This window comes from Blautia sp. An46 (assembly GCF_002161645.1).
GTDB lineage: Bacteria > Bacillota > Clostridia > Lachnospirales > Lachnospiraceae > Blautia > Blautia ornithocaccae.
Genome location: NZ_NFIF01000021.1, coordinates 1 through 56,295, shown reverse-complemented (window position 1 = coordinate 56,295; position 56,295 = coordinate 1). Strand labels below are relative to the sequence as shown.

General features: G+C 43.7%; 62 protein-coding genes and 4 tRNA genes. 59 read left to right on the top strand and 7 right to left on the bottom strand.

Annotation, left to right across the window (positions count from 1 at the left end; genetic code table 11):
• Positions 1-220: 220 nt before the first annotated feature.
• Entirely contained in the window at positions 221-622 is a 402-nt protein-coding gene (locus tag B5G00_RS15335) for a MerR family transcriptional regulator (RefSeq protein WP_087274296.1), read from the top strand.
• A gap of 26 nt (positions 623-648) precedes the next feature.
• Positions 649-1,464, top strand: a complete 816-nt coding sequence (locus B5G00_RS15330; protein WP_087274294.1) for an acyltransferase domain-containing protein — start codon at positions 649-651, stop codon at positions 1,462-1,464.
• A gap of 22 nt (positions 1,465-1,486) precedes the next feature.
• Here B5G00_RS15330 and B5G00_RS15325 read toward each other — a convergent pair whose 3' ends face one another.
• Entirely contained in the window at positions 1,487-2,212 is a 726-nt protein-coding gene (locus tag B5G00_RS15325; protein WP_087274292.1) for a nitroreductase family protein, read from the bottom strand.
• Between the two features lie 150 nt (positions 2,213-2,362).
• Between B5G00_RS15325 and B5G00_RS15320 the strand changes: the two genes are divergently transcribed.
• Complete coding sequence (locus tag B5G00_RS15320; RefSeq protein ID WP_087274290.1) at positions 2,363-2,782, top strand: HIT family protein; 420 nt, start codon at positions 2,363-2,365, stop codon at positions 2,780-2,782.
• Between the two features lie 150 nt (positions 2,783-2,932).
• Here B5G00_RS15320 and B5G00_RS15315 read toward each other — a convergent pair whose 3' ends face one another.
• Positions 2,933-3,529 carry a cytidylate kinase-like family protein gene (locus B5G00_RS15315; protein ID WP_087274288.1) on the bottom strand — a complete coding sequence of 199 codons (597 nt, stop codon included), beginning with the start codon at positions 3,527-3,529 and terminating at the stop codon, positions 2,933-2,935.
• Positions 3,530-3,774: 245 nt separating this feature from the next.
• On the opposite strand from B5G00_RS15315, the gene B5G00_RS15310 reads away from it, so the two are divergent.
• Entirely contained in the window at positions 3,775-5,298 is a 1,524-nt protein-coding gene (locus B5G00_RS15310; RefSeq protein WP_087274286.1) for an LCP family protein, read from the top strand.
• Positions 5,299-5,406: 108 nt separating this feature from the next.
• Here B5G00_RS15310 and sigG read toward each other — a convergent pair whose 3' ends face one another.
• Positions 5,407-6,186 carry an RNA polymerase sporulation sigma factor SigG gene (gene sigG, locus B5G00_RS15305; RefSeq protein ID WP_087274284.1) on the bottom strand — a complete coding sequence of 260 codons (780 nt, stop codon included), beginning with the start codon at positions 6,184-6,186 and terminating at the stop codon, positions 5,407-5,409.
• A 262-nt stretch (positions 6,187-6,448) separates the two neighbouring features.
• Here sigG and B5G00_RS15300 point away from each other — a divergent pair.
• The 4 genes from B5G00_RS15300 to B5G00_RS15285 all read left to right on the top strand — a co-directional run bounded on the left by B5G00_RS15300 (position 6,449) and on the right by B5G00_RS15285 (position 6,830).
• Positions 6,449-6,521, top strand: a tRNA-Val gene (locus B5G00_RS15300).
• A 30-nt stretch (positions 6,522-6,551) separates the two neighbouring features.
• Positions 6,552-6,625, top strand: a tRNA-Met gene (locus B5G00_RS15295).
• Between the two features lie 27 nt (positions 6,626-6,652).
• Positions 6,653-6,725, top strand: a tRNA-Val gene (locus B5G00_RS15290).
• A 31-nt stretch (positions 6,726-6,756) separates the two neighbouring features.
• Positions 6,757-6,830 (top strand) — tRNA-Met (locus B5G00_RS15285).
• A 95-nt stretch (positions 6,831-6,925) separates the two neighbouring features.
• Here the strand turns inward: B5G00_RS15285 and proC are convergent.
• Positions 6,926-7,720 carry a pyrroline-5-carboxylate reductase gene (gene proC / locus B5G00_RS15280; protein ID WP_087274282.1) on the bottom strand — a complete coding sequence of 265 codons (795 nt, stop codon included), beginning with the start codon at positions 7,718-7,720 and terminating at the stop codon, positions 6,926-6,928.
• A gap of 168 nt (positions 7,721-7,888) precedes the next feature.
• On the opposite strand from proC, the gene B5G00_RS15275 reads away from it, so the two are divergent.
• Positions 7,889-8,155: a toxin PIN gene (locus B5G00_RS15275; protein WP_242971383.1), complete on the top strand. Its 267-nt coding sequence runs from the start codon at positions 7,889-7,891 to the stop codon at positions 8,153-8,155.
• Positions 8,156-8,286: 131 nt separating this feature from the next.
• Positions 8,287-9,321 (top strand): ABC transporter substrate-binding protein, encoded by a 1,035-nt coding sequence (locus B5G00_RS15270; RefSeq protein ID WP_087274280.1) that lies wholly within the window; start codon positions 8,287-8,289, stop codon positions 9,319-9,321.
• Between the two features lie 82 nt (positions 9,322-9,403).
• Here the strand turns inward: B5G00_RS15270 and B5G00_RS15265 are convergent, their stop codons facing one another.
• Positions 9,404-9,880 (bottom strand): CYTH domain-containing protein, encoded by a 477-nt coding sequence (locus tag B5G00_RS15265; RefSeq protein WP_087274278.1) that lies wholly within the window; start codon positions 9,878-9,880, stop codon positions 9,404-9,406.
• Positions 9,881-10,070: 190 nt separating this feature from the next.
• On the opposite strand from B5G00_RS15265, the gene B5G00_RS15260 reads away from it, so the two are divergent.
• From B5G00_RS15260 to truA, 11 genes are all read left to right on the top strand, one after another.
• Positions 10,071-10,625: a DJ-1 family glyoxalase III gene (locus B5G00_RS15260; RefSeq protein ID WP_087274338.1), complete on the top strand. Its 555-nt coding sequence runs from the start codon at positions 10,071-10,073 to the stop codon at positions 10,623-10,625.
• Between the two features lie 148 nt (positions 10,626-10,773).
• A complete protein-coding gene (gene tig / locus B5G00_RS15255) occupies positions 10,774-12,087 on the top strand; it encodes a trigger factor (RefSeq protein ID WP_087274276.1) in 1,314 nt (437 codons plus the stop codon).
• Between the two features lie 36 nt (positions 12,088-12,123).
• Positions 12,124-12,705 carry an ATP-dependent Clp endopeptidase proteolytic subunit ClpP gene (gene clpP / locus B5G00_RS15250; RefSeq protein ID WP_087274274.1) on the top strand — a complete coding sequence of 194 codons (582 nt, stop codon included), beginning with the start codon at positions 12,124-12,126 and terminating at the stop codon, positions 12,703-12,705.
• A gap of 88 nt (positions 12,706-12,793) precedes the next feature.
• Entirely contained in the window at positions 12,794-14,098 is a 1,305-nt protein-coding gene (gene clpX / locus B5G00_RS15245) for an ATP-dependent Clp protease ATP-binding subunit ClpX (RefSeq protein ID WP_087274272.1), read from the top strand.
• A gap of 33 nt (positions 14,099-14,131) precedes the next feature.
• Entirely contained in the window at positions 14,132-16,462 is a 2,331-nt protein-coding gene (gene lon, locus B5G00_RS15240) for an endopeptidase La (protein WP_087274271.1), read from the top strand.
• A 15-nt stretch (positions 16,463-16,477) separates the two neighbouring features.
• Positions 16,478-17,083 carry a ribosome biogenesis GTP-binding protein YihA/YsxC gene (gene yihA / locus B5G00_RS15235; RefSeq protein WP_087274269.1) on the top strand — a complete coding sequence of 202 codons (606 nt, stop codon included), beginning with the start codon at positions 16,478-16,480 and terminating at the stop codon, positions 17,081-17,083.
• Positions 17,084-17,126: 43 nt separating this feature from the next.
• Positions 17,127-18,311, top strand: a complete 1,185-nt coding sequence (locus B5G00_RS15230; RefSeq protein WP_087274267.1) for a GNAT family N-acetyltransferase — start codon at positions 17,127-17,129, stop codon at positions 18,309-18,311.
• A 54-nt stretch (positions 18,312-18,365) separates the two neighbouring features.
• On the top strand, positions 18,366-19,211 hold the full coding sequence (locus B5G00_RS15225) for an energy-coupling factor transporter ATPase (protein ID WP_087274336.1): 846 nt from the start codon (positions 18,366-18,368) through the stop codon (positions 19,209-19,211).
• A complete protein-coding gene (locus tag B5G00_RS15220; RefSeq protein WP_087274266.1) occupies positions 19,202-20,059 on the top strand; it encodes an energy-coupling factor transporter ATPase in 858 nt (285 codons plus the stop codon). Before B5G00_RS15225 ends, B5G00_RS15220 begins: the two co-directional genes overlap by 10 nt.
• Positions 20,056-20,856 (top strand): energy-coupling factor transporter transmembrane component T family protein, encoded by an 801-nt coding sequence (locus B5G00_RS15215; protein WP_087274264.1) that lies wholly within the window; start codon positions 20,056-20,058, stop codon positions 20,854-20,856. The genes B5G00_RS15220 and B5G00_RS15215 overlap by 4 nt, the downstream gene beginning before the upstream one ends.
• A gap of 42 nt (positions 20,857-20,898) precedes the next feature.
• Positions 20,899-21,681, top strand: a complete 783-nt coding sequence (truA, locus tag B5G00_RS15210; RefSeq protein ID WP_087274262.1) for a tRNA pseudouridine(38-40) synthase TruA — start codon at positions 20,899-20,901, stop codon at positions 21,679-21,681.
• Here the strand turns inward: truA and B5G00_RS15205 are convergent.
• On the bottom strand, positions 21,668-22,543 hold the full coding sequence (locus B5G00_RS15205) for a YitT family protein (protein ID WP_242971382.1): 876 nt from the start codon (positions 22,541-22,543) through the stop codon (positions 21,668-21,670). The two genes, truA and B5G00_RS15205, sit on opposite strands and share 14 nt — an antisense overlap.
• A 194-nt stretch (positions 22,544-22,737) precedes the next feature.
• Between B5G00_RS15205 and B5G00_RS15200 the strand changes: the two genes are divergently transcribed.
• Together B5G00_RS15200 and B5G00_RS15195 are read left to right on the top strand one after the other, a co-directional pair.
• On the top strand, positions 22,738-23,244 hold the full coding sequence (locus B5G00_RS15200) for a flavin reductase (protein ID WP_087274260.1): 507 nt from the start codon (positions 22,738-22,740) through the stop codon (positions 23,242-23,244).
• Positions 23,245-23,262: 18 nt separating this feature from the next.
• Positions 23,263-23,526 carry a hypothetical protein gene (locus B5G00_RS15195; RefSeq protein ID WP_087274259.1) on the top strand — a complete coding sequence of 88 codons (264 nt, stop codon included), beginning with the start codon at positions 23,263-23,265 and terminating at the stop codon, positions 23,524-23,526.
• 89 nt (positions 23,527-23,615) lie between these two features.
• On the opposite strand, the gene B5G00_RS15190 is transcribed toward B5G00_RS15195, so the two are convergent.
• Positions 23,616-23,816: a cold-shock protein gene (locus B5G00_RS15190; protein ID WP_087274257.1), complete on the bottom strand. Its 201-nt coding sequence runs from the start codon at positions 23,814-23,816 to the stop codon at positions 23,616-23,618.
• 280 nt (positions 23,817-24,096) lie between these two features.
• On the opposite strand from B5G00_RS15190, the gene B5G00_RS15185 reads away from it, so the two are divergent.
• From B5G00_RS15185 to B5G00_RS15015, 36 genes are all read left to right on the top strand, one after another.
• Positions 24,097-25,380, top strand: coding sequence for a dihydroorotase (locus tag B5G00_RS15185; protein ID WP_087274255.1), 1,284 nt, complete (start codon positions 24,097-24,099; stop codon positions 25,378-25,380).
• A gap of 120 nt (positions 25,381-25,500) precedes the next feature.
• Positions 25,501-26,430 carry an orotidine-5'-phosphate decarboxylase gene (gene pyrF, locus B5G00_RS15180; RefSeq protein WP_087274253.1) on the top strand — a complete coding sequence of 310 codons (930 nt, stop codon included), beginning with the start codon at positions 25,501-25,503 and terminating at the stop codon, positions 26,428-26,430.
• A gap of 10 nt (positions 26,431-26,440) precedes the next feature.
• Positions 26,441-27,217: a dihydroorotate dehydrogenase electron transfer subunit gene (locus tag B5G00_RS15175; protein WP_087274251.1), complete on the top strand. Its 777-nt coding sequence runs from the start codon at positions 26,441-26,443 to the stop codon at positions 27,215-27,217.
• Positions 27,217-28,119, top strand: a complete 903-nt coding sequence (locus B5G00_RS15170; protein ID WP_087274249.1) for a dihydroorotate dehydrogenase — start codon at positions 27,217-27,219, stop codon at positions 28,117-28,119. Before B5G00_RS15175 ends, B5G00_RS15170 begins: the two co-directional genes overlap by 1 nt.
• A gap of 217 nt (positions 28,120-28,336) precedes the next feature.
• On the top strand, positions 28,337-28,606 hold the full coding sequence (locus tag B5G00_RS15165; RefSeq protein WP_087274247.1) for a hypothetical protein: 270 nt from the start codon (positions 28,337-28,339) through the stop codon (positions 28,604-28,606).
• A 76-nt stretch (positions 28,607-28,682) separates the two neighbouring features.
• The gene (locus B5G00_RS15160; RefSeq protein WP_087274245.1) at positions 28,683-28,925 is read left to right on the top strand and encodes a DUF952 domain-containing protein; all 243 of its coding nucleotides are present in this window, start codon (positions 28,683-28,685) and stop codon (positions 28,923-28,925) included.
• Positions 28,926-29,068: 143 nt separating this feature from the next.
• Positions 29,069-29,899, top strand: a complete 831-nt coding sequence (locus B5G00_RS15155; RefSeq protein ID WP_087274243.1) for a protein-ADP-ribose hydrolase — start codon at positions 29,069-29,071, stop codon at positions 29,897-29,899.
• Positions 29,900-30,097: 198 nt separating this feature from the next.
• A complete protein-coding gene (locus tag B5G00_RS15150; protein WP_087274331.1) occupies positions 30,098-31,609 on the top strand; it encodes a CoA-transferase in 1,512 nt (503 codons plus the stop codon).
• A 159-nt stretch (positions 31,610-31,768) separates the two neighbouring features.
• Positions 31,769-32,155, top strand: coding sequence for an AraC family transcriptional regulator (locus tag B5G00_RS15145; RefSeq protein WP_087274241.1), 387 nt, complete (start codon positions 31,769-31,771; stop codon positions 32,153-32,155).
• Between the two features lie 7 nt (positions 32,156-32,162).
• On the top strand, positions 32,163-33,056 hold the full coding sequence (locus B5G00_RS15140) for a DMT family transporter (RefSeq protein WP_087274239.1): 894 nt from the start codon (positions 32,163-32,165) through the stop codon (positions 33,054-33,056).
• Positions 33,057-33,416: 360 nt separating this feature from the next.
• Positions 33,417-33,653 (top strand): hypothetical protein, encoded by a 237-nt coding sequence (locus B5G00_RS15135; protein WP_087274236.1) that lies wholly within the window; start codon positions 33,417-33,419, stop codon positions 33,651-33,653.
• Between the two features lie 130 nt (positions 33,654-33,783).
• Positions 33,784-34,176 (top strand): HEPN domain-containing protein, encoded by a 393-nt coding sequence (locus B5G00_RS15130; protein ID WP_087274234.1) that lies wholly within the window; start codon positions 33,784-33,786, stop codon positions 34,174-34,176.
• A complete protein-coding gene (locus B5G00_RS15125; protein ID WP_330396383.1) occupies positions 34,122-34,703 on the top strand; it encodes a methyltransferase family protein in 582 nt (193 codons plus the stop codon). Before B5G00_RS15130 ends, B5G00_RS15125 begins: the two co-directional genes overlap by 55 nt.
• Positions 34,704-34,739: 36 nt before the next feature.
• Entirely contained in the window at positions 34,740-35,186 is a 447-nt protein-coding gene (locus B5G00_RS15120) for a hypothetical protein (protein ID WP_087274232.1), read from the top strand.
• A 21-nt stretch (positions 35,187-35,207) separates the two neighbouring features.
• Entirely contained in the window at positions 35,208-35,999 is a 792-nt protein-coding gene (locus B5G00_RS15115; protein ID WP_087274230.1) for a class I SAM-dependent methyltransferase, read from the top strand.
• A 43-nt stretch (positions 36,000-36,042) separates the two neighbouring features.
• Positions 36,043-36,507, top strand: coding sequence for a GNAT family N-acetyltransferase (locus B5G00_RS15110; RefSeq protein ID WP_087274327.1), 465 nt, complete (start codon positions 36,043-36,045; stop codon positions 36,505-36,507).
• 465 nt (positions 36,508-36,972) lie between these two features.
• Positions 36,973-37,602 carry a hypothetical protein gene (locus B5G00_RS15105; protein WP_162613515.1) on the top strand — a complete coding sequence of 210 codons (630 nt, stop codon included), beginning with the start codon at positions 36,973-36,975 and terminating at the stop codon, positions 37,600-37,602.
• Between the two features lie 126 nt (positions 37,603-37,728).
• On the top strand, positions 37,729-38,097 hold the full coding sequence (locus B5G00_RS15100) for a hypothetical protein (protein ID WP_087274226.1): 369 nt from the start codon (positions 37,729-37,731) through the stop codon (positions 38,095-38,097).
• 856 nt (positions 38,098-38,953) lie between these two features.
• Positions 38,954-39,346, top strand: coding sequence for an SRPBCC family protein (locus tag B5G00_RS15095; RefSeq protein WP_087274224.1), 393 nt, complete (start codon positions 38,954-38,956; stop codon positions 39,344-39,346).
• 67 nt (positions 39,347-39,413) lie between these two features.
• On the top strand, positions 39,414-39,998 hold the full coding sequence (locus B5G00_RS15090; RefSeq protein WP_140403173.1) for a helix-turn-helix domain-containing protein: 585 nt from the start codon (positions 39,414-39,416) through the stop codon (positions 39,996-39,998).
• Between the two features lie 399 nt (positions 39,999-40,397).
• Positions 40,398-41,234, top strand: coding sequence for a Uma2 family endonuclease (locus B5G00_RS15085; protein WP_087274220.1), 837 nt, complete (start codon positions 40,398-40,400; stop codon positions 41,232-41,234).
• A 92-nt stretch (positions 41,235-41,326) separates the two neighbouring features.
• A complete protein-coding gene (gene pyrE, locus B5G00_RS15080; protein WP_087274218.1) occupies positions 41,327-42,010 on the top strand; it encodes an orotate phosphoribosyltransferase in 684 nt (227 codons plus the stop codon).
• Between the two features lie 28 nt (positions 42,011-42,038).
• Positions 42,039-42,191, top strand: a complete 153-nt coding sequence (locus B5G00_RS19045; protein ID WP_164496701.1) for a hypothetical protein — start codon at positions 42,039-42,041, stop codon at positions 42,189-42,191.
• A gap of 126 nt (positions 42,192-42,317) precedes the next feature.
• A complete protein-coding gene (locus tag B5G00_RS15075; RefSeq protein ID WP_087274216.1) occupies positions 42,318-42,788 on the top strand; it encodes a VanZ family protein in 471 nt (156 codons plus the stop codon).
• Complete coding sequence (locus B5G00_RS15070; protein WP_087274214.1) at positions 42,788-43,108, top strand: DUF6142 family protein; 321 nt, start codon at positions 42,788-42,790, stop codon at positions 43,106-43,108. The genes B5G00_RS15075 and B5G00_RS15070 overlap by 1 nt, the downstream gene beginning before the upstream one ends.
• Positions 43,109-43,120: 12 nt before the next feature.
• Positions 43,121-43,720, top strand: coding sequence for an HD domain-containing protein (locus B5G00_RS15065; RefSeq protein ID WP_242971381.1), 600 nt, complete (start codon positions 43,121-43,123; stop codon positions 43,718-43,720).
• On the top strand, positions 43,713-45,761 hold the full coding sequence (locus tag B5G00_RS15060; RefSeq protein WP_087274212.1) for an aminopeptidase: 2,049 nt from the start codon (positions 43,713-43,715) through the stop codon (positions 45,759-45,761). The genes B5G00_RS15065 and B5G00_RS15060 overlap by 8 nt, the downstream gene beginning before the upstream one ends.
• A 72-nt stretch (positions 45,762-45,833) precedes the next feature.
• Positions 45,834-46,337 carry a 5-(carboxyamino)imidazole ribonucleotide mutase gene (purE, locus tag B5G00_RS15055; RefSeq protein ID WP_087274210.1) on the top strand — a complete coding sequence of 168 codons (504 nt, stop codon included), beginning with the start codon at positions 45,834-45,836 and terminating at the stop codon, positions 46,335-46,337.
• Positions 46,338-46,437: 100 nt separating this feature from the next.
• The gene (gene purM / locus B5G00_RS15050; protein WP_087274208.1) at positions 46,438-47,463 is read left to right on the top strand and encodes a phosphoribosylformylglycinamidine cyclo-ligase; all 1,026 of its coding nucleotides are present in this window, start codon (positions 46,438-46,440) and stop codon (positions 47,461-47,463) included.
• An 81-nt stretch (positions 47,464-47,544) separates the two neighbouring features.
• Positions 47,545-48,171 (top strand): phosphoribosylglycinamide formyltransferase, encoded by a 627-nt coding sequence (purN, locus tag B5G00_RS15045; protein WP_087274206.1) that lies wholly within the window; start codon positions 47,545-47,547, stop codon positions 48,169-48,171.
• Positions 48,172-48,190: 19 nt separating this feature from the next.
• Positions 48,191-49,465 carry a phosphoribosylamine--glycine ligase gene (purD, locus tag B5G00_RS15040; RefSeq protein WP_087274204.1) on the top strand — a complete coding sequence of 425 codons (1,275 nt, stop codon included), beginning with the start codon at positions 48,191-48,193 and terminating at the stop codon, positions 49,463-49,465.
• 174 nt (positions 49,466-49,639) lie between these two features.
• Positions 49,640-50,008: a GntR family transcriptional regulator gene (locus tag B5G00_RS15035; protein ID WP_087274202.1), complete on the top strand. Its 369-nt coding sequence runs from the start codon at positions 49,640-49,642 to the stop codon at positions 50,006-50,008.
• Between the two features lie 14 nt (positions 50,009-50,022).
• Positions 50,023-52,479, top strand: coding sequence for an ATP-dependent Clp protease ATP-binding subunit (locus B5G00_RS15030; RefSeq protein WP_087274199.1), 2,457 nt, complete (start codon positions 50,023-50,025; stop codon positions 52,477-52,479).
• Between the two features lie 107 nt (positions 52,480-52,586).
• Complete coding sequence (locus B5G00_RS15025; RefSeq protein ID WP_087274196.1) at positions 52,587-53,000, top strand: endosialidase; 414 nt, start codon at positions 52,587-52,589, stop codon at positions 52,998-53,000.
• Between the two features lie 203 nt (positions 53,001-53,203).
• Complete coding sequence (radA, locus tag B5G00_RS15020; RefSeq protein ID WP_087274194.1) at positions 53,204-54,574, top strand: DNA repair protein RadA; 1,371 nt, start codon at positions 53,204-53,206, stop codon at positions 54,572-54,574.
• A gap of 50 nt (positions 54,575-54,624) precedes the next feature.
• Positions 54,625-55,923 (top strand): MFS transporter, encoded by a 1,299-nt coding sequence (locus tag B5G00_RS15015; RefSeq protein WP_242971380.1) that lies wholly within the window; start codon positions 54,625-54,627, stop codon positions 55,921-55,923.
• The last annotated feature ends 372 nt before the right edge of the window (positions 55,924-56,295 follow it).

Here is a 56,295-nt window from a genome sequence, read left to right as displayed (position 1 = left end):
GTTATTTATACGATTGATAATGGCCGCTATATAATTTGTGTTGCAGATATTGGCAATAGAGGGGATGTTTACAAAAGATATTGATGAAGTGATTACTAATAGGCAGGGCACAGTACAATCTGACTGTGTCTTGCTTCTTTTATAAGAAAATCCTTGACTTAGAGCAGGGTACAGGTTGTATGCTTATAGCAATAATATTCTAAAGAAAGGATGAAGGACTATGACCATAGCAGAAGTCAGTAAGAAATTTGATATCTCCCAGGACACCCTTCGTTATTATGAGCGGATCGGACTGATCCCACCGGTTCCCAGGACAAAAAGCGGAATCCGCAATTATGACGAGGCTTCCTGCGGCTGGGTGGAAATGATGAAATGCATGAGAAAAGCAGGTGTACAGATTGAGGCCCTTATAGAGTATGTGGACCTTTTTCAGAAGGGAGACGATACCATTGAGGCCAGAAAAAATATCCTGGTGGACCAGAGAGAGCAGCTGATATCCCGGATGGAAGAAATGCAGGAATCTCTGGAACGGCTGAATCAGAAAATCGAGAACTATGACCGGGATATGAGAAATGCAGAGAAACGTTTAAGAGACCTGGAAGAAAAAAGACAGGGAGCATGAAATTCAATATTATGAAGGAGAACCCCATGGAAAATCTGGAAGGAATCTGCAGCCGTATTGGTCTGCAGGAAGAGGTAAGAGAGAAGATTTCAGAGATAGAACAGAAGAGCGAACTATCCTGGGCAGAAAAGGAAATCCCTGCTCTTACCGAGGAAAAAAACTGGAAGAAAGCAAGAGAGGAACTGAAGAAAAATCTGGGAGAAGACCCCAATGGAATGAAAATGCTGTTCTGTATGCTGAAAGCTGCGGTGATTTCCTGGGAAAAATATCAGAAGAAAGGCATAGAACCGGAAACTTTTGATGAGACAATGAAATGCTTTTCCAGATTTGTGGGAGAACACAGAATCAGCTATGGCTCCTATGGCTTTGACCGGGATTTCTGGACTGGAAGACAGCTTTCCCTCCAGCTTTTCAGGATTGGAGAACTGGAATATGAAAAAGTGGAGGATGAAAAAGAGGGAAGATATATTTCTATTCATATACCTTCAGATGCAGATATGAAAGAAGAAAATCTCAGAAAGTCTCTTCAGGAGGCTGGGGAATTTTTCCAGAAATATTACCCTGGGTGGAGTCGGCTCCCATATAAATGCTGTTCCTGGCTCCTCAGCCCTGCTTTAAAGGGCCTTCTGGGAGAGGGTTCCAGAATACTGGCCTTCCAGGATATGTTCCAGATAGAAGAAGTCTATCAAGACTCTGATGCATTTCTGGAATGGGTGTTTAAAAGAAAAGATATTCCTCTGGAAAAACTGCCCGAAAACACTTCTCTTCAGAGGAATATAAAAGCCCATCTCCTCTCCGGAGGCTGGGTAGGAGAAGGGATGGGCAGACTGATAGAATTCTAGCCCAGAGCTGGCCGGGACAGAGTCAGCCCTGGAACTCTTTTAGAGCGGCAGCTACAGACCGGGACATTTCCAGAGAAAAGTCAGACTGGTATTTCCGCTGACAAAATCGCTGCATCCACTGGTCAAAGTCGGAGCCTTTTAAATCGGCAATGTTTTGACAGATTTCTTCCGGAGAAAAATCAGGATAGGCATTTTCATGGACAATAAAGTCCAGGGCAGCCCTTTTGGGTTTTTCTCTTTCCTGCTGCTGAGGAGTAGGATATCCGAAGACCAGCATCAGTGCCGGAAAGACAAACTCAGGAAGATGGAGCAGTTCCCGATGGAGCTCATAGTTTTCCATTATATCTCCGATATAGCAGGAACCGATTCCCAGGCTTTCTGCTGCAGTAACGGCGTTTTGGGCAGCAATAGCAGCGTCTTCTACGGCAAGGAGAAAATCTCCGGGGCCGGGCCTTCTTGGGGAACAGCCTGCGAGAGTGAAAGCCTGATACCACTTGTGAAAATCTGCACAAAAGATCAGGACCATTTTCCCAGTGGCAATAAAAGGCTGGTTGTCACAGGTCACAGACAGTTTGTCTTTCAATTCCTGGCTGGTAATATCCAGGATGGTGTACATTTGCTGATTTCCAGCAGTAGGGGCTTCTGTGGCGGCTCTAAGAATCTGTTCTTTGCAGTCAGAGGAAATTTCCCGGTCTGTATAAGAGCGGACGGACTTTCTGGCAGCCAGTGCTTTTATGATTTCATTCAATGTTTAGTATCCTCCTTTTTTATGCGAATTGTTCTGCTTCAGATCATTATAGGAAAAAAGTGGATTTTTGTCTACCGGCAGGGTATTTTTTCTTGAACAGCTCCATGAAAATGATTATAATAAATACAAGTGCAGAAGGAGGATTTTTCTATGAAGGATAGTAACTGCGCATATTGTATGGGAGGAGAACTGCTGGATAAATTTGGGATTAAGATCTGTGATCTGGATGTGAGCCAGCTGATCCTGTTTAAAGAGCAGAGTAAACCGGGAAGGTGCATTGTAGCCTATAAAGATCATGTAAGCGAGATCGTAGATATCAGTGACGAGGAGAGAAATCGGTTTATGGCAGATGTGACTCGGGCAGCGAGAGCTCTCCACAAAGCATTTCATCCCGACAAAGTAAACTATGGAGCATATGGAGATACAGGCTGCCATCTTCACATGCATCTGGTGCCTAAATACCAGGGCCAGGATGAATGGGGCGGAGTCTTCCAGATGAATCCGGATAAGAAATACCTCAGTCAGGAAGAATATGAAGAAATGATCGAAAAGATCAAAGAGTGTCTTTAAAAAATTTTGAAAAAGAAAAGAGTGGGACCGCCCCATCTGGCAAAAACGGAATGTCTCCGGCATATGCCAAATGGGGCGGTCTCCATTACTTAGGACAGGAGACGGCTGGGAAAATGAGCCGTCTCCTGTCTTTTGACAGCTCTCCTGAATTTACAGGGCATTGTAAACATCTGCAAGGATTTTCAGGAGAAATTCCTGATCAAAGCGGCTGGTATCTATGCACATCTGATAATTGCTTAAATCCTGCCACTTTTCGTCCGTAAAGAATTCATAATAGGATTTCCTGGTCTTATCCATCTTTTTTACCAGGGTTCTGGCGCTTTTTTCTTCTCTTCCCAGGCGTTCCATGATAGACTGAACACGGTACTCAAAAGGCGCATAGACAAAGAGGCTGAAACACTTATCGCCTAAAATGTAGTTTGCGCATCGGCCCACAATGATACAGTCCTCTTTTTGAGACAGTTCCTGGATCACCTGACTTTGGGTTTCAAATAGAACATCATTCATAGGGTGAAAATGATACTGGGGCTGCATCTGCATCTGTTCTTTTACAGGAAGCCGCCATTGACTGGCTTTCTTTTCATCTACTTTTTCCAGTTCTTTATAAGGAATCTGATTTTTTTCACTGGCCAGCTGGATCAGCTCTTTATCATAAAATCCAATCCCCAGTTTTTCGGCAAGAGCCTTTCCCAGAAGCCTTCCCCCGCTTCCATACATTCGATTGATCGTAATAATACGATGTGCCATAGAAATACCTCCCTTCTGCAGACACGATATTTTATGGTTAAATTATAGCACAGATTCGTAAAATCCTCCATGAAAAAGAAACCATAAAGAAGAATAAAATTGATGAAAATCGGGAATAAAAGGGGAAAATAACAGATACTGTTGCTTTTTCTGAAAATTTATATTATATTAAAGAATGAAATGCCAAAAACAAGGGCAAAAATAGAACAAATTCTATATGTGACATGGGAAAAAGGAGCAGTAAAATGGAAAACAGAAATCGTGACAATACCACGAAATCGGCAAAAAAGAAAAAGAAGCGGATAAACCGCACTTTCCGTACTGTGGGAAAATTTCTGGTACTTATACAGATGCTTTTGACCCTGATTTTTATCGCATTTACCTGGAGACTGGGTATGATTCCTGTAAAATATGTAGCAGGTCTGGGGGCAATCCTCCTAGTATTTGCAGCAGTTTTATTTACATTCCAGTCTATCTCCAGGGGGAAGGCGATTATCAGCAAATTGGTCAGCCTGCTGATGTCAGCTGTGCTGATATTCGGATCTGTATATTTGTACCGGACGCATAATGCAATATGGGATATCAGTGGGGATACCCTGGGAACTCAGATAAACAGTATGCTAGTAGCAGTGAGAAGCGATGATCCGGCAGAAAAGGTGTCTGATACTTCTGACTATATATATGGCGTTCAACATGCAGAAGACGGAAGTGATGTGGACAAAGCTATGGAAATGGTCAATGAAGAAGCCGGAACAGAAGTTATGACAGCAGAGTACGAAACTTTGAATGAACAAGCGGGAGCCCTTTTAGATGGAAGCGTTCAGGCTATTGTTTATAACGAGGGTTACGGCAGTATCCTGGATGAGGTTTATGAAAACTTCCAGGGGCAGATAAAGATCATTGCTCAGTACAGCATTGAAACAGAGACCGATACGGCAATCCAGGGCGAGGCAGCTGAGGTAAATGTAAAGAACGAAACATTTAGTGTTTATATCAGCGGAATTGATGTATATGGACCGGTAAGTACCAAGAGCAGAAGCGACGTAAATATCATTGCTACTGTAAATCCGAGTACAAAACAGATCCTGCTTACCAATACGCCAAGAGATTATTATGTGACCATCCCTGGAGTAAGTGGAGACAGTAAAGATAAGCTGACTCATGCAGGTATTTATGGTGTGGACAAGTCTATGGACACTCTGGAGAACCTTTATGGTATTGAAATTCCTTTCTATGCAAGGGTGAACTTTACTTCTCTGATCACTCTGGTAGACGCCATGGGGGGCATTGATGTAAATTCTGAGTATGCCTTTACTACTAATGGTGACGGCGGCGTTGTGCTCAATGTTCAGGAAGGTATCAACCATTTTGACGGTCAACAGGCTCTGGCTTTCTCAAGAGAACGTTATAGTCTTGAAGGAGGAGATAACCAGAGAGGAAAGAACCAGATGGCGGTTATCCAGGCTATGATCCAGAAGATGCTGACACCGGAGATGCTGCTGAAGGCTCCGGATCTGATCTCTCAGGTCAGTGACAGTGTAGAGACCAATATGGCTATGGATCAGATTCAGGAACTGATTCAGAGTCAGTTAAACAGCGGCGGCAGCTGGAACATCAAGTCAGTAGCAGCAGAGGGAACTGGAGACAGCCAGTACTGTTATTCTATGCCAGGGACTGCTCTGTATGTTATGCAGCCAGATCAGGCAAGTGTGGACAGCATAAAGAGCGAGATGCAGGCTGTGACAAATGGAGAAATCCTTACACAGTAATTTGCATATAGCAGAATATAATGAAGCAAAGAGGGTATTCCTCAGTCATTTAGGACTTTGGAATCCCCTCTTTTTTTAATCCTGCAAAGCAGGATTCCTAAAAAACACTCAAGTACGGAGATATGAGCGCATATTTTTCAGCGCATGTTTTTCCAGGCGGCTGACCTGAGCCTGGGAAATGCCGATTTCCTGGGCTACTTCCATCTGGGTTTTTCCCTGGTAAAAACGCATCTCTATAATATTTCTTTCCCTTTCATCCAGACGTTTCAGGGCTTCTTTCAGAGAAATATCTTCTACCCAGTTTTCCTCTTTATTTTTTTTGTCACTGATCTGATCCATGACATACAGTGTGTCTCCGCCTTCTGTATATACTGGTTCATATAGGCTTACCGGGCTTTGGATAGCATCCAGAGCATAGACAATCTCTTCTTTCTCAATTCCAATCTCACTGGCGATTTCATTGATGGTAGGCTCTTTCAGATTTTGTTTTATATAGTTTTCTTTTGCATAAATAGCTTTGTAGGCTGTATCTCTTAAAGAACGGCTGACCCGGATAGAATTGTTGTCCCGGAGATAACGGCGGATTTCTCCAATGATCATGGGGACGGCATAAGTAGAAAATTTTACATTCAGAGTGGTATCAAAGTTGTCGATGGCTTTTATCAGGCCGATGCAGCCGATCTGGAATAAATCATCGGGATTTTCACTGCTGCTGGAAAAACGTTTGATAACGCTTAAGACCAGACGGAGATTTCCTTTGATATACTGTTCTCTCGCTTCCATGTCACCTTGTTTTATCCGTTCAAACAACACCTCTTTTTCATCATTTGTGAGAATGGGAAGTCGTGAAGTGTTCACTCCGCAGATTTCAACCTTATTAAGTGCCATAGCAAGAATCCTCCTGTCGCATAATAGAAATGCTGCTAATGCAGATGTTCTCTTAAAATGATTCTCACCAGGCAGAAACAATATACGGCTAAGGAGAAAATTTAATAAAGTTTTGACCCTTGACAGTAACAAAACCTTTACTTTTGCGGACAGATAAATACTTATATTAGAAAAAATGAGAAATTTTGAAAAAAACTGTTGACATTTCTGCGAAACATATTATATAATAGCAAAGCAGTCGGCGATAAGGCCGAATGAGAACGGGATCTTAGCTCAGCTGGGAGAGCATCTGCCTTACAAGCAGAGGGTCATAGGTTCGAGCCCTATAGGTCCCATTCTTTTGCAAAAAAGCAGAAGAGAAATGTGGCGAGATAGCTCAGTTGGCTAGAGCATACGGTTCATACCCGTAGTGTCGAGGGTTCGAATCCCCCTCTCGCTACTTGCCGAAAGGCATTAAAAATGAAATGGGATCTTAGCTCAGCTGGGAGAGCATCTGCCTTACAAGCAGAGGGTCATAGGTTCGAGCCCTATAGGTCCCATTCTTTTGCGAAAAAAGCAGAAGAGGAATATGGCGAGATAGCTCAGTTGGCTAGAGCATACGGTTCATACCCGTAGTGTCGAGGGTTCGAATCCCCCTCTCGCTATGAATAAAAACAGGCTGTCCTTTTGGACGGCCTGTTTTCTTTTACATAAAATCTGATATTTGCTGAAGAGATGGACAGAAGGAAGTATGCAGAACTCAGAGCTTCCTGGTCTTGGCGATGCAAGCCCGCACTGCATCCATTACTGCAGAACGCATACCTTCTTTTTCCAGTACGTTTACTCCTTCTATGGTGGTGCCTCCGGGAGAGCAGACCATATCTTTCAGAGCTCCGGGATGAAGGCCGGTTTCCAGGACCATTTTTGCACTTCCTAAAACAGACTGGGCTGCAAATTCATAAGCCTGTTTTCTGGGCATTCCCTCGGCTACTGCACCGTCTGCCAGGGCTTCTATGAACATAAAGACAAATGCAGGAGAACTTCCGCTGACAGCTCCTACGATATCCAGGATAGGCTCTGTGACTACTGCAGCTTTTCCGAAAGAGCCTAAAAGGCTGAGGACTTTGGAAATTTCTTCCTGAGATACCAGATCATCGGGACAAACGCCGGTGATCCCTTCACCTACCAGAGCGGGAGTGTTGGGCATGGTGCGGATAATCTTGCGGTTCTGACCAAAATGTTCTTTCAGCCATGCCAGAGTCTTTCCGGCAGCAATGGATACAAGGACCTGCTCTTTTTTCAGACTATCTCGGATCTGATCAGCTACTTCTTCACAGAACTGAGGTTTTACAGCCAGAAAAAGATAATCTGCCTGGGAGGCTACAGCCAGGTTGTCTATAGTACAGGTAATGCCCAAAGTGTCCTGTACCTTTAGGGCAGAAGATTCTGTTTTTACAGAGGCAATGATTTCTTCTCTGGTTACGATTCCCTTTTTTAATGCGCCGTTAATGACTGCAGAAGCCATATTTCCGCAGCCGATAAATCCAAATTTCATTTATGAGACCTCCTGTTGTTTTTTCTCCATTATGAAGGCCGGGGGAGAATTTTGCAAGAGTGAATTACGCAGGTGTCCCTTGTAACCCCAGTCCAGATGTGCTATCCTAAAAGACAGCAGTCTGGCTGATGACCGGACTATTTTCGTGAGATAAAGGAGAAGAAAATTATGAACATAAGCAAAGAAGTATTTACCGTTTATCACTGTAAATCCTGCAACAAGATCGAGGTGACCCAGTATATTTCCAGAGAGCAGATGGAAGAGCTGGGATTTACTGAAGAAGAGCTGCGGCCTATCTGCCCGGTTACTGGAAGTTCAGACCTGGAAGAACTTGGCCAGATGACAGAGAATGAACTGCGCCATTTTTCCTACAGCGACGTTGAAGGAATCAAGAAATATATGGAGGACAGAAAAAATCCGGCTCCTCGTCTGTAGGAACGGTGTCAATTCCCGGAAAAGTACATATTTTATAATATACCCCGCGCAAGAAAAAGCCTGCTGCGGGGCTTTTCTTTCATATTGTTTCTGAAAGAATGAGAAGATGTATTTTAGGAAGGGAGAAAAGCATGAAAAAGATTACCGCTTTCCTTTGTACTGGGATTCTGGCCCTGGGGCTTTTGCTTACAGGCTGCGGGGAAGATAAGACAGCAGAAGAAACCGGAGAAGAAACTGCCCAAAGAGAAGAACTGCAAAGAGTTACACTGAACGAAGTTGCCCATTCTATTTTTTACGCGCCTCAGTACGTGGCTATAGAAGAGGGCTATTTTGTGGAAGAAGGCATTAAGCTGGAATTAGTTACCGGTTTTGGGGCTGATAAGGTAATGGCTTCTGTGCTTTCGGGAGAATCAGATATTGGCTTTATGGGGTCAGAATCTTCTATTTACGCCTATCAGCAGGGAGCCAACGATCCGGTGATAAACTTTGCCCAGCTTACCCAGAGAGCCGGAAACTTTGTGGTGGCAAGAGAAGAAATGCCGGATTTCCAGTGGACAGATCTGATTGGCAGGGATGTTCTCGGAGGAAGAAAAAGCGGAATGCCGGAAATGGTTTTTGAGTATATCCTGAAACAGAAGGGAATCGATCCGGATAAAGATCTGAATATTGACCGCAGCATTGATTTTGGCTCTACAGCGGCGGCTTTTGCAGGAGGACAGGGAGAATTCAGTATTGAATTTGAGCCTTCCGCCACTGCCCTGGAACAGGAAGGGGCAGGATATGTTGTGGCATCCTGCGGTGTAGAATCCGGATATGTGCCATATACGGCATACAGTGCTAAAAAAAGCTATATAGAAAAGAATCCGGAAATCATACAGGGATTTGTCAATGCTCTTCAGCGGGGGATGGATTATGTGAATACCCATACTCCTGAGGAGATAGCCAGGATCATCCAGCCTCAGTTTGAGGAAAATGACCTGGAAACCATTACTACGATTGTGGAGAGATATCAGGAGCAGGATACCTGGAAAGAAAATCTTATCTTCCAGGAAGAAAGCTTTGAACTGCTCCAGGATATTCTGGACAGTGCAGGGGAGCTGGAAGAGAGAGTTCCCTATGAGGAACTGGTAGATGTATCCTATGCTGAAAAAGCTGTGGAAAAGTAGCAGAAGATAAAGATAAGCAGCCGGAAAGGGATGGCTTCAAAGAGAAAGCTTTCAGACAGTTTCCGGCTGCTTTAAAATACGGTCAGGAAAGGTCTCCTCTGTTTTGGACGGATAAATCTTTCCTGGAAAGGGTGCTGTTGTGGTAGGCGCTTGAGAATGTTACATCCTCTCCAAACCATTCCGGGGGAATAAAGGCGTTGGCTTTTTCTTCTGTAGGAAATTCCACTTCTGCCAGCCAAAGTCCTTCATAAGGTTCGTCAAAGACATCCAGTTCAATGGTGAGGCCGTCAGTAAGGGGAAGAAGGTATCTTGTTTTGGAAAGGATGATCCCGTCTGCCTTTTTGAGGAGATGCTCATAGGCTTCTTTGTTCAGAGGAAGGTTGTATTCCTCCCGGACCATCAGACCTCCGCCTTTATAGGTGAGAAAATAATCTGTATCCTGACGGCGGATACGGACTACGGGATTTGTGCAGAGATAGGCCTGCTGAATTTTTTTATGAGGATAACTTTCCAGATCATCCGGAAGCCTGTGTATCAGATATTTTCTTTCAATTTCCATGGGTATGCCTCCTGTTTCTTTTTCTTAAGTTATATCACAGACAGAGGGAAAAGCAAAGGGCCGGATTTCTTAATAAAAATTTTAAATCAGGCAGCGGCAAAGTATGTTACAATATTCCATAGGCAGCCGGATTCAGGAGGAAAGAAAAGTCCTCCATGAAACAGGCAAAAAGGAAAGAGAGGAAAAAATAATGGCAAATGTGTATGTGTTTACAGCAGATGGATTTGAAGAAATAGAAGGGCTGACTGTGGTAGATCTGATGAGAAGAGCAGGAGCCCAGGTACAGATGGTTTCCATCAGCGACGGGCTGGCTGTAAAAGGCAGCCATGGGATTGAGATCAAAGCCGATACTTTTTTTGAAGATGTGGATTTTGGACAGGCAGATCTTCTGGTGCTCCCGGGAGGCATGCCGGGAACCCTTCATCTGGGAGAGCATCAGGGACTTACAAAGCTTCTTACTGAGACTGCGGCCCAGGGAAAGAGAGTGGCGGCTATCTGTGCAGCCCCCAGCGTACTGGGAGGGCTGGGACTGCTGAAGGGAAAAAGGGCAGTGTGCTATCCAGGCTTTGAGGACAAGCTTACAGGGGCTCAGGTAGGAACGGAAGAGGTGGTCACAGACGGCAATATTACCACCAGCAGAGGCCTCGGAACAGCAATCCCCTTTGCCCTGGAGCTGATTTCCCTCCTTTTCGGGCAGGAAAAGGCAGAAGAAATAGGGGCATCTGTAATATACAGCGGCAGATGACATAGAATTTCTGCAAAAAAATACTGGCGTTTTCCTTTTCCTTGTGATATACTGTGTTAATGACTGTAAGTATGAGAAAAAACGCTGTTCTAAAAAGCGTATTTACAGAACAGAAGGTATATAGAAATTCAAGGAGGAATCATTAACAATGAGTGTACAGGTAGAAAACTTAGAAAAGAACATGGCAAAGCTGACTGTAGAAGTCAGCCCGGAGGATTTTGAAAAAGCAGTACAGTCTGCTTATATGAAGAACAAAAACAGAATTACAATCCCCGGATTCCGTAAAGGAAAAGCTCCCCGTATCATGATTGAAAAAATGTACGGCGCCGGTATTTTCTATGAAGATGCTGCAAATGCACTGATCCAGGAAGAGTATCCAAAGGCTGCGGAGGAAAGCAAGCTGGATATCGTGTCTCAGCCTGAGATCGACATTGTTCAGATTGAAAAGGGCAAATCCTTTATCTTTACTGCAGAAGTTGCTGTAAAACCAGAGGTAACCCTGGGAGAGTATAAAGGAGTAGAGGTAGAAGTTTCTCCTGTAGAAGTAACTGAGGAAGAAGTTGCCGGTGAATTAAGAAAAGAGCAGGAAAACAACTCCAGAACCATCGATGTAGATGACAGAGCTGTAGAACAGGGCGATATGATCACTCTGGACTTTGAAGGATTTGTAGATGGAGAGGCTTTTGAAGGGGGAAAAGGAACAGACTATCCTCTGACTATCGGTTCTAATTCCTTTATCCCAGGATTTGAGGATCAGCTGGTAGGCGCCCAGATCGGCGAGGAGAAAGAAGTAAATGTTACTTTCCCTGAGAACTACCATGCAAATGATCTGGCTGGAAAACCTGCCGTATTTAAATGCACAGTAAAATCCATTAAGGTAAAAGAGCTGCCTGAACTGGATGATGAATTTGCAAAAGATGTTTCTGAGTTTGATACTCTGGAAGAGTACAAGGCAGACATCGAGAAAAACCTGAAAGAGCGCAAGGAAGAAGTTGCCAAGAGAGAAAGAGAAGATAAGGCAGTTGATGCTGTTATTGCGAATGCTCAGATGGATATCCCTGAACCAATGATCCAGAATCAGATCAATCAGCTGATGCAGGACTTCATCAGAAGAATGCAGGCACAGGGACTGTCTATTGACCAGTACTATCAGTTTACAGGTCTTGACAACGCAAAAGTTCAGGAGCAGATGAGACCTCAGGCACTGAAGAGAATCCAGAGCCGTCTGGTACTGGAGAAGATCGCAGAGGTTGAGAATATCCAGATTTCTGATGAGAAATTTGATGAAGAAGTAAAGAGAATGGCTGACATGTACAAGATGGAAGCCGATAAATTAAAAGAAATGATGGGTGACTATGAGAAAGAGCAGATCAAGATGGATATGGCTGTTCAGGAAGCAGTTACCCTGGTTGCAGACGCTGCAAAGACAGTAGAAAAAAAGGAAGAGGAAAAAGCTGAGTAATTTTACTGCCTTTGACAGACAAATAGGAGGAATTTCATGAGCTTAGTACCATATGTCATTGAACAGACCAGCCGTGGAGAGAGAAGCTACGACATTTATTCCAGGTTATTAAAAGACAGGATTATCTTTCTGGGTGAGGAAGTGACAGATGTGTCCGCAAACCTGATCGTGGCACAGCTTCTTTTCCTGGAATCTGAGGATCCGGGAAAGGATATTCATTTATATATCAACAGCCCGGGAGGTTCTGTCACTGCAGGTATGGCTATTTATGATACCATGCAGTATATAAAGTGTGACGTGTCTACCATCTGTATGGGACTGGCAGCCAGCATGGGGGCCTTCCTTCTGGCAGGAGGCACCAAAGGAAAACGTATGGCTCTTCCCAATGCGGAAATTATGATACACCAGCCTTCCGGCGGCGCAAAAGGTCAGGCGACTGAGATAGAGATTGTGGCAGAGCAGATTCTGAAGACTAAGCACAGACTGAATTCTATTCTGGCACAGAATACAGGCCAGACCCTGGAGACAATTGCAAGAGATACGGAAAGAGACAACTATATGACTGCTGAAGAGGCAAAGGCATATGGTTTGATCGATACTGTTATCCAGCATAGATAGTGACTGAAGATAAGACTCCTGCAAGTACATGCGGGGGTCTTTCAGCTTTCAGGACAAAAAAGGGCATAGTAGAAGAAAGGAAAGAATAATGGCAATGAAGGGAAATGATACAAAAATCAGGTGTTCCTTTTGCGGTAAGACAGATGACCAGGTAAAGAAATTGATCGCAGGGCCTAACGGCACTTATATCTGTGATGAATGTGTGGGAATCTGCGCGGAAATTATTGATGAAGAACTGGGGGCAGACTTTGAAAATGAAATGTCTGATGAGATCAATCTGCTCAAGCCTCAGGAAATTAAAAACTTTTTAGACGAATATGTTATCGGACAGGAAGAGGCAAAAAAGGTGCTTTCTGTAGCAGTATACAATCACTATAAGAGAGTTCTGGCAGGCAGTTCATCAGATGTGGAACTGCAGAAAAGCAACATCCTTATGCTTGGTCCTACCGGTTCTGGAAAGACCCTTTTGGCCCAGACACTGGCAAGGCTTTTAAATGTGCCCTTTGCCATTGCAGATGCCACTACCCTGACAGAAGCCGGATATGTGGGAGAAGATGTAGAAAATATTCTTCTGAAGCTGATCCAGGCAGCAGACTATGATATTGACCGTGCCCAGTACGGAATTATCTATATAGATGAGATTGATAAGATCACAAGAAAATCGGAAAATGCTTCTATTACCAGAGATGTTTCCGGAGAAGGCGTGCAGCAGGCTCTTCTGAAGATCGTGGAGGGGACTGTGGCAAATGTTCCTCCACAGGGAGGCAGAAAGCATCCCCAGCAGGAGTTTATCCAGATTGATACTACGAATATTCTTTTTATCTGTGGAGGAGCCTTTGAGGGACTGGATAAGATCATTGAGACAAGAAAAGATACAAAATCTATTGGTTTTAATACAGTGATCACATCTCCCCAGGAGAAAAATGTAGGTGAACTTCTGAAAGAGGTTATGCCTCAGGATCTGGTACGCTTTGGACTGATTCCTGAGTTTGTAGGACGTGTGCCGGTAGTGGTTTCTCTCAATGCCCTGGACCGCCAGGCTTTGGTGCAGATCCTTACAGAGCCTAAGAACTCCCTGGTACGTCAGTACCAGGCTCTTTTCGACCTGGACGGCATAGAGCTGCATTTTGAAGAAGGCGCTTTGGAAGCTATTGCGGACAAATCCATGGAGAGAAAGACGGGAGCCAGAGGTCTGAGAGCTATTATGGAAAGTGTTCTTATGGATATTATGTACACATCTCCTTCTGACGAGAGCATCAGTTCCTGTACGATAACTAAAGAGACAGTGGATGGAAAAGAACCTCCGGTTTTGGAGCACAGGGAACTTCCGGCTGCTTCCAGAAGAAGCAAAAACAGCGGACGGAAGAAGAAAGAGACCCCGGAAATTGCATAATTACAAGACACAAAAGCAAAAGGAGGAGCGGCTATGAGTGACATGATACAGTATTTGCCGGCTATCGCTCTGAGAGGCACGACCATTCTTCCGGATATGATCGTACATTTTGATGTGAGCAGAAGGAAGTCTGTAAAAGCTCTTGAGAAAGCTATGGTGGAAGACCAGAGAGTTTTTCTGATTACCCAGAAAGTTCCTCAGACAGAAGATCCAGGCCAGGAGGATTTATATAAAATCGGGACTATAGCAGTAATCAAGCAGCTTGTAAAAACGAAAAACGGAATCATTCAGGTCCTTGTAGAGGGGAAAGAAAGGGGAGAACTTCTTCACCTCGATGGAGAAGGCCATTATCTGGAGGCAGAGGTGGCAGCTTTTGATCCGTCTCTGAACAGTGCTCTGGATGAAAATGTGAAAGAGGCTATGCTCAGAGGCATAAAAGAAATTTTTATTCGTTACTGTAATGAAAATCCCAAACTGAGCAAAGATCTGGCTGGCCAGATCCTGGAGATCCAGGATGTGGAGAAAGTCATTGATCAGATAGCGGTAAATCTCCCCATGAAATACGAAGATAAACAGAAAATCCTGGAAGCCGTATCCCTGGAGGACCGCTATGAGATCCTGGGAATGATCCTGACCAATGAAGTGCAGATCATGGAAATCCGCATGGAGCTTAATAAGAAAGTAAAAGAGCGGGTGGATAAAAATCAGAGAGACTATATTCTCAGAGAACAGATGAAAGTAATACAGGAAGAACTGGGAGATGGAGATGCCCTGTCTGAGGCAGATCAGTTCCGGGAACAGACTGAAAAGCTGAAGGCTTCAAAGGAAGTAAAGGAACGGATCTACAAGGAAATTGACCGGTTCAAAAAATCCGCTGCAGTCCAGGCTGAGGCGGGAGTTATGCGGAGCTATATCGAGACGCTGCTGTCCCTGCCCTGGGATAAGGCTTCCAGAGACAGCAAGAATCTGAAAGAAGCTAACCGCATACTGGAAGAAGATCACTATGGTCTGGAAAAAGTAAAAGAAAGAATCATGGAATTTCTGGCTGTCCGGGCCCTGACCAAGAAGGGGGAAAGTCCTATCTTATGTCTGGTAGGGCCCCCTGGAACAGGAAAAACCTCTATTGCCAGATCTGTGGCAAGAGCCCTTCGGAAAGAGTATGTAAGGATTTCTCTTGGGGGCGTACGGGATGAGGCAGAAATCCGGGGACACAGAAGAACATATATTGGAGCCATGCCGGGAAGGATCGCAAACGGTCTGATCCAGGCAGGAGTGAAGAATCCACTTATGCTCCTGGATGAGATTGACAAGGTAAGCAGTGACTACAAAGGAGACACTTCATCGGCTCTTCTGGAAGTGCTGGATTCGGAACAGAATGTGAAATTCCGGGATAACTATGTAGAAATTCCCCTGGATCTGTCTGAGGTATTGTTTATTGCTACGGCAAATGACCTTCAGACTATACCAAGACCTTTGCTGGACAGAATGGAGATCATTGAGATCAGCAGCTATACGGAGAACGAAAAATGGCATATTGCCTGGGAGCATTTGATTCCAAAACAGATAAAGGCTCACGGCCTGAAGGAAAATCAGCTGAGAATTGAAGAAGATGCTCTGGGAAAAATCATCACCGGCTATACGAAAGAAGCGGGAGTGAGAAATCTGGAGCGGAAGATTGGGGATATATGCAGGAAAACCGCCAGAAGGATCATGGAGGACAAGGAAGAAGAGGTCACTGTTACGGCAGATAATCTGGAAGATTTTCTGGGAAGAGCCAAATATACTCCTCAGAAAAAGAATCAGACAGATGAGGTGGGCATTGTCCGCGGGCTGGCATGGACCAGCGTAGGGGGCGATACTCTTCAGATAGAAGTAAATCTTATGCCGGGAAAAGGAGATTTTCTTCTTACCGGACAGCTGGGAGATGTAATGAAAGAGTCGGCCCAGGCAGGTATCAGCTATATCCGCTCTGTGTCAGATAAATATGGCATTGACCCGGAATTTTTCCAGAAAAATGATTTACATATCCATATTCCAGAAGGAGCAGTTCCAAAGGATGGACCTTCTGCAGGAATCACTATGGCTACAGCGATGCTGTCTGCCATTACAGGAACACCTGTAAAAGCGGATCTGGCTATGACAGGAGAGATTACTTTAAGAGGAAGAGTACTTCCTATCGGCGGTCTGAAAGAGAAACTTCTGGCAGCGAAAAGCGCAGGGATAGGAACCGTGCTGATACCTTCCGAGAACCAGGCAGATGTTGGGGAAATGGATAAAGAGATTACCCAGGGGCTGGAGATCATTCCTGTAAATACTATGGAAGATGTGCTGAAATATGCACTTGTTGTAAAGCAGAACTCATAAAACGGAGGAAAATACATGATCATTAAACATGTGGCGCTGGATACAGTCTGCGGGATTACCAGTATCCTGCCGGATAATCAGGTGCCGGAAATTGCATTTGCCGGGAAATCAAACGTGGGAAAATCATCTTTGATAAATGCGCTGATGAACAGAAAATCTCTGGCCCGTACCAGTTCTTCACCTGGAAAGACCCAGACGATCAATTTCTATAATATTAATCATGAAATGTATCTGGTGGATCTTCCAGGATATGGGTACGCAAAAGTTTCTCAGTCGGTAAAGGAGCAGTGGGGGAAACTTATCGAGAAATATCTTCACCACTCAAAACAGCTGAAAGCCGTGTTTCTCCTGGTAGATATCCGCCACAGACCCTCTGAGAATGATAAGATGATGTATGACTGGATTGTTTATAATGGATATGATCCTATTATAATTGCTACAAAGGCAGATAAACTGAAAAGAAGTCAGATTCAGAAATATCTTAAAGAGGTAAGGGAAGGACTGAAGCTTCCTTCCGAAACAAAGGTAATCCCCTTTTCTGCTATGTCTAAGCAGGGAAGAGAGGAGATCTGGGAGCTGATTGAAGATTTTTTGCATCATGACGGGGGACAGGAAGAATGATCCGTGGATGGAGCTTCCTGCGTATAGAAAAGAAGGATAAAATATGCTAAAAGGAATAATTTTTGATATGGACGGCGTTCTGATCAACAGTGAACCCTTTCATTATAGAGTCTGGAAGGAAACTCTCAGACAAAGAGGTGTGAATCTGGAATACCAGGTTTACAAGGCGTGTATCGGTTCTACCGTGGGATTTTTGATGGGGCTTCTACATGAACATTATGGGATTGATGCCCAGGATTCCTCTCTGGTTAGAGAGATGCAGGAGATGAAGAAGAAACTGATAAAGAAGGAAGGCTATCCCCCTCTTATTCCTTATGTTAAAGAACTTTTGCAGAATCTTTCAAGGGCCGGTTATCAGTTGGCAGTTGCCTCTTCTTCACCTCTGGCGTACATTGAGGAGGTAACGGAGCATTGGGAGATTGGGCAGTATTTTACCCATCTGATCAGCGGAGAATCTGTAAAAAACCCTAAGCCTGCACCAGATGTATTTCTGAAAGCAGCGGAAAAACTGGGAGTCTTTCCGGAAGAATGCATTGTAGTGGAAGACTCAGAAAACGGCTGTAAGGCGGCAAAAAATGCAGGGATGACCTGTATTGCCTATTATAATCCGGATTCCGGAAAACAGGATCTGGGAAGCGCCTACATGATCATTGAAGGATACGAAGAGATTGACAGCGCCTTTATGGAAAAGGCTTATTGCCACAGCCACCATCTTCCGGCTCTGGTCTGTGAGACTAACCGGCTTGTAATACGAGAGATGAAGAAGACAGATATCCCGAGGCTTATGGAAATCTGCAGTCAGGAAACGTCAAGAGACGCCTGTGAAGGAGTGGCAAAGCCTCTTTCAGAGGAGCTGGAAGGATTTGACGCTTATCGTTCCTATATGTATGAGCTCTGCGATATGGGATACTGGTCGGTGCTGAAAAAAGATACTGGAGAAATTATCGGAAGAGCAGGAGTAGAGCCAAAGTTCTGGAACCGAAAAAAAACCGTGGTGGAACTTGGCTATATTATAGATGAAAAATACCGCCGTCAGGGCTACGCTTATGAAGCCTGCCAGGGAATCATCCAAGAGGCGGCCAAAAGAGGTGCGGTCTACCTCCACTGCCGGATAAAAAGCAGTAATAAGGCTTCGGTGAACCTGGCAGAAAAGCTGGGATTTCAGAAAATCAATTATCACCTGGAAGAAGACGGAGAGGACATGGAAGTTTGGCGGTATACCTGCTAAAAGCAAAGAGGAAACTTTATTTAGGAAAGGTTTTTCAGATTAAAACAGATGACTATGGAAATCATAAAAGCCAGAAAACTGAAATATGATTATTTAAAATATGACGATAACGGACAGGCTTCAGAGAGCCATACGGCAGTTGAAGATATAGACCTGGATATCCGGCCCGGACAGTTTATTTCCATATTGGGGCATAACGGCTCAGGAAAGTCTACCCTGGCAAAACATATGAATGCTCTGCTGATTCCCACAGAAGGGACCATCTGGGTAGACGGCATGGATACAGCCATGGAGCCGGAGTTATGGAAAATCCGGCAAAAATCCGGCATGGTTTTCCAGAATCCGGACAACCAGATCATCGGAACGGTAGTAGAAGAGGATGTGGGATTTGGACCGGAAAATCTGGGAATTCCCACAGAAGGCATCTGGAGCAGAGTGAACAGGAGTCTGGAAGCGGTAGGAATGACGCCATTCCGCCACCGCTCCCCTAATAAGCTGTCCGGAGGTCAGAAACAGAGGGTAGCCATTGCAGGAGTTATGGCTATGCAGCCCAAATGTATTATTATGGACGAACCTACCGCCATGCTGGACCCAAACGGCAGAAAAGAGGTGCTGGAGGCGGTCCATGAGTTAAACAGAAAAGAAGGAATCACCGTAATCCTCATTACCCATTATATGGAAGAGGTTATTGATTCCGACAGAGTGTTTGTTATGGATCAGGGCCATATCGTGATGCAGGGAACACCCAGGGAGATTTTTTCCAGAGTAGAGGAACTGAAAGCTTACCGTCTGGATGTGCCCCAGGTGACTCTTCTGGCATATGAACTGAAAAAAGCGGGAATCCCTCTTCCAGACGGAATACTGACGATAAAGGAATTGGTGGATGCGTTATGTCATTAAAATTAGAACACGTTACCTATACTTATAACCCAGGGACTGCCTATGAGACCCATGCTTTAAAAGATGTATCCCTGGAAATCCCTCAGGGACAGTTTGTGGGGGTTATCGGCCATACAGGCAGCGGCAAATCTACATTGATACAGCATTTTAACGGACTGATGCGTCCAACCTCCGGTACAGTATTTTATGACGAAGAAGATATCTGGCAGGAGGGTTATTCTCTTCGGCGGCTGAGGAGCCATGTGGGACTGGTATTCCAGTATCCGGAGCACCAGCTTTTTGAGGCAGATGTACTTTCGGACGTATGTTTTGGACCAAAGAACCAGGGCCTTTCTCAGGAAGAAGCTCTGGAGAGAGCAAGAACTGCCCTGATGCAGGTCGGGCTGAAGGAAAAGTATTATGCTTCTTCACCCTTTGAATTATCCGGAGGTCAGAAACGACGGGTAGCCATTGCCGGGGTTCTGGCTATGGAGCCGGACGTGCTGATTTTAGACGAACCTACTGCGGGGCTGGACCCCAAGGGAAGAGATGAGATTCTGGACCAGATTGCTTATCTCCACCAGGAAAGAAAAATTTCCGTGGTTCTGGTCTCACACAGCATGGAGGATATTGCCAGGTACGTGGAACGTATTATTGTAATGAACCAGGGAGAGAAACTTTTTGACGGAGTGCCCAAGGAGGTCTTTTCTCATTATAAAGAGCTGGAGGCTATAGGACTGGCTGCACCCCAGATCACTTATATCATGCATGCCCTGAAAGAAAAAGGCCTTGAGGCAGATATTTCGGCTATTACTGTAGAAGAAGCCAGAAACAGCATTCTGAAAGCACTGGGGAGAGGAGAAAAATGATTAGAGATATTACTATAGGACAATATTATCCCGCAGACTCTTCACTGCATCGCCTGGATCCCAGAGTGAAATTTATCGGAACCTTTTTATTTCTGATTTCTCTTTTTGTGGCAGACTCCTTCTGGGGGTATCTGCTGGCCACCTGTTTTCTGGGAGGCATTATCTTTCTTTCCAAGGTACCGATAAAATTTATGATAAAGGGCCTAAAGCCTTTGTTTATCATTCTTCTCATTACGGTACTGTTTAACCTGTTTCTTATTCCAGGCCAGGAGCTCTGGAGTCTGGGATTCCTTACAATTACTGTAGAAGGCGTTCAGCAGGCAGTAAAAATCGGAATCCGGCTGATCTACCTGGTCATTGGCTCTTCCGTAATGACGCTGACTACTACGCCTAACCAGCTTACAGATGGTCTGGAAAGAATACTGCGGCCTCTGAATAAGATTAAAGTTCCGGTACATGAGATTTCTATGATGATGTCTATTGCTCTTCGGTTTATTCCCATTTTGATGGAAGAGACGGATAAGATCATGAAAGCCCAGATTGCCAGAGGCGCGGATTTTGAAAGCGGGAATCTAATACAAAAGGCAAAGAATATGATTCCTCTGCTGGTGCCGCTGTTTATTTCTGCATTCCGCAGGGCAGATGACCTTGCTATGGCTATGGAGGCCAGATGCTATCATGGCGGAGACCAGAGAACCCAGATGAAACCCTTGATTTATGAGAGAAAAGATTATGTGGCCTATGCCATTGTAATTATCTATCTGGCAGCGGATATCCTGATCCGTGTTTTTCTGTGATGCAACAGAGGATATTCTTAGTTGAAAAGGAGCAGTTGCTGAATGAAAAGAATTAAGCTGACTGTGGCTTATGACGGAACCAATTACTGCGGCTGGCAGGTACAGCCTAATGGGATTACAGTCCAGGAAGTTTTGGAAAGATGCCTGGAAGACCTTACAGGAAAGAAAACAGAGATTATCGGAGCCAGCAGGACAGACGCAGGAGTTCATGCTCTGGGAAATGTAGCGGTATTTGATACAGATATGCGAATGCCGGGAGAAAAGTTTTCCTTTGCCTTGAACCAGAGGCTGCCGGAGGATATCCGGATAGAGAAAGCAGAGGAAGTTCCCGGGGATTTTCATCCCAGATACCGGGAAAGTGAAAAGACTTATGTATACAGGATTTTAAACCGTCAGTTTCCCATTCCCACCCAAAGGCTTTATACCCATTTTACCTATGTTCCGCTGGACATAGAAAAAATGGCGGAAGCAGGACATTATCTTGTAGGAGAACATGACTTTAAAAGCTTCTGCGGAGCCGGTGCTCAGGTGAAGACCACCGTCCGCAGGGTCCAGGAGGTTTCTGTGGTCCGGGAAGATGATCTGATCACCATTAAAATACGGGGAAAAGGCTTTCTCTATAATATGGTCCGGATCATAGCCGGAACTCTTATGGAGATAGGCGGAGGGATGTATTCTCCGGAACATATGAAGGAGATACTGGAAGCCAGGGACAGACAGGCAGCAGGCCCTACTGCTCCTGCCAGAGGACTGACCCTGATGGGAATCCGGTATCTGGAAGAAAGAAGGGAATCACAGGATATGGAGGGAGTCAGCGGGATTTAAAGCCTTCGCCGACTACTTCGTTGGATTCCACGATAATGATAAAGGCCTTTGGGTCGATTTTTTTGATAGAGCTGCGGATACTGTACATCTGCTTATTATTGCAGGCGCACATGACCACAGCTTTTTCTTCTTTTGAGTAGCTGCCTTCACCTTTCAGAAAAGTGCAGCCTCTTCCCGTTACCTGGTCGATCATGTCTGCCACTTCCTGGGCCTGATCTGTGACGATGAGAGTCATTTTTCCGGCGTCAATGCCATACATGACTTTGTCTACCACCACGGATAGAAGGAAGGTGATGATCATGCCATAGATGAGACTGTCAATGTCTCTGGAGACCATCACAGTTCCCAGAAGGACGATCAGACCATCCATTATAAAGGTAATCTTGCCAAGAGAGAAATGGGGCTTTAAAGCTTTAATGGATAACATGATAAAGTCGGCGCCGCCGGTAGAAGTTTCTCTCATATAGATCAGAGCATATCCAAGGCCTGACAGCACTCCTGCACAGATTGCCGCCAGCATCCGGTCTCCGGTATATACAGGAAAAAGCGGAGCCAGATAGTCCATGATCACAGATGTGATGATAATGGTCCGCACAGAGCGGAGAAAATATTGTCGGCCAAGGATGGGAAAACAGATCAGAGCAATAGGGATATTCAGAAGCAGGGCGGTACGTCCGATAGGGAGTCCCCAAAGGTGGTAAAAGATCAGGGCGATTCCGTTCAGACCGGCCATGGGAAACTGAGCCAGAGCAGCAAAGTTATAGGTTCCCAGTGCAATGAGAATGCCTCCCAGAATATCCATAAGAATATCAATGCTCCATTTTTTGGCATAAAAAGATTTATTGTTCATAAAATTTTTCATAATCGGCCTCCTTCTACAGTCATGAAAAAGAAAGAGCATATGCGAACTCCTCTATAATTCGCAAATGCTCTTTTCCTAAAAACAGTATACACGGAATTCACAGAAAAGGTCAAGGGGAAAATCAAAAAGGAGGATTTGACATTCCCCGGCACCTGGGGTATGATAGGAAAAGAAAAAAGAAAGGAATGAGATATATGGGATTTAGAGAAGTTCCGATTGAGTCCATAGAATTTAATCCTTTTGCTAAAATCGGAAAACAGTGGATGCTGGTCACAGCAGGAGACCAGGAGAAATTCAATACTATGACTGCCAGCTGGGGCGGTGCAGGCGTCATGTGGGGAAAGAATGCAGTGACGGTATACATCAGACCTCAGAGATATACAAAGGAGTTTATAGATGCCAAGGATACATTTACCCTTTCTTTCTATAAAGAAGAATACAGAAAGGCTCTCAGCTTTCTGGGAAGCGTTTCAGGCAGAGACAGAGATAAGGTGAAAGAAGCCGGCCTGACTCCTGTGCCTGCAGGAGACTCCATGGCCTTTGAAGAGGCAGATCTGATACTGGTATGCAGAAAGATGTATCATGCTCCTATGCCTCCGGAAAATTTTGATGACAAGAGCAATGATGAAAAATGGTATCCTCAGAAGGATTATCATGTAATGTATATTGCAGAGATCACAAAGGTTCTTGTCAAAGAATAGAAACACAAGGAGATTTTTATGAGCCAGCAGAAAGTAGACAAATATAAGAAAGAGAAAAACAACAGAGATAAACTGCAGAAAAGAGAGAAAAGGATCTTCCATCTGGAAATGTTTGGGGTGGCAGTAGTCTGTATCGCAATGGTGGCTTGGATCGGATATTCCGCTTATGACCTGATAACAAGAGAAGACCCTGATGCAGAGCAGCAGGTAGTCACTACGGAGATGGATGTAACGGCTCTTTCTGATTATCTGAGCAGCCTTTCTCAGACAGAGACAGAGTAAGAAAGAACTTTTTATGGCCTTCAGCCATAGCGAATAGAAAAAAGAAGGAGACACTGCATTGCAGAAGTCTCCTTTTTTCTTGATGAAAATTATAATTTATTTACATTTGCAGCCTGCATGCCACGGGCGCCTTCTGTCAGGTCATAGGTTACGGACTGGCCTTCCTCCAGGGATTTAAAACCTTCACCGTTGATTGCGGAAAAGTGAACGAATACGTCCTGTCCGTCTTCGCCGGTAATAAATCCATATCCTTTTTCAGCGTTGAACCACTTTACAGTTCCCTTGTTCATAATGTTACCTCCATAAAATAAAAAGAATAAACATGAATATATCCGGATAAAAAATTAAATGGTCTTTAGAGATAATATTGTGTATAAAAATGATAATACAATCTCTAAAAACCATTTAATATTTATATCCAATATACCTTTTGACACCTCTAGTATATTCGGTATAATATCAAAAGTCAAGGGAAAAGTGGAATTGACGAAAGAAAATGTGTATGTTACTATAAAAACAATGAAATTTTTTAATAAAGCCTGTATCTAAGGAGAAAGGACGTGCTTCAAAATGAAGATATTGATCAAAAACGGCCAAATGTTAAATCCCTCGGATAAGACTGACGAAACCGGTGACCTTTATATTGAGGACGGCGTGATCAAGGAAAAAGGAGTTTCCCTGGAACTTTCCTGTCAGCCGGATAAAGTAATTGACGCCCAGGGCTGCTATGTGATGCCTGGTCTTATTGACCTGCATGTACATCTGCGGGACCCGGGGCTGACCCATAAAGAAGATATAGCAAGCGGTTCAAGAGCAGCAGCCAGAGGAGGATTTACTACAATCCTGGCTATGCCCAATACAAAACCGGTTATCGACAGCCCGGACCGGGTGCTGTATGTGGTGAATAAAGCAGAAGAAATGGCTCCCATCCATGTGCTGCAGATTGGTGCAGTGACCAGACAGCAGAAGGGAGAAGAACTGGCTGATATAGAGGGAATGATCCAGGCGGGAATTCCAGCTATCAGTGAAGACGGAAAATCCGTGATGAATGTAAAGCTCTATAAAGAAGCTATGGAGATTGCCGCAGAACACAATATCCCAGTTTTTGCCCACTGTGAAGATCAGAACCTGGTAAATGGAGGCTGTGTAAATGAAGACCGGCATTCCAGAGAGCAGGGACTTCCGGGAATCAGTAACGCAGTGGAGGATGTGATTGCAGCCAGAGATATTGTGCTTGCTAAAGAGACAGGAGCCAGACTTCATCTGTGCCATTGTTCTACAGAGGATAGTGTGGAGATGATCCGACTTGCGAAAGAAGAAGGACTTCCTGTGACCGGAGAGGTCTGCCCTCATCATTTTACTTTGACATCTGATGATATGGTGCCGGGGGATACAAATTTTAAAATGAATCCGCCTTTACGAACACCGAAAGACCGCCAGGCTCTTCTGGAAGGACTGAAAAATGACATTATTGATGTCATCAGCACAGATCATGCTCCCCACAGCAGGGAAGAGAAACAGCAGTCCATGGAGAAGGCGCCTTTTGGCATCGTAGGCCTGGAAACTTCTGTGGCCCTTACGATCACCCAGCTGGTGGACAAGGGAGTTCTGACTCCTATGCAGATGGCAGAGAAGATGAGCTATAATCCCGCAAGGATCATAGGCTCTGACAGGGGTACCCTGGATATAGGAAAACCGGCAGATGTAACGGTCATCGATCCAAATCAGGAATATGTGATAGATTCTATGACATTTCTCTCAAAGGGAAAGAATACACCGTTTAACGGCTGGAAGGTAAAGGGAATGGTAAAGGCTACTATCTGTGATGGAAAGATAGCATACCAGAGCGAATAAACAGATGCCGGGATCAGGTATACCTGACCCCTACATGATACATCAGGGCAGACAGAAACAGACATCTATGTCGGGTCTGCCTTTTTGCTGAAAAAAAGAATACCTGGAGGAAGAAGAAAAATGATCAATAAACTCACAGCAAAAATTCAGAAAACAAATGCACCTATCGTCGTGGGCCTGGACCCGATGCTGAATTATATCCCAAAGCATATTCAGGAGAAGGCTTTTAAAGAGTATGGGGAGACTTTAGAAGGAGCGGCAGAAGCTATCTGGCAGTTTAATAAGGAAATCGTGGATAAAACTTATGACCTGATCCCTGCTGTAAAACCTCAGATTGCTATGTATGAACAGTTTGGCATTCCCGGACTTATGGCCTATAAAAAGACCGTAGATTACTGTAAGAGCAAAGACCTGGTTGTGATCGGAGATATTAAAAGAGGAGATATCGGCTCCACATCTGCTGCCTATGCAGTAGGACATCTGGGAAAAGTACAGGTAGGGGACAATAAGATCGCTGCTTTTGATGAAGATTTTGCCACTGTGAATCCATACCTGGGTTCTGATGGGGTTAAGCCTTTTATCGATGTGTGCAAAGAAGAAAAGAAGGGAATCTTTGTGCTGGTAAAGACCTCAAACCCTTCCAGCGGTGAGTTCCAGGACCGGATCATTGACGGCAGACCTCTCTATGAACTGGTGGGAGAAAAGGTTGCTCAGTGGGGAGAAGAATGCATGGGAGATTCCTATAGCTATGTAGGCGCTGTGGTAGGCGCTACCTATCCGGAAATGGGCAAGATCCTGAGAAAGATCATGCCTAAAGCTTACATCCTGGTTCCAGGATATGGCGCTCAGGGAGGTCAGGGAAAGGATCTGGTACATTTCTTTAATGAAGACGGACTGGGAGCTATCGTAAACTCCTCCAGAGGCATCATCGCTGCCTACAAACAGGAAAAATACGCAAAATTCGGAGAAGAGAACTTTGGAGATGCTTCCAGAGCGGCAGTAGAAGATATGATTGCGGATATTGACGGAGCCCTGAAGGCTGCAAAATAAGGAGGAAACCATGGCAAAGTTAAAGATGACCAGCAGTATTATCAGCCAGGAGATGATCAGCCCGGATATTTACAGTATGTGGCTGTCAGCAAAAGAAATTGCAGAGCAGGCGGCACCGGGACAGTTTATCTCTCTGTACTGTGAAGATTCCGGCAGAATCCTGCCAAGGCCTATCAGTATCTGTGAGATCGATAAAGAAAAAGGCGCCCTGCGTATTGTCTACAGAATCGCAGGGAAGGGAACTGCAGAGTTCTCTCAGAAAAAAGCAGGAGACACTATAGAGATTCTTGGCCCTCTGGGAAATGGTTTTCCCATGGAGGAGACAGAAGGAAAGAGAGTCTTCCTTATGGGAGGGGGCATTGGCATTCCGCCTATGCTGGAGACCGCAAAAGAGGCCAAGGGAGAGGTGAGAGTGATCGCCGGATACCGGGATAAAAATATTTTCCTTCAGGATGAGTTTGAAAAAGCCGGGAAATTTGTTGTAGCTACAGAGGACGGCAGCCTGGGAACGAAAGGAAATGTTATGGACGCTATCAGGGAGAATCATCTGGAGGCAGATTTAATCTTTGCCTGTGGGCCGGCTCCCATGCTGCGGGCCATTAAGGCCTATGCCCAGGAACAGGATATTCCCTGCTACATTTCCATGGAGGAACGGATGGCCTGCGGCATCGGCGCCTGTCTGGCCTGTGTCTGCAAGTCAAAAGAGGTGGATGCTCATTCTCAGGTCCACAATAAAAGAATCTGTAAAGATGGTCCTGTATTCTTAAGTACGGAGGTGGAACTTTAATGAATATGAAAGTAAAGATCGGGGGAGTGGAATTAAAGAACCCGGTAATGACAGCCTCCGGAACTTTTGGTTCAGGAGCAGAGTACAGTGAGTTTGTAGATTTAAATAAGCTGGGAGCAGTGGTGACCAAGGGTGTGGCAGACGTTCCCTGGACAGGGAATCCGACGCCCCGTATTGCAGAAATCCACAGCGGAATGATGAACGCTATTGGTCTGCAGAATCCGGGAGTGGAAGTATTCTGCAAGAGAGACATTCCTTACCTGCAGCAGTTTGATACAAAAGTGATCGTCAACGTCTGCGGACACGCTCCAGAGGAATATCTGGCAGTGGTGGAAAGACTGGCTCAGGAGCCAGTGGATATGCTGGAGATCAATATTTCCTGTCCAAATGTAAACGCTAACTTCCTGGCTTTTGGACAGGACCCAAAGCATGTAGAGGAGCTGACTGCTCAGATCAAGAAAGTTGCCGGACAGCCGGTGATCATGAAGCTGACCCCTAACGTAACGGATATTGCAGAAATCGCCAAAGCGGCGGAAGCCGGCGGAGCAGACGCAGTCTCTCTTATCAATACCCTTACGGGAATGAAAATTGATGTAAACAGAAGGACCTTTGCCCTGGCAAACAAGACCGGAGGAGTTTCCGGCCCCTGCATTAAGCCGGTAGCAGTGCGGATGGTCTATCAGGTTGCCCAGGCGGTAAAGATTCCGATAATCGGTATGGGCGGTATCCAGAACGCAGAGGACGCTCTGGAGTTTATTCTTGCAGGTGCTTCTGCAGTGGCAGTGGGAACCGCAAACTTTATGAACCCATATGCTACACTGGAAATCATCGATGGAATCCGGGAATATATGGAGAAAAATGAAATAGAGGATATCTGTCAGCTTATTGGCGCGGTAAGATAAAAAGGCCCCTGTAAGAGGCCTGCGGAAATTCGGCACTATTAAAAAGTGGGATTCTGCAGGCTCTTACGGGGGTTTATGGTTCTGGAAAAGAATATATAGAAAGGAATGCTTTTTACATAGACAAGTGGTAGAATATAAGCAGAAAACAAGGAAAAGGTCCAGATTATGGGTATATCCGTTTAAAACCTGAGGGCGGATTTACAGAGGAGGGAATCAGATGGAAGGTTTATTTGTAGGGTTGATGATTTTTGCTACAGTTCTGGCAATTCTCGGGCTGGTACTGGTCTTTCTCCAGAAAAAAGGAAAGGTAAGCTCTTTTACGACTATGACAGCTTCGGGACCCAATTATGTAAGTGTGGGAAAAACAGTTATTGTTCCGGTACTGCTGGGGGTACTTTTGCTGTATCGTTATTCCCTTTTATGGGCGATTTTGTATGGAGCAATCTTTCTTGTGGCTTACATATTGATACAGGTACTGGTGAAATGAAGAATTCAGCTATTCTGACCATGTGGTCCCTTGTACACTGAGAGTACTGATAAAAAATGAAAAAGGAAAGAGAAAAATGAAGATTTTGCATTGTATAGAGAAAGAAGTGTGGGAAAAGATGAAGGGGAAGAAGTACCCTGGAAAGGATTTGCTGGATGCTCCGGTAAAATGGGAGGATCTGGAAGGCTGCGGACGGACATATCCGCATATTTACGGCCCTATAAAATCTGAAGCAATTGTAGCGGTTCTTCCCTATTTGAGAGCAGAGGATGGAAGTTGGATAAAAAATCCGGAATTATCAGGTATTGAAAATAAATAGGATTCGATGTAACTATTGACATTACAAAATAAAACTGTTATTATTGTTTGTGCGGATGTAACATAGAAACTTACAATAGAAGCATGCATAACATACAACATATAATAGTCTGCTAAAGACACAGGAAAGAGGTTGAATTTGTAATGATCAATAAAACACAGGAAGATAGACTGGATTATCTGCTGGAGGAATTTAAGAAGGACTCTCTTTGGTACAAGGGTCTGGAAGTTGGAGAGGATTATCAGGAGAAGCGGAGAGCTCTCCGATCCCTGATGAATATCCGTATGCCGGGGGCTATGGACCCTGAGGTTTTGGAAGTACAGGATGACTTTCTCCGGAAGGAAGCAGTGGAAAAGGGGATTGTAACTTTGGAAGAGATTCCCACAGCGGTCCGGCAGTATGGAAGCCGGAGGCCTTTTGGAGATAAGATATCTGTCTGGCAGGGAGATATTACCAGACTGCAGGTGGGGGCTATTGTGAATGCAGCTAATTCTCAGATGCTGGGCTGCTTTCATCCTTGCCACGGCTGCATTGACAATGCAATCCACAGTGCGGCAGGAATTGAACTGAGAGAGGCATGCAGCCAGTATATGGAACACCGAAAGGTCCAATATGGCAAGGATTATGAGGAGCCTACAGGACAGGCTGCGCTTACAGAGGCCTATAATCTTCCGGCAGAGTATGTGATCCATACTGTAGGTCCTATCGTCTATGGGAGACTTACAGAGGAGCTGAAAAATGATTTAAGAAGCTGCTATGAAAATGTTCTGAAATGCTGTGCAGAACATGGGATACGTTCTGTTGCTTTTTGTTGTATCAGTACAGGAGAATTTCGATTCCCAAATGAGGAGGCTGCTATAATTGCAGTGTCTGAAGTAAGGAAATTTCTGGAAGAGCATGAGAAGGATTTTGACAGGATCATCTTTAATGTGTTTAAGGATGTGGACAGAGAGCTTTATAAACAGCTTGTATAAAGAGAAAAAATAGAGTGCTGAGAAAGTTATGAAGAGAGGCCGGAATTTCCCTGGACTTTGAAAAAAGATTCTGATAGTATTATCTACATATTGTGCTGTTTTTGGACATTGCGGAGGGGTTTCGGGCGGAGGCAGTGTGCATTGCTTCAAAAACGGGACAGGATGTGTGAACAGAAAATCCAGGGGGAGAGGCGTGTCATGTATGAAATAATGAATGCGGATGAAGCAATACGTTTGATACGGGATGGAGATTGTATTTGCGTCAATTCTTTTGTTGGTATTGAAAATCCGGTGGAACTTCACGAGGCAATTTATCGAAGATATCAGAGGATGCAGTCACCGCGGCATCTGACGATTATTTCCAGCGCCGGTTTCGGGGTCTGGGATGAAGAACATAATGCAGAAGGCTATATTCGGGAGGGGGCGGTAGACAGACTGATCTGTGGTCACTTCGGAGCAATGCTGAGTACGAAGAAATTGGTGCTGGAGGACCGCTTTGAGGCTTATAATTTGCCCCTGGGCTGCATTTCCCATGCAATCCGAGCCCAGGCCGGAGGGCTGCCGGGGGCGCTTTCCAAAGTGGGACTGGATATTTTTGTAGATCCCAGGAGAGAGGGACCTGGCATTAACAGAATTTCCATCGATGATTCTCTGGTGAAATATGTGGAAGTGGATGGAGAGGAATTCCTCTACTATAAACTGCCTAAAATTACAGTTGCTTTGATAAAAGGAACCGCAGCAGATCGAAAGGGAAATATTTCTTTTGATGATATGTTTATGTCCGGCGATGCGCTGTCTATCTGCCAGGCTGTAAAGGCAAACCGTGGGAAGGTGATTGTACAGGTAGACCGTCTGGTTGATAGACCTTCTCGTCCCAGAAATGCTATTATTCCGGGATGCCTGGTGGACGCGATTGTGGTGGCAGAGCCTGAGGAGAGAAACGAAGCCTATAAGGCTCTGACAGGAAGTTTTGAAATTCCCTATGAGGACTGGAGCATGTGGAATGAAAAAATCGACACGGTTTCCTCAAAGCAGACAAAAAACAGTGTGGTAGGCAATATAATCGGCAGACGGGCAGCAAAGGAGCTACGGGTAGATGATATTGTTAACATCGGTATTGGAATACCAGAAATGGTCTCCAGACATACCAGAAAAAACGGGATGCTGGATATGGTCACTCTTACAGTTGAGTCTGGGGGGATTGGGGGATTTCCTGTCTCGGGAGAAGTTTTTGGAGCCATGATCGGCGCTTCTTCGGTTTATGATATGGCCAATCAGTTCGACCTTTATGATAACGGTGGTCTGGATATCTGCTTTATGGGAGCACTGGAAGTGGACAAGGAAGGAAATGTCAATGCTCATCGGGGAACAGGGGCTTTTGCCGGAATCGGTGGTTTTGCTAATATTACGGCGAAGACGCCAACGGTTGTATTCTGTATGACTTTCAATACAAAGGGACTGGAAGTTTCCCAGAAAAAAGGCGTTGTAACAATTCATAAAGAAGGTTCTGTTCCAAAATTTGTGGACAGCGTTGGGAGCATTAGCTTTTCAGCGAAGCGGGCCATAGCCAATGGACAGAAAGTGCTGTATGTAACTGAACGCTGTGTTTTTCGGCTGACACCAAAAGGGTTAAAACTAATAGAGGTCTATCCTGGCGTGGATATGGAAAGAGATATTCTTGGGAGGCTGCCTTTTGAGGTGGAAAAATAATACATTAGGACCTCAATATTAGGGAATATAATATCACCTCGGATTCAAAACTGCACAGGGATTGAATCCGGGGTGAACTTTTCCTCAGATGAAGATATTTTACAAGCCTTTTGCCCGGTCAGATGGTACAATAAAGGCTGGCAGGAGGAATGGCGAAACGTGAAAAAGGCAGACGGAAGCTTTCCTGTAAAGGCAGAGAATATTATAGTGACTGGAGGAGATATCCTTCCTTTCCACCCGGGAGACAACCATTCCTGTTCTCAGGAAGATGGGGAAGACCTGGATTACAGAGGTCTGAATATCTCCAAAGAAGTAATGACGACACTGACAATAGAACTGACGGGAAAAAGAGAACTGCCCGTCTTTTCCAAAAACGTAATAAAAGAGCTAGAAGCAGCACTGGGAAACGGATTTTCAGACCAAAGCCATTTTACCAATTATTTTACCAGTTTTACAGGGATCCCTCCCGGCAGCTACCGAGAAATCTACCGGATAAAAGAGGATACTAAAGAGAACGGGACTAATTTAAAAGAAAGGACAGAATAAGAGTGATATGAAGAAGAAAAATTATATAGGACATTTAACAGCAGCTTTGACCATTCTTATCTGGGGAACTACTTTCATTTCTACAAAAGTGTTGCTGGAGGACTTTCAGCCTATAGAAATACTGGTGTTCCGCTTTGTTATTGGATTTGTGCTTTTATTGCTGCTGAGCCCTAGAAAATTAAAAACGACAGGGACAGGAGAAGAGCTGTTGTTTGCAGGCGCAGGATTATGCGGGATTTGCCTATATTACCTTCTGGAAAATATTGCCCTGACTTATACTCTGGCTTCTAATGTAGGAGTGATCATTTCTGCTGCTCCCTTTTTCACCGCCATACTGGCCCATATACTCATGAAGGAAGAGAAAAAATTGGGGGTTCCTTTTTTCATAGGCTTTCTCATGGCTATGGCTGGAATCGTGATGATCAGTTTTAATGGGGTAGAACTTAAGTTGAATCCTACAGGGGAACTTTTGGCACTGCTGGCGGCTCTGGTGTGGGCAGTATACTCTATTCTTTCCAGAAAAATCAGCAGTCTGGGCTATCCGGTGGTGCTGACTACCCGGAGGACTTTTTTCTATGGTATCTTGTTTATGATACCGGCTTCTTTTCTGCTGGACTTTAGGCTGAATCTGGCACCTCTGGGAAAACCTGTGAACCTGCTGAATATCCTTTATCTGGGAGCAGGAGCCTCAGCACTGTGCTTTGTTACCTGGAATTTTTCCGTAAAGAAACTGGGAGCTGTGAAGACCAGCATTTATATCTACCTGGTGCCGGTAATCACGGTGATTGCTTCAGCCCTTATTTTACACGAGCAGATAACAGTGATGTCAGCTCTGGGAGTTCTGCTTACCCTAGTCGGCCTGGGCATATCTGAGATGAAGCCGAAAAGAAAAAAGAGCTGAATGGCTTTTTATTTCCGCAGAGAGATATCGAATTTGAAATGTGAATAAGAGTAATTCATAGAAAGTCTGCTTTGTGCAAAAACAGTATAGGGCAGGCTTTTTATGGGATATTGCAGAAATTTTATTGTGTATGTCAAGGAGATTTGCTATTATTCTCATAAAGATGGGGAAGAATCTGCCCCATAGGAGGATGTATGGACTATAAGCAGTGCAGGATATTGGAAAAGAGACTATGGAATATATAAAAAGGGTGCTGGAGCCCGGAATGAGTCTCATAGAAGTTCGAAAATTATGTGAAGATAAAATGCTGGAGTTGGGAGCAGATTCCTTCTGGTACCCTTTGAAGAACTTTTTTATCATATGAACAAACAGATTACTGAGAAGGGATACGTGAATTTTGACTTTCTTGGAAATCTGGGACATTCTATCGAGAGAAGAAGCGGAGACCGTATTTATATAGAGAAGGGCAATAAGAAAAAGCTCAGCGAAGTTTCTTATTTCACTTTCGAACCGCACATTTCCAAAGGAAACTCTGAGTATGGATATAAATGGGAAAACATTTACTATCTGGAAGAGGGGAAATTAAAGGAATTATAGGAGTATTTTTATTGAGGATGAGTAGCAGGGCAGGATTATACCCATTTGTCCAATTTAAAACTAAAGGAGAATGGATAGCTGCAAAAAGAGACGTTACAAAGGAGACATAATTAATTTTGGAGGTAGTGTGATGATTAAAAATACTTATCTGGACATTGCGGAAAATGACCTGCAATATCTGGAAGCTGTGCTGAAAACCGGGAATACATTTTATAACCAATTAGCAGTACAATGCCAGCAGGTTGCAGAAAAATTTTTAAAGGGATATCTAGATCGGATGCTTTTAGAGGAAGATGTTTCAGAATTGCTCAGAAAAAACAGCCTGAAAAAAATCGCAGCAAAATTAAACGATATAAAACCAGAATTAGAGTTGAATACCATAGGTCTGGCCTATCTTACAGATTTTTATTTTGATGCACGATATCCCGGTGATGATTTTTATACTGTATCAAAAGAAGAATTTGAAAAATGCCTTGCTATTATGTACGATACAGTGAAAAAATTAAAATCAATCAATCTATAATGACTATGAATGGATTTTTCTTACTTTTGCCTTTTTTGACGATCAGATTCTTGTTGCCCTTCATTTTAAATCCGAAAGCCCTGGCTAGGGCAGCCTATTTTGCACCAGTACAGGGGAGGGAAAAAGCAGCCTATTATATCTATCAGATATCAAATATTGCAATGTTTATATATTTGCTTTTTCTGAATGTTCTGATAGAGAATTCCTGGCAGTTTTATACAGGGATTGTCAGTTACATTTTGGGACTTGGCTTATGCTCGGCTGCAATGGTCAATTTTTCTTTTCCTGACGAGGTAGGATTTAACAATAAGGGACTTTACAAGTTTTCACGGAATCCAATGTATGTTGCTTATTTCATTTGCTTTATAGGTATGGCTCTTTTGACTCAGTCATGGATACTGCTGGGGGTGGTGATGTTGTTTCAGATTTCTGCTCATTGGATAATACTGGCTGAGGAGAGATGGTGTATACTGAAATTTGGGAAAGCATACAGAGAATATATGAAAAGGGTAAGACGTTACATTTGATATGAAAAAAGGCTTATAGCGATAGGAGGTATAGCTATGCAGGCAATCTGCGGTTTGAACTGCTGTGGGGAATGTGAGAGAAGAGAGGAATGCGGAGGCTGTATAAAAACAGATGGACACCCTTTCGGCGGCAGGTGTATTGCCGCTGAGACTGTTAAGCAGGGAGGTACTGAGGCACTTCATAGATTCAAAAAAGATTTGACGGACGAATTTAACAGTCTTGGGATTAAAAATCTGGAGGTAAAGGACCTGAATCTGCTGAATGGATTTTACGTTAATCTGGAGTATCCTCTGGACAACGGACAGACTGTAAAATTGCTGGAGGATAATAACATATACTGGGGCAATCAGATAGAAATCCACGAAAGTGACCGGTGTTATGGGGTTGTGGGAGATGATAAATATCTTCTAGTCTGTTCCTATAAATGCAATGGCACAGAGCCCCAGATTATCTGCTATAAGAAAAGAAAAAACAGTGGTTAAAGGAAGCCAGGGAGACAGAAAATGAGTATAAATCCATATTTAATAGACTTTTATAATAATTATGATGAGGACAAACGACTGGCTCTGAAACATGGTTCCGTTGAGTTCCTTACGACTATGCGATATATAAATAAGTACATACGTCCTGGACATCGTGTCCTTGAAATTGGAGCAGGCACAGGAAGATATTCCCACGCTCTGGCCCGCCAGGGATATTCTGTGGATGCAGTAGAATTAGTCCAGCATAATATGAATGTTTTCCGGGAAAATACATTGCCGGAGGAAAATATCACTATCAGGCAGGGGAATGCCCTGGACTTGTCAGTATTTCCAGATGATAAATACGATATCACGCTGCTGCTTGGGCCCCTGTATCATCTTTATAGCCAAGAAGATAAAGAGCAGGCAATCCAGGAAGCCATCCGGGTGACAAAAAAGGGCGGCGTTATTTTTGCCGCTTATGTTATTTCAGATGGATGTCTCCTTGACGAAGGATTCCATCGGGGAAATATCAGCGTTGCAGACTACGTCCGGGAAGGGCTGCTGGACTCTGAGACCTTTGCAGCCAAATCCGAGCCAAAGGATTTATTTGAGCTTGTCCGGAAGGAAGATATTGATGAGTTAATGTCCATTTTTCCAGTTACAAGGCTTCATTACGTTGCGACAGACGGCTGTGCCTTGTTTATGAGAGAAGCCGTTGATGCTATGGATGAGGAAACTTTTCAGTTATATTTAAAGTATCATTTCGCTACCTGTGAAAGAGAAGACTTGGCGGGAGTTACCAGCCATGCCATTGATATTTTTCAGAAGTAAAAAGGTTTTTAAAGAAATGGAGCAGGATTACAGGAGGATTAAGATGGCATTTTTATACAAACGAGCCACCATTGAAGACCTGGATATATTAACGGAAACAAGAATGGAGATATTGAGGGCTGCCAACCAATTATCTCAAGATGTTGATATGACGGAGGTAGAAGAGCAGTCTTATGAGTACTATAAAAGGGCTCTTTGTGATGGGAGCCATACGACATATCTGGTTTTTGAGGAAAATGATTTTGTAGGTGCAGGAGGCATCAGCTTTTTTCAGGTTATGCCTACATATCATAATCCAACAGGAAGAAAAGCCTATATTATGAATATGTATACAAGACCAGAATATCGAAGAAAGGGTATTGCCTATAAGACATTGGATCTTCTTGTCAAAGAGGCTAAGGACAGGGGGATCACAGCTATTTCTCTGGAAGCCACTGCTATGGGGCGGCCTTTATATGAAAAATATGGTTTTGTGAATATGGCTCATGAAATGGAGCTGCCGATATAAAAAGTAAAAAGAGACCGAAAGAAAAGCTGCCGTACCTGCGACCTACTGGTACGGCAGCTTTTTCTGTGAGGCTTCTGATAATGCAGATTTTAATAGAATTATTTTCCGGACTTTTGTTTCAGAATTGTTAAATTTTAAAACTTAGCAAAAATAAACAAAAATGAAACAAAACTATGATATAGTTACCCTATAAAAAGAGAGGGGGAACAGCGGACTTTGAAAAGACGTTGGATAAGATGAAGAAAGACATTAACCATTTAATTGTTTATCTGCTGGCGGTAGGTGCTGCGGCCTTTTCTGTGATACAGGTTCAAAAAGGTATTCTGCCGCAGATTGCAGGAATTCTGGTATACATTTTCGCAGCTGTTTCGTTGACTGCAGCCTGTATTTGTTTATAACCTGAGAAATGGGGTTATTGAAAAGCTTCTGATGACTGTAAAGAAAACTTCCTTCGGAGCTCAGTTTTTGGAAGATTATACTTTCCGGACAATACTCACCACGATGCCGTCTTTTATTATTAATGTGGCATATACTGTATATAATGGAGTGATCGGCATTGTGAACCAGTCTTCCTGGTTTATTACTACGGCTGTCTATTACAGCCTGCTTGGGGTCATGCGTTATCATGCTGTTAACACAGGAAGAAAAATATCCCGTATGAAAAACCAGAAACTGATCAGAAAAAAAGAACTGGCAGTCATTAAAACAGATGGGATTCTGCTTCTCCTTTTGAATCTGGCGTTAAGCGGTGTTGTTTTGCTGACGATAGCAAAAGGAAGAGCTAAAGCTTATTCGAAAATCATGGCTATATCTATTGCGGCTTACACTTTTTATAAAACAACTATGGCTGTGATCAATATGGTCAAGGTAAGAAAGATGCAGTCACCCATTCTGATCACTATCCGGAATATAGGAGTGGCCGATGCTCTGGTGTCAATGCTTACGCTGCAGACAACCATGCTGGCATCCTTTCAGAACACCAGCCACTTAGATGCGAACCGGATGAATGCGCTTACGGGAATGGCAGTATGTATACTTATTGCACTGCTGGGTATCAGCATGATTTATTATGCTTCTAAGAGAAAAGAATCCTGAGGGGTTCTTTTTTTCGTAGAAAGCTGTTCTTATTAATATTAGAAAAACAAAACTAAAACAAAAACGAAACAAACAAGGTATATGATACCTCCTGTAATCAAAAAAGGATAAGAGGAGGTCTTCGAAATGAAGAAAAGTAATTTTGTTGCATTGATTTTAGGTATTATCAGCGGCTTGTTTTTTGCACTGGGAATGTGCATGGCTATGATTCCGGAGTGGAACGCATTCAGACCGGGAATTATTGTAGGATGTGTGGGAATTGTATTTGCTTTGATCACAGTATTTGTATGGCGGAAAATGGAGCATAAGCAGCCTATAAAGATCAGCGGGAAAGCAGTGCTGACAGCAGTTGTCGGGATTGTAGGAGCTTTGGCTCTGGGAGTCGGCATGTGCTTCACAATGGTATGGGGAAATATGATCTTAGGCATTGTTGTCGGTCTGGTTGGCATCGTTATACTGCTTTGCCTGATTCCATTGTGCAAAGGCCTGAAATAATAAAGATATGTATGTGAGAAAAAAGGCTGCCCTGTCTGCGATTTCCAACAGATAGGTCAGTTTATTTTGTTAGGCCGGACTGTTTTCATAGAGGAGTTTTTGGTTGTCCCGGGAAATGAAATTTTGGAATTTATTAAATCTTTTTTGCACACAACATTAGAAATTTAAGATGAGTTATTTCAAAATAAGTAGGTTTACTATGTATATCCGGGGATAAGTACCGCTGAAAATCCAAGAATAGAAAAATAAACCGTACTTTAGAGGTGGATGTTACGGTTAAAAATCCAAGAGTAGGAAAATGAACCGTACTTTAGAGGTGGATATTACGGTTAAGAATTCAAGAATAGGAAAATGAACCGTACTTTATAGGTGGATATTACGGTTAAAAATTCAAGAATAGGAAAATAAACCGTACTTTAGAGGTAGATACTATGGTTAAAAATCCAAGAGTAGGAAAATGAACTGTATACTGGGGAGAAATACTATAGCCAGGAATCTACGATTCAGAAAATCAGAGGTGTTTTATAGTCTGCTGTTGAAAGTTTGACTGTAATCATTTCTCGTGAAGTCCAGTTGCTAAATCCTGGGTCTTCGGAGTGGGATTTTATTATCTGGTGGGCAATTCAAAGTCTCGATTCTTTGTTTAACGTTAAAGCTACGGAAAGGCGCAATCCGCTATAGAGGTTCTGTATTGTGGACCAATGCTTCCCTTGTAAGGCCGGAATTTTCATCGAGACTTTCATATTAGACGATTTTCAGATCAGACTATAGGGACCGTCTATTCTCAGTGAGAGGATTATATTGTATAATACAGTCAGTATTAAAGTATGATATTGCGATTTTGGAGGGGTGGAGTATGGCGGTTTCTAATATTAAAACAGTTCTTTCGGCAGATATTTCTAAAGTCTGGGATGTGGTCACAGATGTTGAGAATTATTCATGGCGCAGTGACTTAAGCAGAACGGAACTTTTGGGGAAAAACCAGTTTGTGGAGTATACAAAAGAGGGATATCCGACTACTTTTACCATCACTTCTTCAGTACCATATGAACGATGGGAATTTGATATGGAGAACAGCAATATGAAAGGCCATTGGGTCGGCATTTTTATACCGAAAGAAGGAAAAACGGAAATAGAATTTACAGAAAATGTGACGGTGAAAAAAATCTTTTTAAGACCTTTTATTAAAAGATACTTGAGAAGGCAGCAGGCATTGTTTGTTGCGGATTTGGAAAAGGCACTGGGATAAGGGCAGGTTTTGAGACAGAAGTATAGATAGATGAGAAATTCACAGACTGCAACTGACAGTTGCCGGTTTGCCTTCTTTTGACGGTGGTGCAGATAGAAAAAAATTGCTATTCTTAATAAAAGAAAAGCGGGGTGAGGTTATGGAAATAGGGGAACGTCTGCAGTATTTAAGAAAAGCAAAAGGTATATCACAGGAAAAACTTGCAGAACAGCTGCATGTTACAAGACAGGCAATATCAAAATGGGAAACCGGACAGAGTTATCCTGATTTAGACAATCTTAAAGCTCTGTGTGAATTTTATGGGGTGACAGCAGATTATATTATTAAGGGAGAGGACGTAAAAAATCAGAAAACTACATTTGATAAAAGAGTAAAATTGATAATTTTTGGAGTTATGTCAGGTATTGGTGCTGTTTTATGCTGCCTGCTCCCGCTTTTTGCCAGTATCTATCAGCAATCGGAAGCCAATACCTGGAGCAGCTGGTATACAAATGCCAATGACTATATTACAGAGTGGCCGATTTTAGGTATCTTGATTATTGCTTTAGCACTGCTGTTTATTGGTATAACAGGATTGATTCTGAGCTTTCTGCAGGAGAAATATAAAGATAAAATCTCTGCTATTATTTCCGACTGGTTCAGCGGCTGGTAAGAATAACGTTAGAATGTGTTCTCAGATATTTGCCCGGAACAGTCTGTACCAGGAAGTAAGCATGGCATGTGAAAATAGAAAAAGGGAAATAGAGCAGGTTATCCGTTAGTTTTCTTTATAAAGGCTCTCTTTTTCCGAAAAATATTATAAACTATGAAAATTACCCGCAGATACAGTAAAAGAATTTACAAACGAAGGGATTAAAAACAGCCAGTTGGTGTATATTTCTGACTTGCTGTTTTTATTATACAGAATGTCTACTATTAACAACGATGAAGGGAAAATAGAGTTAACCGTAAAAGGATAAAATGATTGAAAATGATTGAAAACGGTTATATAATACAGATATAAAAGAATGAAATTTAAACCTATATTTGTGTTTTACTAGGAGGGGAGTACATGCTTTATGAAAAGCTGAATGAACAGAAAAAGAAAATGGGGATTACCACAGAGCAGCTTTCCAAGCTGTCGGGAGTTCCGGTAGGGACAATCAACAAAATTTTGCGAGGGGAGACCAAAGCACCTCGATATGATACTCTGCAGGCCCTTGAAAAAATTCTTTTTCCGGATTATGGTAAGAAATTGGAAGAGTGTGGTTCTGCCGGTGACTGTACAGATGATTTTATTCAGGAAAAAACAGAGTACTTTACGAAAAAGCAAGGGGAATATACCATTAGAGATTATCGGAAACTGCCGGAAGATATGCGGGCAGAATTGATTGACGGAACACTGGTTTTTTTGGAGGCACCGGATTTTACACACCAGGAGCTTGTGGCAGAGCTGATTTTTGAGTTTAAATTATACATTCGGAAAAAAGGTGGACTATGCCGCATTCTTTCCTCACCTTTGGATGTTCAGTTGGATTGTGACGATAAAACTATGGTCCAGCCGGATATTGTTTTGGTATGTCAGGAGGACAGAGTTACCCGGAAAGGGATTTATGGCGCACCGGACTTCTGCATTGAAGTAGTTTCAGACTCCAGCCGAAAGAGAGACTACGGAATTAAAGTGCAGAAATACATGAATGCAGGAGTGAGGGAATATTGGATTATAGATACAAAGAGAAAGAAAATTGTATGCTATTGGTTTGAAGGAAAAGACGCGCCGGAGATTACTATGTATACCTTCCAGGATTATGTGCCTGTGAGGATTTATGATGGAGATCTGGAAATCGATTTTTCTGATATTGCCAAACGGCTGTGGAAAGAAAACAAGGCCGCAACAGCCATTCCTTAATTGAAAATACCCGGCACTTATGTTAGAATGAAAAGGAATTTACCAAAGAAAGAATGAAACTGAAAAGTTTTAAGATACAGGAGGACGCAGATATGGAACAGTATAAGCAGGAGTTTATTGAATTTATGGTGGACTGCAATGTGCTGAAATTCGGAGAGTTTACCTTAAAGAGCGGCAGAAAGTCTCCTTTCTTTATGAATGCAGGAGCTTATGTCACAGGCTCTCAGTTAAAACGCCTGGGGGAATACTACGCAAAGGCTATTCATGACAAGTATGGAGACGATTTTGACGTACTTTTCGGGCCGGCCTATAAAGGAATCCCCATCAGCGTAGTGACAGCTATTGCCTATAGTGAGTTATACGGAAAAGAAATCCGTTACTGCTCTGACAGAAAGGAAGAAAAGGACCATGGCGCAGATAAGGGAAGTTTCCTTGGAAGCAAGCTCCAGGACGGTGACAGAGTAGTTATGATCGAAGATGTGACCACTTCCGGAAAATCTATGGAGGAAACCGTTCCAAAGGTAAGAGGCGCCGCTGATGTGGAAATCGTAGGCCTGATGGTATCTCTGGACCGTATGGAAGTGGGAAAAGGCGGAGAAAAATGCGCTCTTGAGGAAGTAAAGGATCTTTACGGATTTGAAACCAACGCCATCGTTACTATGGAAGAGGTTGTAGAACATTTATACAACAAGGAATACAAGGGAAAAGTAATTATAGACGACAAGCTGAAAAGTGCTATTGACGCATATTATGAACAGTACGGAGCAAAAAGGTAAGAGATATTATTTAGGGAAGTGTTAAATTATGAATGAAAAAGTTTATAAGACCATGACCCGCTGCGGAGCGGGAAATATCGCTTTAGGAATCATTGTACTGGTAAGCGGCATTTCTGCTGGAATTTTGGTGTTGATAAATGGCATTAAGCTGCTTAAGAGAAAATCAGAAATTACATTTTAATATTCCGGGCTGCCCCGTGATGACAGAGGCTTTAGAAGGCTCTGCCTGTGGGGCGGCCTGCTTTACGCTGAAAACAGGACCCGCCGGGAGGGCGGGCTTTAAATATAGATAAAAGAGGTCAGAAAATTGAATAGAGAGACAAAGAAGAAAATAAAGACAGCAGGAGCAGTTTTGTTTGTGCTGTATATTCTTGTGCTGATATATTTCCTCTTTTTTGCAGACAGATACGGCCAGATGGCTTTTGCAGAGAGGGAATATCACTATAACCTGGTGCTTTTTACAGAGATCCGGAGATTCTGGACTTACAGAGAGCAGCTGGGTTTCCTGGCTGTTGCAGCCAATCTTCTGGGAAATGTTGTGGGATTTATGCCCTTTGGTATGATCCTTCCTCTGATCAGCAGAAATGCAAGAGGATTTTTCTTCATCACTTTCTCTGGATTTACACTGAGCCTGTGTGTGGAAGTGACCCAGCTTATGACAAAACTGGGGAGCTTTGACGTGGATGATCTGATAATGAATACCCTGGGAACTGCGGCAGGATATCTGATCTTTGCGGTATGTCATAGCATATATGATAAGAAAAGAGGACGGAAATAATGGCGGGAAAACGATATAAATATTCTTTTGAAAACAAAAACCATGCAACTAAGGGAGTAGTTTCGGCTGTCTGTGCAGGAATTTCCTTAGGGATTTTCTGTGTGGCTTCTCTGTGCTCTCTGGCTTATCACGGAAACGGAGGCATATATCTGGGCGCTATGGGCCTGACAGCTCTGGGGATTTCTATATATGGTTTTGTCATGGGCCTGAGAAGTTTTTCTGAAAAACACAAAAATCAGAGATTCAGTAAAATCGGTGCTATGACAAACGGAGTGATCATGGTAATCTGGCTGGCTTTATTTTTGGTAGGGCTTTCTTAAGGAGGAATGAAGATGGGGAACATAGAAGAACGTCTGAAAAAGCAGATGGAATTTTTGCTGGAAGTAGATAAACTGAAATTTATCAACAGGCAGACCTATCTGTCTGATGGAAAACGAAAAGAAAACGATGGAGAACATTCCTGGCATCTGGCCCTTATGGCCGTGCTCTTGTCTGAATATTCCAATGAGGAAATTGACCTGGTGAAAGTGATCACCATGGTACTGATCCATGATATTGTAGAGATTGACGCAGGAGATACTTATGCTTATGATGCTGTTGGCAATCAGTCCAAGAGGGAGAGCGAAGTAAAGGCTGCGGACAGGATCTTTAATATTCTTCCAGAAGATCAGGCAGAGAAACTTCGCCGGCTCTGGGAGGAGTTTGAGGCCTATGAGACTCCTGAGGCAAAATTTGCTCATGTGTGCGACAACGTCCAGCCTTTAATGCTCAACGATGCTACAGACGGACTGGCCTGGAGAGAACATGAGGTGAAAAAGTCCCAGGTACTCCAGAGAAACAGACGGACTGGAGAAGGCTCCCAAGTGATGATGGAATATATTAACCAAATTTTAGATAAAAATGTAGAAAGTGGTAATTTGAGAGATGAATGATGAATTAATGCAGGAACGTTTTTCCCTGATGAGGGAAAGGATCAGTGAGATTCAGAAAGAAGAACTAGTAAAAGAACCATATAGAGATTTTTTCAGAAAGACAGGTGATTTTATCCTGGAGATCTGTCAGATACATGACAAGATCAGAGAAGGCTGGCTGGAAAAGGCATCTATGGAGGAACTGGAAGAAAACAATCGTAAGATGTATGGAGATATTCTTCCGGAGCATTATGAAGAGTCTTATGGAAATCCGGACTATGCGCAGAAAATCCTGGGTAGGGATTTCGGACAGCTTCTTAGCTTCCTCTACACAGAGGTAAGAGATATGATTGTCTTTGCCTATGAGGACATGCTTTTTGACATGACAGTGACCATGGAGCTGTTTGTTCAGATTTATAACCTTTTCGAAGATCCGGAGGTTTCCCCAAAAGACGTAAAAGATGCCATTTACTGGTATGTCAGCGACTACAGCGATGAAATGGTAGGACACCGGATTCGGGGATGTGTAGATCCTTCTCTGGATTTCGCAGTGAAGATTATCTGTGAAAGTGATCTGACAGATCTGCGGTATCTTTATAAGTATGGCGAATATATATCAGAAAATGAGTTATCCATGGCGTCTTTCCTTAATACTCTGCCGGAAGAAGAAATCCAGGCTATGGCGAGAACCTATACAGAAGGTTATCGTATCGGCTTTATTCAGGGAAGAAAGGATATTACTAAGAAAAAGACTGTCAATATCCGTTTCCAGCTGGGATTTGAGAGAATGGTAAAAGCGGCCATTGAACAGTTCCGGGAAATGGGATTGGTTCCTGTAATCTACAGAAGCGCTGTCCATAGTGTGAATAAAAAACAGGGCAACAGACAGGGGTATTACGGAGCCATACCTAACCGTCAGTTTGATTATGACCATAAAGATGACGCAGCTCTCTATCTGGACCATGAGTTTGTCCAGAGAAAGCTGCGGGTCCTTCAGGTGTCTTATGAGCAGGTAAAAGAACTGGCCAATGGCCTTGGGGGACCTGCCTGCATTGAAACCTTTGGAGAGAAGCCTTTTGTGCCGGTATCCAAGAAAGAAGCCTGCACCCTGTCTACTCATCAGCAGAAGCTTCAGGTAAGCTATGACAATGAGGCGGGACAGATCGTGAACCGGTATATTAAAGGAGAAGAGAGAAGCTTTACCATCATTGCTTATCCTGTAAAAGAGATCGGAGAAAACTTCGAGGAAATTTTCCGGGAGACAGTGAAAATCAATACTCTGGATAATAAGCTGTATGAAAAGATCCAGCAGAACATTATTGAAGCCCTGGATAAAGGGGAGTATGTAAGGATTAAAGGAAAAGGCGGAAATCAGACGGATTTACGAGTCCATCTTCATCATCTGGATAACCCGGAAAAACAGACAAATTTCGAGAACTGCGTGGCAGATGTAAATATCCCTGTAGGAGAAGTCTTTACCTCACCAGTGCTTAGGGAAACGGAAGGCGTGCTCTTTGTCTCTAAAGTATTTTTAAATGGTCTGGAATATCAGGATCTGAAGATTCGTTTCCAGGATGGAAAAATTGTAGAGTATACTTGTGAAAATTTCCAGAATGAAGAGGAAAACCAGAACTTTATCAAAGAGAATATTCTTTATCACCACGATACGCTTCCTCTGGGAGAATTTGCTATCGGGACAAACACCACAGCTTATGTTATGGCACAGAAATATCAGATCGGCCATCTTCTGCCAATCCTGATCGCAGAAAAGATGGGGCCTCATTTTGCTGTGGGAGATACCTGCTACAGCTGGAGCGAAGATACGCCTGTGTATAATCCTGACGGCAGGGAGATTATTGCCAGGGACAATGAGGTCTCTATCCAGAGAAAACAGGATGTCAGCAAGGCTTACTTTGGCTGCCATACGGATATCACCATTCCTTATGATGAGCTGGATTCTATCTGGGTGGAGGCCCTGGACGGCAGTGAAATTTATATTATCCGTGACGGAAGATTCGTGCTGCCGGGTACAGAGCCTCTGAATGAAGCTTTCGCTTCTTGACAAGATTTGTAACTATAGGTAAAATTGTGCTGTAAAAGTTAAATCCAAATTAAATAACAAAGGAGAATTATCATGGCAAAAGTTGGAATTGTTATGGGCAGTGACTCTGATATGCCTGTTATGAGCAAAGCGGCAGATATGCTGGAAAAATTCGGAATTGATTATGAGATGACCATCATCTCTGCCCACAGAGAGCCGGATGTATTTTTTGAGTATGCAAAATCAGCAGAAGAAAAGGGCTTTAAAGTAATCATTGCAGGAGCAGGCATGGCCGCACATCTTCCGGGAATGTGTGCAGCGATTTTCCCGATGCCGGTAATCGGTATCCCAATGCACACTACATCTTTAGGCGGAAGGGACTCTCTGTATTCTATCGTACAGATGCCAAGCGGTATCCCCGTTGCTACAGTAGCCATTAACGGCGGAGCAAACGCAGCAATTCTGGCAGCCAAGATTTTAGCCACTTCCGACCCAGAACTTCTGCAGAAATTAAAAGACTACAAAGAAGAACTGAAAGACCAGGTAGTAGCCAAAGACAAAAAATTACAGGAAGTAGGATACAAAAATTATAAGTAAGCACTTAAGGATTGGCGAGCCGAAGGCGGAGCTTCCAAGACACTTAAGGATTGGCCAGCCGAAGGCGAAGACAGAGTTTACTTTATATGGAGGAAAGAAAATGGATTATAAGAACGCAGGTGTGGATATTGAAGCCGGCTATGAATCAGTGGAACTGATGAAGGAACACGTAAAGAAAACTATGCGGGAAGAAGTTCTGGGAGGCTTAGGCGGCTTTTCCGGCGCTTTCTCTCTGAAGAAGATCAAGGAGATGGAAGATCCGGTACTCCTTTCAGGAACAGACGGCTGCGGAACTAAAGTAAAATTGGCTTATCTGATGGACAAACATGATACTATCGGAATCGACGCCGTAGCTATGTGTGTAAATGATATTGCATGTGCAGGAGGAGAACCTTTATTCTTCCTGGATTATATTGCATGCGGTAAGAATTATCCGGAAAAGATCGCTCAGATCGTAAAAGGTGTAGCTGAAGGATGTCTCCAGTCCGGAGCTGCCCTGATCGGAGGAGAGACAGCAGAGCATCCGGGACTTATGCCAGAGGAAGAGTATGACCTGGCAGGTTTTGCCGTTGGCGTGGTAGAGAGAAAAGATCTCATTGACGGAAAAGATCTGAAAGCGGGAGATGTGCTTATTGGTATGGCTTCCTCAGGAGTACACAGCAACGGGTTTTCTCTGGTCCGGAAGGTATTTGAGATGACTACAGAGTCTTTGAACACCTACTATGACCAGTTAGGTAAGACACTGGGAGAAACTCTTCTGGCACCTACCAAGATTTATGTGAAAGCTTTGAAAGCTGTGAAAGAAGCCGGAGTGAGAGTAAAGGCCTGCAGCCATATTACCGGCGGCGGATTCTACGAAAACGTTCCAAGAATGTTAAAGGACGGAGTCTGCGCAGTGATTGAAAAAGACAGTTATCCGGTACCTCCGATTTTTGGCCTGATGGCAGAAAAAGGAGATATCGAGGAACATATGATGTACAATACCTTTAACATGGGTATCGGTATGGTCGTGGCTGTGGATCCGGCAGATGCAGAGAAGACCATGGAGGCTATTAAGGCAGCAGGAGAAACTCCTTATGTGATCGGAAAGATCGAAGAGGGAGAAAAAGACGTAAAATTAGTATAAAAGAAAGGACAGGGTTGCAGCAGAAAAAGAAAATAGGGATTTCTGCAGCAGCCCTTTTCCTGTCTGAAAGGAAGGCAGAATATGTTGAAAATGGCAGTTTTGGTCTCCGGAGGAGGCACAAATCTTCAGGCTATTATAGACGCTATCGACAGTGGAAAGATTACCAATGCAGAGATTTCTGTGGTAATCAGCAATAATGCCAAAGCCTATGCTCTGGAGCGGGCAAAGCAACATGGCATTGAGTCTCTCTGTGTATCACCGAAAAATTTTGAAACAAGAGAAGAGTTTAACCAAAAGCTTCTGGAAACTATCCAGTCCTATGGAGTGGACCTGGTTGTCCTGGCGGGCTGTCTGGTGGTGATTCCGGAGATTATGGTAAAGGCTTATCCAAATAAGATCATTAATATCCATCCGGCTTTGATCCCATCTTTCTGCGGAACAGGCTATTATGGGCTGAAAGTCCATGAAGGAGTACTGAAACGTGGGGTGAAAGTAACAGGGGCCACGGTGCATTTTGTAGATGAAGGCACAGATACAGGGCCTATCATTCTTCAGAAAGCGGTAGAGGTCCGTCAGGACGATACTCCTGAGATTCTTCAGAGAAGAGTAATGGAAGAAGCTGAATGGCAGATTATGCCTGAAGCAATTAATTTGATTGCAAATCATAAGGTACAGGTAATAGATGGACTAGTAAAGATCAGCGAATAAGAGAAAGGGGAAAAAACCAATGAAAGTATTGATTATCGGAAGCGGCGGAAGAGAACATGCCATTGCCTGGAAGGTGGCTCAGAATCCTCAGGTGGAGAAGATTTACTGTGCTCCCGGCAACGGCGGAATCGGACAGGTAGCAGAGTGTGTACCCATCGGCGCTATGGAATTTGACAAACTGGCGGCCTTTGCCAAAGAAAGGGAGATTGACCTTACTATTGTGGGAATGGATGATCCTCTGGTAGGAGGCGTGGTGGACGTCTTTGAAAAAGAAGGACTCCGGGTATTCGGACCAAGGAAAAATGCAGCTATCCTGGAAGGATCCAAAGCTTTTTCCAAAGATCTGATGAAAAAATATAATATTCCTACAGCAGCCTATGAAAACTTCGATAATCCGGAAGAGGCCATTGCCTACCTGAAGGAAAAGGCAGAATTCCCTATTGTGCTGAAAGCTGACGGACTGGCTCTGGGAAAAGGAGTGCTGATCTGCAACACTCTGGAAGAGGCAGAAGAAGGAGTTAAGACCATTATGCTGGACAAGAAATTCGGTTCAGCAGGAAATACTCTGGTTATTGAAGAATTTATGACAGGAAGAGAAGTATCTGTTCTTTCCTTTGTAGACGGAAAGACCATCAAAACCATGACTTCCGCTCAGGACCACAAGAGAGCCAAAGACGGAGATCAGGGTCTGAACACCGGCGGCATGGGAACTTTTTCTCCAAGCCCCTTCTATACCAAAGAAATTGATGAATTCTGCCAGAAGAATATTTATCAGCCTACAGTAGACGCCATGGCGGCAGAAGGAAGAGAGTTTAAGGGGATTATCTTCTTCGGTCTGATGCTTACGGAAAAGGGGCCAAAGGTCCTGGAATATAACGCCAGATTCGGCGATCCGGAGGCTCAGGTAGTCATCCCCAGAATGAAAAATGATATGGTAGAAGTCTGCCAGGCCTGCATCGACGGGACACTGGACCAGATCAATCTGGAGTTTGAAGACAACGCAGCAGTATGCGTAGTTCTGGCTTCTGACGGATATCCGGTATCCTACGAAAAAGGATTCCCCATTGAAGGTCTGGAGAACTTTGAGGGCAAAGAGGGATACTATGTATTCCATGCAGGTACGGCTTTAAAGGATGGAAAAATCGTTACAAACGGAGGCCGTGTCCTGGGAGTGACCGCCAAGGGCGCAGACTTAAAAGAGGCAAGGAAAAACGCCTATGCAGCTACAGAATGGATTCAGTTCGAAAATAAATATATGCGTCATGACATTGGCAAGGCCATTGATGAGGCATAATTACGCCAGTTTTTACTCTGAGTATCATAGCTGAATAATTAGAAAAATTTAGAAGTTTATAAAAAGTCAGACTTCAGGTAGATGGAAACTATCCTGAGTCTGACTTTTGTCTTGCAACAATTATTCAGTTGTGCTATCCTATGTATAACAAAACAAAAGAAAGCAGGGAGCATTGTGATTATTGAAATTGATTTTAGCAGTGACGAAGCGATTTACATACAGCTTTGTAATCAGATCATTATGGGAATCGCCACGGACCAGCTGAAAGTGGGGGAAACTCTTCCCTCTGTGCGTCAGCTTGCGGATACCATTGGCATTAATATGCATACGGTAAATAAGGCTTATTCTGTATTAAAGCAGGAAGGCTTTCTGACCATAGATCGGAGGAAAGGAGCGGTAATTGCCATTGATGTTGATAAGATAAGGGCCCTGGAGGAGATGAAACGTCAGCTTGCAGTAGTTCTTGCCAGAGGGTGCTGCAGGAATGTTTCAAGGGAAGAAGTCCATGCTTTGATTGACGAGATTTTTGACGAATATAAGTAGAACAGGAGACATTGATGAGAGAGCAGTATTCAGTTTGGGCCAAAAAGGCCCTGAAACAGGCGGAAAAAATTGCAAAACAATACAGCCATAATTATATCGGGACAGAGCATCTTCTGGCCGGACTTCTGGCAGTAGAGGAAGGAACGGCTGGCCTGATGCTTACAGAGACAGGCGTGACCGGGGAAAAGCTGTTCCAGTTGATTGATGAACTGGTGGCGCCTTCCCAGGCAACAATGCTTGAAGAGCCCCAGGGATATACTCCCAGAACAAAACAGGTCCTGGAAAGAGCCCGGGCAGAGGCTGAGAGACTGGGGGATAAAGAAACAGGAACAGAGCATATTTTGATTGCTATGCTGAAAGAATACGACTGTGTGGGAACCAGACTGCTTCATACTATGGGCGTGAATATCCAGCAGTTATATACGGGGATCATGAAAGCCATGGGAAAAGAGGGGGCTATATCCAGAGAGGATTTCCAGAATGGCGGCCAGAGGAGTCAGGGAAAAAGCGCCACTCCCATGCTGGACCAGTTCAGCCGGGATCTTACAGAGGCGGCTGCTCAGGGAAAACTGGACCCAGTGGTTGGAAGAGAGAAAGAAATTAACCGTATTATCCAGATATTGAGCAGAAGAACAAAGAACAATCCCTGTCTTATTGGTGAACCGGGAGTAGGAAAGACAGCGATTACCGAAGGACTGGCCCAGAGGATTGTCTACGGTCTGGTTCCGGAGAACATGGCGGATAAGAGGATCGTGGTCCTGGACCTGTCGGCCATGGTAGCAGGTTCTAAGTACCGCGGAGAATTTGAGGAACGTATTAAAAGAGTTGTCCAGGAAGTGATGAGTGACAGGAATATACTTCTGTTTTTGGATGAACTCCATACCCTCATTGGCGCAGGCGGCGCAGAAGGAGCTCTGGACGCCTCTAATATCCTGAAGCCTTCTCTTTCCAGAGGAGAGATTCAGCTGATTGGCGCCACTACTATTGAAGAATACAGAAAATATATTGAAAAGGATCCTGCCCTGGAGAGAAGATTCCAGCCGGTTATGGTAGAAGAACCTTCCAGGGAAGAAGCAGAAGAAATTCTGAAAGGCCTGGTGCCATACTATGAGGAACATCATGGGGTCAAGATTGAGGAGAGTGCTGTAAAAGCGGCTGTAGCAATGGGAATCCGGTATATTAACGACAGATTCCTTCCGGATAAAGCCCTGGACCTTTTAGATGAAGCCTGCTCCAAAGTCCAGCTTGCCGGTTATAAAACTCCCGAAGGTCTGGCTGCAGAGGAAATGCGCCTTCATACTCTTTATGAAGAGAAGGAAGCGGCTGTTATGGCCCAGGACTTTCAGAGAGCAAGTGAACTTCAGGAAGAGCAGAAAAAGGCAGAAGCGGCTATTGAAAAAGCAAGAAAGCGTTTTGAAAAACAGTGCAGGAATAAAAAACTGACGGTTACAGAAGAGCATATTGCCCAGGTTACGGCAGAATGGACCAAAATACCTGTGAAGAAGCTGACAGAGGGAGAATCGAAACGGCTGGCAAAGCTGGAGAGCCTTCTTCACAAAAGGGTAGTAGGACAGGATGAGGCAGTTAATGCTGTGTCAAAGGCCATCAAGAGAGGACGGGTAGGGTTAAAAGACCCCAAACGCCCCATTGGTTCTTTCCTTCTTCTGGGGCCTACCGGTGTAGGTAAAACGGAGCTTTCCAAGGCTCTGGCAGAGGCTGTTTTCGGAAGTGAAGATGCCATGATTCGGGTGGATATGTCTGAATATATGGAGAAGCACAGTGTTTCGAAGCTGATCGGTTCTCCTCCGGGATATGTAGGATATGAAGAAGGAGGTCAGCTCAGCGAAAAGGTAAGGAGAAATCCCTACAGTGTCCTTCTTTTCGATGAGATTGAAAAGGCCCATCCCGATGTATTTAACATACTTCTTCAGGTCCTGGACGACGGACATATTACCGATGCTCAGGGACGGAAAATCGACTTTAAAGAAACCATCATCATCATGACCTCTAACGCAGGAGCCCAGTCTATTGTAGAGCCGAAACGGCTGGGATTTGGCAGCACAGAGGACAAAGATGCAGACTACAGAAAAATGAAAGACAGTGTAATGGAAGAAGTGCGCCGTCTCTTTAAACCGGAATTTTTAAATCGTATTGACGATATTATTGTTTTCCATATGCTGTCCAAAGAAGAGATTAAGAAAATCGTGGGACTTCTTCTGAAAGATTTTATCAAGCGCTGCAAAAATCAGATGAATATAGAGGTAAAAGTTTCAGACGGGGTGAAGGAACTGATCGCTAAAGAAGGCTTTGAACCTAAGTATGGAGCCAGACCTTTAAAGAGAGCAATCCAGAACAAGATTGAAGATGCCATGGCAGAGGAAATTCTGGAAGGCAGGATACATGCCGGAGATAAGGTGTCTGTGGGCCTTAACAAAGAAAAAATCAGATTTACTGTACAGAGAGAAAAATAAAGATTTGCTGGCAAAAAATCAGATTTTATGGTAAGATTTTTGTAAGTAAAAGAAAATTCCGCAGACTGCGGAGACAGAAACCAAAGACATTAGGGGAGGACATGGAAATGTCAGTAGTAAAAGAATTAATTCGTACAGAAGACAACGGAAAGATCAGTTTTGGCAATTATGAATTAACCGTAAAATCTAAGCTGTCTGATTTTGAATTTGACGGCGACATGTACAAAGTTAAAACATATAATGAGATCACAAAGCTGGAGCGGAACGGAATGTTTGTTTACGAATCTGTTCCAGGAACTACAGTGCTGGATCTGGATGCTGAAGAAAACGGCATGAGTTTTGTAGTAGAAGGACCAAAGGATGCGCAGATTACTGTGGAACTGGAAGAAGATACTTCCTATAAAGTAATTATCGATGGAGTAGAAGCCGGCGAGATGAAGACAAATCTGGGAGGAAAATTATCTTTCAGTGTGGAACTGGAACAGGCAGAGCAGGTATCTGTGAATATTCAGAAACTGTAAGACAGGTTTGAACGATTGGTATTAATCAGTCGGAATGTGAACATGTCGGTACATTAAGTATAAAAGAGGATGTGGCACAGAATTTACTTTTGGGTAAATCGTGCGGCATCCTCTTATTCGTATGATAAGCCTGACAGAAAGCGATGATGTCTGTATAGACGGGTATCTGCCGGGCAACCACAGAAATGGAAAGGATTTTGTGTATGGCAAAAGGAAAGAAGACAGTTTTCTTCTGTCAGAACTGCGGCTATGAATCTCCCAAATGGATGGGGCAGTGTCCGGGATGCAGACAGTGGAATACTTTTGTAGAAGAGATTGTAACAACAGGAAATAAGGCTCTTCCTTCTCAGGGCCAGGGAAGTGCAGGCGCTAAAAATGAGCCAGTGGCACTGACAAAGATCCAGGCCAGGGAAGACGACAGGATAAAAACAGAAATTGAAGAACTGGACCGGGTTTTAGGAGGAGGAATTGTCCAGGGGTCTATGGTTCTTGTAGGAGGAGATCCGGGTATTGGCAAATCCACCCTTCTCCTGCAGGTCTGCCGGCAGCTTTCCGGCAAAGGTCATAAGGTGCTGTATATTTCAGGGGAAGAATCTCTGCGGCAGATTAAACTGCGGGCAGAACGGATAGGGAAATTTAACGACCAGCTTCTCCTGCTGTGCGAGACAAATCTGGAGACCATCCGCAATACCATTGAAAAAGTGAAGCCTGAGGCGGTGGTGATCGATTCTATACAGACCATGTATAATGAGCAGGTTTCATCGGCACCGGGCAGCGTATCTCAGGTACGGGAATCTACAGGAATCCTTATGCAGATTGCCAAAGGACTGGGAATTTCTGTATTTATCGTAGGTCATGTAACAAAAGACGGAAGTGTGGCAGGGCCCAGAGTATTGGAGCATATGGTAGATACGGTGCTGTATTTTGAAGGGGACCGGCAGGTAGCCTACCGGATCCTGCGCAGTGTAAAAAATCGTTTTGGCTCTACTAACGAAATCGGAGTTTTTGAAATGCAGGATAAAGGTCTGGTTGAGGTGAAAAACCCTTCCCAGGCAATGCTCAACGGCAGGCCTACAGATGCCTCAGGTTCTGTAGTAGTCTGCTCAATAGAAGGCACCCGTCCCATCCTCATTGAAATACAGGCATTGGTTACTAAAACAAATTTTGGGCTGCCGAGAAGGACATCTGTGGGAATCGATTACAACAGGGTCAATCTTCTGATGGCTGTTCTGGAGAAAAGAGCAGGGCTGCATCTGGGGGACTGGGATGCCTATGTGAATCTGGCAGGAGGAATGAGACTGGGAGAGCCTGCCATAGATCTGGGAGTTGTCATGGCCATTGCATCCAGCTATAAAAATAAAGTAGTGGACGAGGGCCTGCTGATTTTCGGAGAAGTAGGATTGTCCGGAGAAATCCGGGGCGTAAGTATGGCTGAACAGAGAGTCCGGGAAGCAGAAAAGCTGGGCTTTACAGCCTGTTTGATGCCAAAGGCAAATTTAGACAGCATCCAGGGGAAATACCGGATACGCCTGATTGGGGCGTCCAATATTAAAGAAGCTATGGAATATATTTGAATATAAAATAGAAAACTGACGGAAGAGAGATACTGAAAAGAAGGAAAAAAATGAGAGCAATAAAGACAGTAAAACAAGGCATTAAGGGAATGTTTAGCCAATATGCCGGACTTCGCAGAGAACTGTATGTATTATTCTGGGGAAAGGCAGCTACGAATATGGGGGCTATGATATGGCCTATGCTGACACTGATCCTAAGCAATAAGCTGGGACTGGAGGCAAAAGAGATTGCTGCAATAACTATCAGCCTGGGCGTGATACAGTTTCCCGTAAATCTTATAGGAGGAAAACTGGCGGACCACTGTAATAAAAGAAACCTTATTATCTGCTGTGATCTGGTAACAGTAGTCTGCTATCTTTTAGCTGCCTGCTTTCCTGTTTCCATGCATCAGATTTTCTTGTTTTTTACAGCCAGTCTGTTTCAGACAGTGGAAAACCCTTCCTATGATGCTCTGGTAGCAGATCTGAGTTCTTCAAAAGACAGGGAGCGGGCTTACAGCCTGATTTATCTCGGACTGAATCTTGGGCTTATACTGGCACCGACTATTGGTGGAATGCTTTTTGAAAATCATTTGAATTTAGCTTTTGTAATAGATGGTTTAACAACCCTTTCTTCTACGATTTTGATTTTCCTTTTTATCAAGGATATTACCCCGGATAAATCCAACAAGAGCTCTGTATATGAAGAAGCAAAAGGAAAAAACTCTACATGGTCAATACTATGGAATCAGAAAATTATTCTCCTGTTTTTCCTTGCCTGGGCTATCTATAACTTTATTTATGCACAGTTTAATTTTTTGATCCCTTTAAATCTGGAAGAATTATATGATGCACGAGGAGCTGTTTACTTTGGATTTCTCACCAGCCTTAACGGTCTGGTGGTGATTATTGGAACACCGCTGCTGACAAAATATACAAAGAATCTTCCTGATACAGCTAAGCTGATTGCCGGTACGTCCCTAGTGACGCTGGGACTGTCCATGTATGTTTTTATACAGGGGCTTATTCCTATGTATTATGTATCCATGACTATTTTTACCATAGGAGAGATTTTAAGTACACTGGGCACTTATCCCTACATGACCAGGAGGGTACCTGCCTCACACAGGGGACGGATTTCTTCAGTGGCAAATATCTTTATAGGTGCTGCTTCCTATTATTCCCAATGGTATATCGGAAATCTGCTGGAAACTCAATCCATGGTCACAGTATGGAAAATAATCACAAGTATTGGATTCGTGGGTATCCTGTTATATTGCGTTCTAAGAAATATAGATAAAAGAACCTTTCCATTATTATATAAAAAAGCAAAAAATCTGCAGCAGGCTGACAGTGTATCTGAATTGTAAGGAATAATGTTAAAAGGAATGGCTCCGGAGGCTGACTATCTGCCGCCGGAGTTAATTGGTTCATGACAATAGACAGTTCGCAGGGCGTGCTGTCTATTGTTAAGATAACATCTGGGAAAAAGCAGAAAATATAGATATACAGGCAAAAAGAGGAAGGGATAAAATAGATGAAAAAAGAAATTTGGAAAAATTGTAAAAAACTTGTTGACAAAGAGAAAACACTGTGGTATTCTAACATAGCTGTCGGCGAGATCGGTGCTCTCAGGAACTTCTGAAAATCTTGAAAAAAGAAATTTTCAAGAAAATGAAAAAAGTTCTTGACAAGCCAGAAAAGATGTGATAATCTAATATGGCTGTCGCAAGACAGGGACC

Bases quoted from the DNA above. Each gene is read 5' to 3' on its own strand.
- B5G00_RS15335 (WP_087274296.1), top strand. From the start codon at position 221: ATGACCATAGCAGAAGTCAGTAAGAAATTTGATATCTCCCAGGACACC.
- B5G00_RS15330 (WP_087274294.1), top strand. From the start codon at position 649: ATGGAAAATCTGGAAGGAATCTGCAGCCGTATTGGTCTGCAGGAAGAG.
- B5G00_RS15320 (WP_087274290.1), top strand. From the start codon at position 2,363: ATGAAGGATAGTAACTGCGCATATTGTATGGGAGGAGAACTGCTGGAT.
- B5G00_RS15315 (WP_087274288.1), bottom strand. From the start codon at position 3,529: ATGGCACATCGTATTATTACGATCAATCGAATGTATGGAAGCGGGGGA.
- B5G00_RS15310 (WP_087274286.1), top strand. From the start codon at position 3,775: ATGGAAAACAGAAATCGTGACAATACCACGAAATCGGCAAAAAAGAAA.
- sigG (WP_087274284.1), bottom strand. From the start codon at position 6,186: ATGGCACTTAATAAGGTTGAAATCTGCGGAGTGAACACTTCACGACTT.
- proC (WP_087274282.1), bottom strand. From the start codon at position 7,720: ATGAAATTTGGATTTATCGGCTGCGGAAATATGGCTTCTGCAGTCATT.
- B5G00_RS15275 (WP_242971383.1), top strand. From the start codon at position 7,889: ATGAACATAAGCAAAGAAGTATTTACCGTTTATCACTGTAAATCCTGC.
- B5G00_RS15270 (WP_087274280.1), top strand. From the start codon at position 8,287: ATGAAAAAGATTACCGCTTTCCTTTGTACTGGGATTCTGGCCCTGGGG.
- B5G00_RS15265 (WP_087274278.1), bottom strand. From the start codon at position 9,880: ATGGAAATTGAAAGAAAATATCTGATACACAGGCTTCCGGATGATCTG.
- B5G00_RS15260 (WP_087274338.1), top strand. From the start codon at position 10,071: ATGGCAAATGTGTATGTGTTTACAGCAGATGGATTTGAAGAAATAGAA.
- tig (WP_087274276.1), top strand. From the start codon at position 10,774: ATGAGTGTACAGGTAGAAAACTTAGAAAAGAACATGGCAAAGCTGACT.
- clpP (WP_087274274.1), top strand. From the start codon at position 12,124: ATGAGCTTAGTACCATATGTCATTGAACAGACCAGCCGTGGAGAGAGA.
- clpX (WP_087274272.1), top strand. From the start codon at position 12,794: ATGGCAATGAAGGGAAATGATACAAAAATCAGGTGTTCCTTTTGCGGT.
- lon (WP_087274271.1), top strand. From the start codon at position 14,132: ATGAGTGACATGATACAGTATTTGCCGGCTATCGCTCTGAGAGGCACG.
- yihA (WP_087274269.1), top strand. From the start codon at position 16,478: ATGATCATTAAACATGTGGCGCTGGATACAGTCTGCGGGATTACCAGT.
- B5G00_RS15230 (WP_087274267.1), top strand. From the start codon at position 17,127: ATGCTAAAAGGAATAATTTTTGATATGGACGGCGTTCTGATCAACAGT.
- B5G00_RS15225 (WP_087274336.1), top strand. From the start codon at position 18,366: ATGGAAATCATAAAAGCCAGAAAACTGAAATATGATTATTTAAAATAT.
- B5G00_RS15220 (WP_087274266.1), top strand. From the start codon at position 19,202: ATGTCATTAAAATTAGAACACGTTACCTATACTTATAACCCAGGGACT.
- B5G00_RS15215 (WP_087274264.1), top strand. From the start codon at position 20,056: ATGATTAGAGATATTACTATAGGACAATATTATCCCGCAGACTCTTCA.
- truA (WP_087274262.1), top strand. From the start codon at position 20,899: ATGAAAAGAATTAAGCTGACTGTGGCTTATGACGGAACCAATTACTGC.
- B5G00_RS15205 (WP_242971382.1), bottom strand. From the start codon at position 22,543: ATGAAAAATTTTATGAACAATAAATCTTTTTATGCCAAAAAATGGAGC.
- B5G00_RS15200 (WP_087274260.1), top strand. From the start codon at position 22,738: ATGGGATTTAGAGAAGTTCCGATTGAGTCCATAGAATTTAATCCTTTT.
- B5G00_RS15195 (WP_087274259.1), top strand. From the start codon at position 23,263: ATGAGCCAGCAGAAAGTAGACAAATATAAGAAAGAGAAAAACAACAGA.
- B5G00_RS15190 (WP_087274257.1), bottom strand. From the start codon at position 23,816: ATGAACAAGGGAACTGTAAAGTGGTTCAACGCTGAAAAAGGATATGGA.
- B5G00_RS15185 (WP_087274255.1), top strand. From the start codon at position 24,097: ATGAAGATATTGATCAAAAACGGCCAAATGTTAAATCCCTCGGATAAG.
- pyrF (WP_087274253.1), top strand. From the start codon at position 25,501: ATGATCAATAAACTCACAGCAAAAATTCAGAAAACAAATGCACCTATC.
- B5G00_RS15175 (WP_087274251.1), top strand. From the start codon at position 26,441: ATGGCAAAGTTAAAGATGACCAGCAGTATTATCAGCCAGGAGATGATC.
- B5G00_RS15170 (WP_087274249.1), top strand. From the start codon at position 27,217: ATGAATATGAAAGTAAAGATCGGGGGAGTGGAATTAAAGAACCCGGTA.
- B5G00_RS15165 (WP_087274247.1), top strand. From the start codon at position 28,337: ATGGAAGGTTTATTTGTAGGGTTGATGATTTTTGCTACAGTTCTGGCA.
- B5G00_RS15160 (WP_087274245.1), top strand. From the start codon at position 28,683: ATGAAGATTTTGCATTGTATAGAGAAAGAAGTGTGGGAAAAGATGAAG.
- B5G00_RS15155 (WP_087274243.1), top strand. From the start codon at position 29,069: ATGATCAATAAAACACAGGAAGATAGACTGGATTATCTGCTGGAGGAA.
- B5G00_RS15150 (WP_087274331.1), top strand. From the start codon at position 30,098: ATGTATGAAATAATGAATGCGGATGAAGCAATACGTTTGATACGGGAT.
- B5G00_RS15140 (WP_087274239.1), top strand. From the start codon at position 32,163: ATGAAGAAGAAAAATTATATAGGACATTTAACAGCAGCTTTGACCATT.
- B5G00_RS15135 (WP_087274236.1), top strand. From the start codon at position 33,417: ATGAACAAACAGATTACTGAGAAGGGATACGTGAATTTTGACTTTCTT.
- B5G00_RS15130 (WP_087274234.1), top strand. From the start codon at position 33,784: ATGATTAAAAATACTTATCTGGACATTGCGGAAAATGACCTGCAATAT.
- B5G00_RS15125 (WP_330396383.1), top strand. From the start codon at position 34,122: ATGCCTTGCTATTATGTACGATACAGTGAAAAAATTAAAATCAATCAA.
- B5G00_RS15120 (WP_087274232.1), top strand. From the start codon at position 34,740: ATGCAGGCAATCTGCGGTTTGAACTGCTGTGGGGAATGTGAGAGAAGA.
- B5G00_RS15115 (WP_087274230.1), top strand. From the start codon at position 35,208: ATGAGTATAAATCCATATTTAATAGACTTTTATAATAATTATGATGAG.
- B5G00_RS15110 (WP_087274327.1), top strand. From the start codon at position 36,043: ATGGCATTTTTATACAAACGAGCCACCATTGAAGACCTGGATATATTA.
- B5G00_RS15100 (WP_087274226.1), top strand. From the start codon at position 37,729: ATGAAGAAAAGTAATTTTGTTGCATTGATTTTAGGTATTATCAGCGGC.
- B5G00_RS15095 (WP_087274224.1), top strand. From the start codon at position 38,954: ATGGCGGTTTCTAATATTAAAACAGTTCTTTCGGCAGATATTTCTAAA.
- B5G00_RS15085 (WP_087274220.1), top strand. From the start codon at position 40,398: ATGCTTTATGAAAAGCTGAATGAACAGAAAAAGAAAATGGGGATTACC.
- pyrE (WP_087274218.1), top strand. From the start codon at position 41,327: ATGGAACAGTATAAGCAGGAGTTTATTGAATTTATGGTGGACTGCAAT.
- B5G00_RS19045 (WP_164496701.1), top strand. From the start codon at position 42,039: ATGAATGAAAAAGTTTATAAGACCATGACCCGCTGCGGAGCGGGAAAT.
- B5G00_RS15070 (WP_087274214.1), top strand. From the start codon at position 42,788: ATGGCGGGAAAACGATATAAATATTCTTTTGAAAACAAAAACCATGCA.
- B5G00_RS15065 (WP_242971381.1), top strand. From the start codon at position 43,121: ATGGGGAACATAGAAGAACGTCTGAAAAAGCAGATGGAATTTTTGCTG.
- B5G00_RS15060 (WP_087274212.1), top strand. From the start codon at position 43,713: ATGAATGATGAATTAATGCAGGAACGTTTTTCCCTGATGAGGGAAAGG.
- purE (WP_087274210.1), top strand. From the start codon at position 45,834: ATGGCAAAAGTTGGAATTGTTATGGGCAGTGACTCTGATATGCCTGTT.
- purM (WP_087274208.1), top strand. From the start codon at position 46,438: ATGGATTATAAGAACGCAGGTGTGGATATTGAAGCCGGCTATGAATCA.
- purN (WP_087274206.1), top strand. From the start codon at position 47,545: ATGTTGAAAATGGCAGTTTTGGTCTCCGGAGGAGGCACAAATCTTCAG.
- purD (WP_087274204.1), top strand. From the start codon at position 48,191: ATGAAAGTATTGATTATCGGAAGCGGCGGAAGAGAACATGCCATTGCC.
- B5G00_RS15030 (WP_087274199.1), top strand. From the start codon at position 50,023: ATGAGAGAGCAGTATTCAGTTTGGGCCAAAAAGGCCCTGAAACAGGCG.
- B5G00_RS15025 (WP_087274196.1), top strand. From the start codon at position 52,587: ATGTCAGTAGTAAAAGAATTAATTCGTACAGAAGACAACGGAAAGATC.
- radA (WP_087274194.1), top strand. From the start codon at position 53,204: ATGGCAAAAGGAAAGAAGACAGTTTTCTTCTGTCAGAACTGCGGCTAT.
- B5G00_RS15015 (WP_242971380.1), top strand. From the start codon at position 54,625: ATGAGAGCAATAAAGACAGTAAAACAAGGCATTAAGGGAATGTTTAGC.